Annotated in this window: 17 protein-coding genes (1 of these 17 running past the window's edge); 6 read left to right on the plus strand and 11 right to left on the minus strand. The window is 51.5% G+C overall.

The features are described 5' to 3' along the window. Both DEF47_RS02090 and DEF47_RS02095 read right to left on the minus strand, forming a co-directional pair. Window positions 1–3,185, minus strand: the 5' portion of a protein-coding gene (locus tag DEF47_RS02090; RefSeq protein WP_012189519.1) for a hypothetical protein. Its footprint begins 274 nt before the window's first position; 3,185 of the gene's 3,459 nt are visible here — the first part of the coding sequence; the start codon lies at window positions 3,183–3,185; its stop codon lies beyond the left edge, outside the window. A gap of 178 nt (window positions 3,186–3,363) precedes the next feature. Then, window positions 3,364–3,924 (minus strand): hypothetical protein, encoded by a 561-nt coding sequence (locus DEF47_RS02095; RefSeq protein ID WP_012189518.1) that lies wholly within the window; start codon window positions 3,922–3,924, stop codon window positions 3,364–3,366. A 143-nt stretch (window positions 3,925–4,067) separates the two neighbouring features. Here DEF47_RS02095 and DEF47_RS02100 point away from each other — a divergent pair, with 143 nt between their 5' ends. Together DEF47_RS02100 and DEF47_RS02105 are read left to right on the plus strand one after the other, a co-directional pair. Further along, window positions 4,068–6,272, plus strand: a complete 2,205-nt coding sequence (locus DEF47_RS02100) for a reprolysin-like metallopeptidase (RefSeq protein WP_012189517.1) — start codon at window positions 4,068–4,070, stop codon at window positions 6,270–6,272. Between the two features lie 55 nt (window positions 6,273–6,327). Further along, entirely contained in the window at window positions 6,328–7,788 is a 1,461-nt protein-coding gene (locus tag DEF47_RS02105; RefSeq protein WP_012189516.1) for a cryptochrome/photolyase family protein, read from the plus strand. Between the two features lie 25 nt (window positions 7,789–7,813). On the opposite strand, the gene DEF47_RS02110 is transcribed toward DEF47_RS02105, so the two are convergent. Then, on the minus strand, window positions 7,814–9,271 hold the full coding sequence (locus tag DEF47_RS02110) for a flavin-containing monooxygenase (RefSeq protein ID WP_012189515.1): 1,458 nt from the start codon (window positions 9,269–9,271) through the stop codon (window positions 7,814–7,816). Between the two features lie 1,474 nt (window positions 9,272–10,745). On the opposite strand from DEF47_RS02110, the gene DEF47_RS02115 reads away from it, so the two are divergent. Next, window positions 10,746–16,940: a polymorphic toxin-type HINT domain-containing protein gene (locus DEF47_RS02115; protein ID WP_287044943.1), complete on the plus strand. Its 6,195-nt coding sequence runs from the start codon at window positions 10,746–10,748 to the stop codon at window positions 16,938–16,940. Window positions 16,941–17,167: 227 nt separating this feature from the next. Then, complete coding sequence (locus DEF47_RS02120) at window positions 17,168–17,521, plus strand: hypothetical protein (RefSeq protein WP_041304363.1); 354 nt, start codon at window positions 17,168–17,170, stop codon at window positions 17,519–17,521. Window positions 17,522–17,649: 128 nt separating this feature from the next. Here DEF47_RS02120 and DEF47_RS02125 read toward each other — a convergent pair whose 3' ends face one another. The 3 genes from DEF47_RS02125 to DEF47_RS02135 all read right to left on the minus strand — a co-directional run bounded on the left by DEF47_RS02125 (window position 17,650) and on the right by DEF47_RS02135 (window position 20,172). Next, on the minus strand, window positions 17,650–18,885 hold the full coding sequence (locus DEF47_RS02125; protein ID WP_012189513.1) for a cytochrome P450 family protein: 1,236 nt from the start codon (window positions 18,883–18,885) through the stop codon (window positions 17,650–17,652). Beyond that, window positions 18,878–19,498: a TetR/AcrR family transcriptional regulator gene (locus DEF47_RS02130; protein ID WP_012189512.1), complete on the minus strand. Its 621-nt coding sequence runs from the start codon at window positions 19,496–19,498 to the stop codon at window positions 18,878–18,880. Before DEF47_RS02130 ends, DEF47_RS02125 begins: the two co-directional genes overlap by 8 nt. A 221-nt stretch (window positions 19,499–19,719) precedes the next feature. After that, on the minus strand, window positions 19,720–20,172 hold the full coding sequence (locus tag DEF47_RS02135) for a MarR family winged helix-turn-helix transcriptional regulator (RefSeq protein WP_012189511.1): 453 nt from the start codon (window positions 20,170–20,172) through the stop codon (window positions 19,720–19,722). A gap of 257 nt (window positions 20,173–20,429) precedes the next feature. Between DEF47_RS02135 and DEF47_RS02140 the strand changes: the two genes are divergently transcribed. Then, on the plus strand, window positions 20,430–22,484 hold the full coding sequence (locus DEF47_RS02140) for a monovalent cation:proton antiporter family protein (RefSeq protein ID WP_012189510.1): 2,055 nt from the start codon (window positions 20,430–20,432) through the stop codon (window positions 22,482–22,484). Window positions 22,485–22,544: 60 nt separating this feature from the next. On the opposite strand, the gene DEF47_RS02145 is transcribed toward DEF47_RS02140, so the two are convergent. After that, a complete protein-coding gene (locus tag DEF47_RS02145; protein ID WP_012189509.1) occupies window positions 22,545–24,161 on the minus strand; it encodes a PAS domain-containing protein in 1,617 nt (538 codons plus the stop codon). A gap of 336 nt (window positions 24,162–24,497) precedes the next feature. On the opposite strand from DEF47_RS02145, the gene DEF47_RS02150 reads away from it, so the two are divergent. Next, on the plus strand, window positions 24,498–25,499 hold the full coding sequence (locus tag DEF47_RS02150; RefSeq protein WP_012189508.1) for a phosphotransferase: 1,002 nt from the start codon (window positions 24,498–24,500) through the stop codon (window positions 25,497–25,499). 243 nt (window positions 25,500–25,742) lie between these two features. Here DEF47_RS02150 and DEF47_RS02155 read toward each other — a convergent pair whose 3' ends face one another. From DEF47_RS02155 to DEF47_RS02170, 4 genes are all read right to left on the minus strand, one after another. Then, complete coding sequence (locus tag DEF47_RS02155; protein WP_012189507.1) at window positions 25,743–32,867, minus strand: LamG-like jellyroll fold domain-containing protein; 7,125 nt, start codon at window positions 32,865–32,867, stop codon at window positions 25,743–25,745. A 191-nt stretch (window positions 32,868–33,058) separates the two neighbouring features. Further along, complete coding sequence (locus DEF47_RS02160) at window positions 33,059–33,424, minus strand: endonuclease domain-containing protein (RefSeq protein WP_012189506.1); 366 nt, start codon at window positions 33,422–33,424, stop codon at window positions 33,059–33,061. Window positions 33,425–33,589: 165 nt separating this feature from the next. Next, a complete protein-coding gene (locus DEF47_RS02165; RefSeq protein WP_012189505.1) occupies window positions 33,590–37,591 on the minus strand; it encodes an Eco57I restriction-modification methylase domain-containing protein in 4,002 nt (1,333 codons plus the stop codon). Between the two features lie 293 nt (window positions 37,592–37,884). After that, window positions 37,885–40,791, minus strand: a complete 2,907-nt coding sequence (locus tag DEF47_RS02170) for a DUF8741 domain-containing protein (RefSeq protein ID WP_287044944.1) — start codon at window positions 40,789–40,791, stop codon at window positions 37,885–37,887. Window positions 40,792–41,005 lie beyond the last annotated feature (214 nt).

Genomic DNA, 41,005 nt, shown 5'->3' on the forward strand with positions numbered 1-41,005 from the left:
GGCTGAATACCGCTGGTGGCATGCACGCTGCCCCGTGGATCAAACAACATTGTCAGATAGCGCGGAGCAGCGTTGACCGTTTGCCTAATCGCCATATCTGCTTGGTCGTGGGTCCGAATTAGCGGGTCATCAACTGGCAAATCGCTACTTTGCGGCGCATAGAAAATATTGTCGGCATAACTACCATCGCTAAGTTCTTGCCAATAGCCCACCACACCATCATTTAATTGTTGATATTCGCCGATCCGAATGGGGAATTCGACTTCAGCAAAGCCGTCGTCGTCGCGGCTAGCTTGCTGCAAATCGAGGCGTAGGGCGCTCCAACTTTGGTGAATTGCTGGCGCTCCTTGCAACTCCAAATCAAGCGAGGTGCGCACCAAGGCAATCGGGCGACCAAGTAGCAAGGCCAAATCGGTGTGAGCGGCAGCATTTTCGGGGTCGATGGTATCAAGTGCATTGTCGATCGTTACAATAAAATCGCGTAAAAAGTCGCTGGTGCGTTGCAAGACATACTGCACCATTTGGCGTAAATAGCGATTTTCGATTGCCGTAGGCTCGACATTTGGCCCACCTGGCACATATTGCCAACGCACTTGGGCATCGATAAAGCCTAGTGCTGCGCCTGAGGTTGCATAGATCATCAAACTACCATCGAGATTATTTGGCACGACCCAGCCACAAATTGGCGTGGTAATCGGCGCATCGTTCATCTCCATATCGCCTTGATTGGCCGAAAGCCAGCGCAAATTCACGCGGGCCGGTTGCATCAAGCGTGGCGGCAGCCAAATCAGATAATCGCTGCCAGCAGTAGTCATTTGCTGAGTCCGAATAATTTGCTCGGCGGCAACATCACGCAATTGGCCAAAGCTATCAACCAATCGCAGCCGATTGAGGCGCATGGCCCCGCTACGAATCGGGTTGAAATCGCTGAACATACGCGGCGCACTACGATTATGATTGGCGACTGCCGAGGCAACTTGGTCAGTCCAAGCTTGATAATCGCTAAACCCCAACGGATCGGCCATGGCCAATTGATAGGTTTGTTTGCGCATCAACAAGGCTTGATTGAAACCACCTAACGACTGAGCCAAACAATGAAACGTGGGGTCGTTGACCAAGGCGGCGGCCTGTTGTACCGTCGTATCATCGGGATATTGGGCTAAGTAGCTATTAAGTTGTTGTTGATATTGCGTTTCAGCCCGCGATGAAAGAATGCTCCAGCCACTGTACAAGTTGGCGGATTGAGCAATCGCAACTTGGCTGGGCAAGATCGCCAAATCAACGGCATTTTCGGACAAGCTGTAGTTGCTGAAAATAAAATCGGGGTTGTAGGCGCTGGTGTTGGGGTCGAGATTACTATGATGATCCAAGGGAAAGACTTCAACGCCCCATTCCAACAAAATTGGATTCCATGGCACTTGATCGTAGCTGAAAAAGCCGACTTGCTGCGGCGTGGCATTAGCTTTGATCGCCGCCACTGCATTGGCCAATTGCTCAACCACACTCGTAGTCATGGGGTGCAAGCTCAGGTTGGCAACATACTGACAGGCTAATTCGCCATCGCTGCCATGGCGATCAGTTGGCTCAAGCGCGGCCCCAGACAGCAACAGCACAGGCTCGTTAGGCTGCCAATAGCGTGGTCCACCGGTAATCAACAACAGATATTGTTGGTTAATCGCTTGCACCTCAGTGCTCGCATTAAAATCGGCGACTGCTTGCAACACCAGATTAATTTGCTGAGCCAGACCGCTGGCAATCGCATTACTCGCCGAATTACCAGCTGAAGCCGCGATCACATTGCCAACCTCATCCCACTGCAAACTCAGTGCGCCAGCACTATTCAGCAAATTTGCCAATGGCACAAGATCTTTTTGTTCAACAAAATAGCGCACCAAATCGACATCAGGGAAATCATCGCGGCTCTCGGCTGGCGGATAGGCCGCCAACATATATTTATACCAATCAAAAAACAACTGTTCACGTTGTTGTTCGATCAGTTCAAGCGCCCGATCGTAATCGTGTTGTAGGCTATTTAATTGATTGAGTTGATGGGCCAAGCTCTCGGGCAAATTCACCAAGACCGTTGCATTGGCCGAATCGGCGCTGCCGCTGGTTGATTGCGGGCGAACCGACCATAATGAACCGCTTGGAATCGCGTTGAAACTTTTTTCATGACGGGCGGCTAAAAAGCTCGCTCCCACATCAAGATACTGCTGATCAAGAAACGAGGCCATGAGCACAGCCTCTAAATGATCTTCAATCGCGGCTGGCTGGCTAGGGTTGAGCGTATTAGCTAAAAATGCCGAAAGCGCTTCCGTGCCAGTATTACCAACGGCAATTTGCAAGGGGCTACTTGGAGTTGAAGCCGCAGCGGGGTTGCTCAATTGAATTTGGCAATAACAGCACAGGGCATCGGGGAAATCGCTCCCATCAGGCACATTCACGGCCCAGCCCAATTGGGCCAACAACGCTGCACTTAAATCAGTATTGCTCGATCCTTGCAGGCTATTGACCAAACTATGCACAACATCTTGATTAATATCGTTGTACCAACCAAGCACAAGGTATTGCAAATCGCTGGGCACATCGTCGGTGTAGCTATCGTCGTAGAAACCAAACACACTATAACAATTGGGGTAAAACGCCGCAAAGGTTGGCTCGCCATAGCCCACCGCCGTGAGTTGTGCCAAATATTCAGCCTGCGGATCGTGCTCTTGCCAGATTGAAAAGGGCATACGCCGCCCCAAATAGCGAAACGGCTGTTGATTGCCCTCAGCAGCAACCGGGGTCGTCACACTACTGGCAAATTGCCCAGCAGGGTAAAGATAATCGCTCTCGACAATCCATTGTTCTTCAATCTGTAAGGGCGTATTGCCACCACCTCGCGCCCGCAACACCAACCAACGATTGGGCACACTCGGAAAATTGGTGGTTGTGCCAACTTGCGTCCCACGCGTCAGGCTATCGGGCAACGCCCAGTGCAAATGCACCCCCGCCTTGAGGGTCGATTGAGCAAATGGCTGACGCACGATCTCTTCGCTAACATTGGCCACATCAGCATTAATATCGTGCTGTCCATTACTATAGGGCAAACGACTAAAATCGGTCATTGCTTGAGCGACGGCCTGTTCAGTCGGCAGGACCAACGCATCAAGATACAGCGGAACCAGCAACACACTATTCATTATCCCATCCCCGAAATTATGGCAGGAACTTGCCCTACCAAACTTGTTGTGACGCGATCACGGGCAAATTACGGGTTACAGCAGCCGCTTGAAATAGCCTAGGGGGTAGCTACGCAGCCATTGCTATTACTAAAACGTTGGAATAATCGAATTGCTGAATTTTTGGGGCTGATTGGGGTTAATTTGGCTGGTTTAGCTCGCGTAGTAAGCTCAATAGCGCCGCAAGGCCATCATTTGGCGGCAATTTGGCAATTGGGCTAAGGTGCAACCATGCTGTGCGCACCCGATTGATCAGTTGCAGATCAAATAAATCGCCACCATACCAACCCTGCCAAACCATGATCGCATAGGCTGATCGTAAGACTGGAGCACGCACTCGGACACTCAACGGGCTATATCGAGCAGGATGCAAATGCACCCGCTGTTGGTCAATTTCACCCCAGCGTAGCACCCATTCCGAGTGATCATCGAGCTGCAACAGTTGATAGTGACCATTGCTCGCCAACCATTCAGCATAGTGAGTGGGGGCAGCAATCCCACGCTGTTGCAGTTGGGCAATAATTTGGCTATCGATAGCTACTGGGTCTAAATCACCAAGATACAAATCCATCTGCGAATTGCCGATTGTTTGCAAGGCATGGAGCAACCGTGGTTGATCATCAGGCTGGAGCGTGGTCAAAGCCTGGAGTACCCAGCGAGCGTGATGTTTCCAACAATTTAAACTTGTCTGAAGTAGCATCTTAAAATCAATCCCCTTGAATCTTTCTTAATGAATGGCTGCCGGCTTTTTTTATAAACTAAGGTTGGTTGCATGCCCGCTTGCTTTAAGACCTGTTAATTAATTGTATAATGGGCCATGCTGTTTTGTGGAAAGGAATACCTATGCGTCTTGGTCGTTCATGGATGATCATCGTTGCAGTTATGATCATTGCGCTGCTCAGTGTGATCACTGCAACCGCCATGGTCAGCCCCAGTGTCAGCTCATCGGATGGGCTTTGGCAGAATGTTGCTGAACAGGACATTCAACAAAAAGGCTCACGCGAAATCATTCCAGTAGTGTATCGCACGGTCGCCTTGGATCTTAATTTGCTACAACAACACTTACGTCAAGTGCCTCAAGAAGCCCAAACCAAGGTGCAAAAATCTGGCTTTATGTTAGATTTACCGCTACCAGATGGCCAATTTGGCAAATTTCGCGTCGTCGAATCGCCAATTATGGCTCCCGAATTAGCCGCCAAGTTTCCTGAAATTCGCACCTTCTTGGCCCAATCAGTTGATCAGCCTGCAACCAGCGCTCGGCTTGATATCACGCCACGCGGCTTTCATGGCATGATCTTGAGCGAATCAGGTCGGATTTTTATCGATCCATATAGCCGCAATGATACGGCTAACTATATTGTGTACGATGCTCGCAATTTTGTGGCCGACCCTAGCAAATTGGCCGAACGGACTGGCAACGATTACGAGCCAAATCCATTAGGAAATCCATCGTCGATCATTCCTGAACGCTACTCGATTGGTGAAACCTTGCGCACCTATCGCTTGGCCATGGCTGCCACTGGCGAATACACCGCATTCCACGGTGGCACGGTCAATGGCGCGATGGCGGCAATCGTCACCAGCATGAATCGGGTTAACGGAATCTACGAACGCGATCTTTCAGTGCGCATGCAATTAATCGCCAACAATGATCTGATTGTGTATACCAATGCGAGCAGCGACCCCTATACCAACAATAGTGGTGGTACGATGCTTGGCCAAAACCAAACCAATTTGACCAACGTGATTGGCGGGGCCAACTATGATATTGGCCACGTGTTCAGCACTGGCGGCGGTGGGGTCGCTACTTTACAATCAGTCTGTTCTTCAGGCAGCAAAGCGCGTGGGGTTACTGGCTCAGGCTCACCAGTTGGCGATGCCTTCGATGTCGATTATGTCGCGCACGAAATTGGTCACCAATTTGGTGGTCTTCACACCTTCAATGGCTCAACTGGCAGTTGTAGTGGTGGCAATCGTTCCAGCAGCGCTGCCTACGAACCAGGTAGTGGTACAACCATTATGGCTTATGCCGGGATTTGTGGCTCGGAAAACTTGCAACCAAACAGCGACTTCGACTTCCACGTCAAGAGCTTAGAAGAAATTTCAGCCTTCATCACCACTGGCGGCGGCGCAACCTGTGGCACAACTCAAGCCACTGGCAATACCCCACCAGTCGCCAATGCAGGCAGCGATTACACCATCCCAGCCAATACGCCATTCGAATTGACTGCTAGCGCTAACGATGCTGAAGACAATAGTTTGACCTACGATTGGGAACAATACGATTTGGGTGCGGCCTCACCACCAAACACCGATAACGGCAATCGCCCAATCTTCCGTAGCTTCAATTCAACCGCCAGCAATGTGCGTACCTTGCCAAAACTGAGCGATATTTTGAACAATACCACGACGATTGGCGAATCGTTGCCAACTACTAACCGCAACCTGACCTTCCGCTTGACCGTGCGTGATAACCACGCTGGGGCTGGTGGTTATGGCTTGGATACGGCGGTTCTGACTGTCAACAATACTGCTGGACCATTCTTGGTAACTGCACCAAACACGGCAATCGCCTGGACAGGCGGCGCGAACGAGTCGGTCACGTGGAATGTTGCCAACACCACCGCTGCGCCAATTAGCTGTGCTAATGTTGATATTTTGCTCTCGAAAGATGGCGGCACAAGCTTTGAAGCCTTGGTCAGCAACACCCCCAACGATGGCGATGAAACTGTTGTTGCGCCAAACGTTAATGCTGCTGCTGCGCGGATCAAAGTGCGTTGTGCTAACAATATCTTCTTTGATATTTCTAACGCCAACTTTGCGATCAACGGGGTCAATATCACACCAACTCCAGTTACACCAACATTAACCCCAACCAATACTCCCACTCGCACGCCAACATTAACCCCAACTCAAACATCAACCCCAACCCAAACCGCGACGGCGACCCCAACAGCTAGCCCAACCGTCAGCGTTACGCCGACGGCGAGCGTTACACCAACCCCTGAGAACTATAGCGTTTATCTGCCTGTCGCAATCAAAAATTAAACCATCCAACTCCCCAATTGTACGTAGTATGCTGCGTACAATTGGGGAGTTTTTTATGCCTGTGATTTGTTGGTTCCGCCGCGATTTACGCCTAACCGATCATCGCGCCTTGTATGCCGCCGCCGAGGCCAGCGCTGGGGCAGTTATTCCAGTCTTTATTTTGGATGATACGATTCTGCACGATGGCTATGTTGGAGCAGCCCTGATCGCCGTAACGCTTGCCATGCTCGAAGCACTCGATCACGATTTGCAGCAACGAGGCAGTCGTTTGATTGTGCGCCATGGCCAGCCATTAGCCGAATTGCAACGCCTCGTGAGCGAAACTCAGGCCAGCGGCGTGTACTGGAATCGCGATTATTTGCCTTATGCGATCAAGCGTGATAGCGCAGTTAAGCACTGGTTACGTGAACAAGGCTTGCAAGCCCATTCGTTTCACGATAGCGTTTTAGTTGAGCCAGAGGGGCTAAAAACCAAAACTGAGCAAAAACCCTATGTGGTCTATGGATCATATGTCAAGCGCTGGAGTGAATTAGCCTATCACCAAGCCGAGCAACTTGTGCCCGCCCCCAGCAAATTCGTGGCCCCGCCAAGCGATTTGGCGAGTTTGCCAATTCCAAGCTTGGCTGATTTGGGCTTTGAGCTACAACAAACGATTCCACAGGTTGGCGAAACAATTGCCCAACAACGTTTGGCGCAGTTTTTTGATCGGCGGCAGAAACTTTCGGTACTCAAGTATACCAAAGCCCGCGAAGTGCCTGCCGAGGCCGGAACCTCGCAGCTTTCAGTTGATTTGCGCATGGGCACGATTTCGATTCGCCAATGTTTGAAACAGGCTGTCGATCTGCTGACCGAGCCATTAAACGCTGAGCAACGTCAAGGAGTCGATACTTGGCTCAAAGAATTGGCTTGGCGCGATTACTACACCCAATTGATCTACCACAACCCATATATGCTCAACGGCTCGCTCGATCCACGCTACGATCAGATCATTTGGCGCAACGATCCAAGTGAGTTTTTGGCGTGGCAACAGGGCCAAACTGGGTATCCAATTGTTGATGCAGGCCAGCGCCAGCTCAACCAAATGGCGTGGATGCATAATCGAGTGCGCATGATCAGCGCCTCATTTTTGATCAAAGATTTGCTGATCGATTGGCGTTGGGGTGAGCGCTATTTTATGCAGCAGTTATGTGATGGCGACCCGACCGCCAATAACGGCGGTTGGCAGTGGGCAGCAGGTTCAAGTGGGCCATCAGCCCAACCCTATTTTCGCATCTTCAACCCAATTGCCCAGAGCAAAAAGCACGACCCAGACGGCCAGTATATTCGGCGATTTGTGCCCGAATTAGCTAACGTGCCCGATCACTATATTCACGAGCCATGGACCATGCCGCCAGCCGTGCAAGCACATGTTGGCTGCGTGATTGGGCGCGATTATCCTGCGCCGCTAGTTGAGCATAGTTTTGCCCGTGAACGCGCCTTGGCAGCCTATCGCACAGCCCTGCAAACCAATGATTAGGTTACTCAACTTGGCGTTGGCTAGGTCAAGCGCGAAAAAACTCCATATTGCCATCATCGAGCGAGCCAAGCCGCAACATCAGCAAATCGAGCAGGTAGTTTTGGTAGAGCCGCCATGGGCGTTGGCGACCTTGACGGGGCAAATGCTTGATCACCCGTTGAACATAGCTTGAGGTGAAACTAAGCGCTGGCTCGGTCGCCATGGTGGGGTTAAAATTCTTGGGCATACAACTGACATAGCCATGGCGATCCATATAATTCAGCAAGCGGCAGACATACATCGAGGTTAGTTCGCATTTGAGCGTCCACGAAGCGTTGGTATAGCCAAACGCCAAGGCCAGATTAGGCACATCGCTGAGCATCATGCCTTTGTAATTCAGAGTTGTGCCCAATTCAACCGTGCGCCCATCAACCACAATTTCAATTCCGCTGAGCAAGCGCAAATTCAAGCCCGTTGCCGTGACAATCAGATCAGCCGCCAAATGCTGGCCCGATTGCAGTTGAATACCTGTAGCGGTGAATTGAGCAATTTGGTCAGTTATAACGCTGGCTTGGCCCGATTTGAGCGCCTTGAAAAAATCACCATCGGGCGCTAAACAGAGTCGCTGATCCCACGGGTTATAGCTTGGGCTAAAGTGGATGTTGGCATCATAGCTATCGCCAAGTTCTTGCTGCGCCATGTTCACCAAGGCGCGTTTGGCAACTTTGGGCAGCGTTCGCATCAATAAATAATAGATAATACCTTGAATAATTGCTCGCCAGCGGATCACGTGAAAGGCCAATTTGGCAGGCAACCAACGCCGCAACTGCTCGGCACGAGCATCACTGGCAGGTTGGGCCACGACATAGGTTGGCGAACGTTGCAACATCGTCACATGGTGCGCTTGCTCAGCCATGGCTGGCACTAAGGTAATTGCCGTCGCACCGCTACCAATCACTACCACCCGTTGATCGCGATAATCGAGATTTTGCGGCCAAGCTTGGGGATGCACCACCCGCCCTTGAAATTGGCTCAAGCTCGGCCATTCAGGGGTGTAGCCTTGGGCGTAATCGTAATAGCCGCCGCACATATACAAAAAATTACAGCGATATTGCACCCAATCGCCCTCGGCCAAGCGCTCAACTTCAACCGTCCAGAGCGCCTGCTTCGATGACCAACTGATCCGGCGAACCATATGTTCAAAGTTAATTTGTTGATCGATGCCATAGATTTGGGCCGTTTCATGAATATACTGCAAAATTGACGCACCATCGGCGATTGCCTGCGAGCTATGCCACGGGCGAAAAGCATAGCCCAGCGTGTACATATCCGAATCCGAGCGAATGCCGGGGTAGCGAAACAGATCCCATGTACCGCCAATCGCCTTGCGGCCTTCGAGAATCGTATAGCGTTTGTGTGGGCAGCGGGTTTGCAGATAATAGGCTGCACTAATGCCCGACAAACCAGCGCCCACAATCAGCACATCAAGATCGATCGCTTGCATCGCTCACCTCATAACCAAGTCAATGGCTCATTATAGCAAGTGTATAAGAGTGTTAATGGTTAAGTTGCACAATTATGAAAGATCGGTATAATCGTCCATGAGCAAGTGAGAGTGAGTGAGTTTGAGGGAAATTTTATCCCCTAGGATACCTCTATACATACATCCTCTCTCTTTGCACGGATTTTTCCCATGAAGGAAAGAGGGTCATATGCTGCCTATTCGTCGTCGCCGTTGGATACCGCTCGCACTCTTGCTGATAGTAATTGTGTCGTTATTGCCGCTTCAATCAACATCAGCGATTCCCATGCTTCCACAATCGGATGCCCTGACCAAGCGTGTTCCAGAGATTCTTGATGAACCACCCGTCAATAACCGCCCTTCCCCAGCTCAATCAGCAGTAACGCCCAAAGAAGAAGCTCAGAATATCGCACCCGTCGCTGAATCCCAGCATTCGTTTAGCGGGATTGACCTGACCTTCACGGGCGACACTATCAGCCAAGTCCCAGTTGCTGCAACCAATGCGGCAGTCTATGTAGCCCAAGCAACGGTAAACGACCTTTACATCGTTAATGGTCAACCCCACTATAATTCAGATAACCTCAGCTATTATGAAGATACTGGGATTTTCATGAACCTTCCCCGTGATAGTTTCACAGTGAATGTTGAAGTTGCAGTCGGGAATATAGGTTTTATTTATATCCAATCTGTCAATAATCCTCAAATATATCAAAAAGCTGCGTTCACCACACCCCAAGGCAATCCTCATGATATGCATTTTACGATCGGACCTTCGATCCCTCGTAATCAACCAATTCATATCTATGTTGGGTGTTTCAACCCTCAGCCAGGGGGATATAATAACTGTCGCTATACGAATTTCCAATTCTACCTTGATAGCGACGTTTTGACACGCATTCCTGATCCAGCGTATGATCATCCAAAAAAACTTCTCCCCAGCTATATTAATCAAGTAAATACAGGTAAATACTTACCCGCAGATGGAGCAGGCAATCCCTTCTTCATGTACGGCTATTTACCACCAGTTCAAGGAATTGACGAAAAATTTCTTTATCAAACTAAGGCTTTTAATTTTCCAGCCCTCCAACCAAACGATACGATTACGATTAACTTTCGCTATTCGGCATTCTCATGGCCAGGAACTACTCCAGCTAATAGTTTTGGCTCACATATCAACCTATTCTTTAGCGATGCAAACAGTTCTACCTATGATGTGTTCGGCTGGGACACATTGTCGCGAGATCTAACTAATCCTATAAACATCCCCATACCAGGCTTTTCTACCTATAGCTATATTCCGTGGCGTAGTGGATCGATTACCCTGAACCAAAATATATATTCTCAAATCTCCAATAAAACTATTCGGATTAACCTTGCGCCTCAATCAGCAGACAGCCAGTATTATCCGTATTTAGCAGGGATTGATTCGATTCAATTCTATCGCAACGGGAAATTAATGAATTTCTCCTCGATTGAGGATCGCATTCCCGCCGACCAAAATGGTGGGAGTTGTGCCCCATGTACGGCTGCGGGCGAAAGCACCATGATTGTTGGCGATCCGGTCAATACCTTATCGGGAGCCTATATCGAGCATGGGGTTGATCAGCAGATTCCCACCGGTGGCACGGCTCTCAGTCTGCAACGTACCTACGTCTCAACCTTGGCCAATAGTAGCCTCTATCCACAAAGTTCGCTTGGGCTTGGGTGGCGTTTTAATTATGCCGAAAGCTTGACTTTGCCGGTAGAAATTACGGGCGTAACAACAGTTGGCGCTGAATCCAACACCGTCATTTACGAAGCAGCCGATGGCAATCGCTATCGCTTCAAGCGCCATGGCAATGATTTTGTAGCAGCACGTGGTATTCGCTTAACGTTGACCAAAAATGCCACTAGCTATACCTTGCAAGCTGCCGATCAATCAGCTAAAACTTTTGATCTGCAAGGCCGTCTCCTCCAACTACGCGATGTCTATGGCCGCACCCAAACGATTACCCTCGGAACCAGCGGAATTCAAACCGGACTGCCGGTCGAAGTGCGTGACGATTTGAGCCAACGCAAGCTGCGGCTTGAATATACCACCACGAGCGGTGTTGTTCGGTTGTATCGCCTGCTCAATGATTTGAATCAGGCAACCGTCTATGAGTATACCCAAGGCCGTTTGGAATGGGTTACCTCGCCCCAAAGCATCCTCAGCCGCTATACCTATGATCCAACAAGTTTGCTCATGAGCAGCGTTACCCGCAACGCAACCAGCAAAAGTCCTTTACCAACCGCCGACCTTGTGATGAGTTATACCAATGGGCGGGTCACTCAGCAAACTGCTCCTGCCGATAATACGGTCTGGGCATATACCTATACTGGAACGGGCGCAAATCAAGCCCAAACCACGACCATGACCGTCAGTCGTGGCGGCATTGTGCTTGATGTCCAACGCTCACATTATCGTGCGGATGGGACATTCGCTTGGCAAGAACGCAACGATGCCTTGCTTGAATATGTGGCTAATGACCGAATGCTCGCCCCAACTGCAGGGGTAAAGGCTGATAAAAGCATTGCGCTACATCATAATAATCCTAAAGGGCAACCAGTTGAAGTGTATGCAGGCGCAATTGAAGGCGCTATACTTGGGACAACTCAACGCACGTTTGCGATTAGTTATACGCCCACTGGTTATCCGGCAATTGTCACCAACACCAATGGGCTAGAAACCTACACGACCTATAATAGTGCTAATCAGCCGCTCACGACCAAAGCCGGTACAGGAACCCTCGTTCCAACCCAAACCTGGACCTATGACGCGGCAACCAAGCAACCGCAAACGATCACCAGTCCTGACGGGATTGTCACCCGCTATACCTATACCGCTGCTGGTCAAGTGGCCTCGACAGAAGTGGGATACGGCACCAGCAGTGTTCAAAAGACCACCTATCAATACGATAGTCTTGGTCGACAAACCCATATGACCCTAGGTGATGGTCTGCCCAATGCAACAACAACGGTTACCGAGTATCGCCCCGATAATCAAATTGCGAAAATCACCCGCAATTATGTGGCGGGCAATACCACTGATCCGCGTAAAAATGTGGTGACCGAGTATGGCTACAATGCCAAAGGGCAATTGATTTGGACAAAGACTCCCGATGGTCGCTATCGTGGCGTGACCAGCTATGATGCTTTAGGTCGCGTTCGTTGGGTCGCCGATAATACGGTCAACCCCAGCACTGGAGCAATTGCGATTGCTGATACCTCCAGCACCAGCCTGCCACCAAGCTTTAGCCCACAACGCCCCGATGCCAATATTGTCACCATGTATGGCTACGATTGGCATGGACGCACCACCCTGATTACCCAAACAGGGATTGTCACCGGCACATTTAATGTCGCAACCTTACAATGGCAATCCAGTACTTCACGGGTCACTCGCATCGAGTATGATCAATTAAGCCGACCTGTCACAACAACCTACAATTACCGACCTGATATCTATGCGGGTCAATTCAACACGAATCATCCCGATGTCAATGTTCCAACCTATACCTATTACGATGGGGCAGGGAAAGTTACTTGGACACGCGATGGATTACGACGTTGGAATCATTTTGAATATGATCAGCTTGGCCGTCCAGTAACGACGACGCTCAATTATGAAAATGGCGACCCACTAACGGTTGATCCAGTCAATGCAACCTGGGCAAGCACAAACGACACCGATATTATCTCGATTACCCACTATGATCAGGGTGGACAGATCGACCATACCATTCGTAATTTCGTCGATGGGGTGCGCGATACCACGATTCCAGATAGTTCTATCCCATGGCAGATCACTGATGTTGTCACGGATGTGGTTACACGCTACCATTACGACCAGGCTGGTCGGATGGATCAAACGATCTCAAATTATGTTGCTGGAGCAACTGACCCTGAGTTTAACCGCGTTGCAAACACTATTTACGATCAAGCAACTGGACGAACGCTTGGAGTAACCGACGCATGGAATCAATATACGGTCTATGAATATGATCAACTTGGACGATCAGTCAGCAGCGTAACGAATTGTCGCACCAGCAGCGGTGTTCCAACGTACAATCGCAACACATGTGCCAGTACAACCTCGCAGCGCAATCTTCCCTCACCTTTATCGGTCTACGATCAGCTAGGGCGGCTAAGCCAAACCTTGAGCGTTGATGCGATAGGTGGGTTAGGCTTTAATGGACCACCCACCCAATATAGCTATGATGGGCTTGGACAGTTGGTCGAAACTATTGTCAATAGCCAACCAGGCCAAGCTGCATCCGCAACAGTCAATGTCAAATCGACCACCACCTATCTCGATGCTGCCGGCAGTCGCTGGAATGAAACCGACCCGACCGGCAAAATAACCCAATACGAAACCGATGGGTTTGGACAAGTCAACAAAGTTATCGATCCAGCTGGATTGATCACGCTGAGCGGACCACGCTGGACAAAAACACCCGATGGTCAAGTTCGTGTGGCGATGATTGATGGCCTTGGCCGCACAATCAAAACGGTGAGCAATTATCAGGATGGGGTCTACGTTCCAGCAACCGATACCACCACCCACGATATCATCACCCTCACCCGCTATGATGTTGGTGGTCGCCAAGTTGCCGTGACCAATAGCCTCAATATTCGAACGCGCTACGATTATGACTTACGCGATAACTTAATTCGGATTATTGAGAATGATCTTGGCACATGTACCGCCAGCGATACGAATGACTGTCAAGTAACCACCGAATATCGCTATGATCGGGTCGGCAACCTAATCAAAACGATCGATGCCCGCGGCTACAGTACCACCAAGAGTTACGATAGCCTTGGGCGGGTACGGCGCACAACCGATGGCTTAAACCGCCATACACTCTTGACCTATAACCAAGATGATACTGTAGCAACCATTGCCCCAGCAACAGGCAATCCAATCTCCTATAGTTACGATGAGGTGGGTCATCAAATCCAAGCAACAGGCTGGGATTCAACCGCCGTTCAACAATGGACCTACGACCTCGCAGGACGGTTATCATCAGTCTATGATGCATCGGCACAAGATGCCGCCGCCGGACGAACAGGCACCATCAGCTACAAATATGATGTCCTGAATCGGATATCGAGCGTCGCCCAATCACTTGAAGGTGATCCTCAAGGCAATTGGACGCTGACCTATGGCTATGATGCAGCCGGACGTACCACAGCAATCGGGGGAACAAGCTATTCCTATGATACCGCTGGACGTTTAAGCTCGGTTATTCGAGGTGGTTCACCCTTAGCACAATATGCGTATCAGGGGTCAACAGGTCGCGTAGCAAGTATCACCCGCTTAGAGGCCGGAAACAATCGACTGATTGAAAGCCTTGGCTATGATACCCGTGGCCGCGTAACCAGTCGCAGCATCACCGGAGCAACCACGGCTGCGGCCATGCCAACGCCAACAGCACCTCAGTTGGCGCAATTCACCTATGCCTATGATCGCGCTGATCAGCCAACGAGTTTTACCGAAACCCAACTCAATAGCGCGGGCACAGCCACAACCAATGAAACGCATAGCTATACCTACGACAAACTCAATCGCCTGATCAGCGAAAATGCCAGTGGCACAACCACCACTTTTCGCTTTGATGCAGCTGGTAATCGGATTAAAGTTAACAGCCAAAACTCCAGTTACAATGCCGCCAATGAGCGAGTAGGATTCGCCTATGATGTGTATGGCAATGTCACTGGTGACGGCCAAAATGTCTTTAGTTATGATGGCTTCAACCGCCTCAAGAGCGTCATCAAGGGAGCGAATGTCTATAGTTATCGCTACCATGAGGAAACGCTGACCAGCCGGTTCGTCAATGGCACGCGGACGCAAGCCTTTAATTACGATCGGGTTGGAACGTCATTAAGTAGCATCCTTCGGATTCATACGATCCAACCAACCGATACGCTGTATACCACCTATATCACCGGGCTTGGTGGCGATATCATTCAATCGGAAGCAACCTTTAATGGCGCACCACAAACCAATGGGAAGCTCTTCCTAATTAGTGATAACCAAAGCACAGTACGGATGTTGGTGAATGCTAGCAATGGCGCACGCACTAAACAAGATAGTGATGCTTGGGGCAATTTTGTGCCTGCGGCAGGCCAAACCCTAGCACCATCGTCAATTCGCTACACCGGCGAATACACCGACCGTGACACAGGCTTGGTGTTCTTACGGGCACGCTGGTACAACCCTGCTAGCGGAACCTTGTTGAGCAAAGATCCATTTGCTGGTTTCGCCAATCAACCTCAATCACAACATCCCTACATCTACGCAGGCAATAACCCAACCACTAATAGCGACCCAACCGGGCGCACCTGTGAAGGCTGTCAACCAGCAGGGGTAACCCGCGATCAATGGCATCAATATGTTGATCTGTATGATGTAACCTATTCAGGGTTTGTAGGGGCGTTGATCAATCATCCATTTGATCGGATGGGTGATGCAACGGTCTTCGATAACTATGCCCATGCGACTCGCTCATCCCTCGATTTCATCTACTATCTCAAGAACTTCTTATGGGGTTGTTCGATCCAACAATACGGAGCCTTAGAGAATCTATGGTCAAATGCCGAAACATGGTCAGAACACTTTTACCATGATCGGCTGCCATCGGTTCCATTGCATCGCTATGATAGTATCGAAGATGCGATGGATGCCTTGGGTGATGAGGCATATCTCAACTATTTCATTGAAACAAATCTTGCTGATGGCAATCATCTTGATCCAATTGACTCGATAAGCCCAGGGCTTGCCGATGTCCCGGTAGTCCCATCTACACCACGGCAGAATAATCCATCGACCGATGTTGATGATCCGGCTCCAGCGAAATCGCCAAAACCTAGTAATGACCCCGATGTCGATGTTGACAATCCAGCCCCAAGCATATCACCCAAAGTCGGAGAATCTTGTAGCTTTGATGCGACAACGTTGGTTGCGACCGATGAAGGGCTGGTTCCAATTGCCACGATTCAAGTTGGCGATCTGGTCTTAGCCTACGACGAAGCTACTGGCACAACTGACTACTACACCGTTACCGCCAGCTTTGTGCATAGTGATCCAGTCTTAGTTGACGTTGCCATTGACAATGAATGGATCAACACAACTCCCGAGCATCCCTTCTTCACCGCCGATGGCTGGACAGATGCTGAAAACCTTGAACTTAGCGACTGGGTTGCCAGCGCTGATGGCGAGTGGGGAAAAATCACCGCGTTGCGCCTACGTGGCGACCAACGCTTTATGTACAACCTTACGGTTGCCGAAGCTCATACCTTCTTTGTTGGTGATGGTCGCTGGTTAGTCCATAATGTTTGTATTGATGGTGTCGAATATCCTGTCGATAAACCAACTAACCAAACCAAAAATGACTCTATTTGGTATGATACTCAAGCGCAGGCACGCCAAATGGCACGTCAAAAAATGGGACATAATCCTGTTGAAATTGAACCAAATAAGCTACGGCGCAGGGATGGTACATGGCAATATCGTGCAAAACCAGGAGATTTAGCAGGTGATAACCAAGGCCCACACATTCATTTGGAAAAACTAGATCCCAAGACAGGCGATGTACTTATCAACCTACACTTACGTTGGAGAAAATAATTATGAAAATTATTTAAATTAGTACTCGAGACAATTAATAAAGAAAATATTAAAGGATTTATATTATGGAATAGTCACTCTTTCTGAGAGTGGCTATTCCATAAATGTAGTAATGGTTCATATGAAAGGAGGCTAGGGGTAAAGAACTATAATCTTAATATTACACATTATCAATTAAATTTTCTCTGTACTTCCTACAACCAAAGATAGAAATGGTTGGAACAAAGATGAACTTCGATCAAAGACTGATTCGCCAGATGCCATTAAGTGAGTTGTGGAATACTACGGGTGTAGTCAGCACGATAAATCATGGTTCGCGCGGACGTAAAGCGATTATTGAATTGCTTCGTCGTGGACTTGTATGGTTTATGATTGCGAACGTAGGCGATAAACCATCCTGGATTCCGTTGGACATGTGTTATATATGGTGGAAAACCGAGATTCGAGATCGTCTTATTGAACCAGAGGATGCTGCCGTGTGGATTCGGTATGACTCATTCCCAGGGGGATATTGCTATGTTGCCGAAGAATGGGAAAATTTCGATGGAATTCCGATCATTGTACTAACAGTATGGCATTGACTGCTCTCCAGACGTTTTTCACTGATAAACCGCTAAGTTTTGAGACATTGAATTGAATTTAATCGGCAAATTCTATAATAAGGGTATGGCGAGCCATTCCATTATGCTCGCCATACCCCAACCAGAACTTACCACTCCACAGGCAAGGCTTCGAGGCCGCGCACAACTGCGGTCGAACGCCAACGCAACTGCTCAGCGGGCACGGCTAAGCGCAAGTTTGGGCGCAGATCAGTCAATAATTGCAGGCCAATTTGGGCTTCCATGCGGGCTAAAGGCGCACCTAAGCAATAGTGAATGCCCAAACCAAAACCAACATGGCGATTCTTTTCTCGGGTTATGTCGAGTTGATCAGGGTTAGTAAATTGGCGTTCATCCCGATTGGCTGAGGCCAGCGCGACCAAAACCATTTCGCCTTTGGCAATCTTGGTGTCGGCAATAATCACATCTTCAGCAGCGTAGCGCTCGGTCGCGGTTTCAACTGGCGCAGTAAACCGCACCAATTCCTCAACTGCCGATTTGATCAACTCTGGCGAACGTCGCAACAAGGCCAACTGCTCAGGATGCTGCAATAACGCTAGGGTTCCCGATGAAATCAGATTGACCGTGGTTTCGTGGCCTGCGAGCATCAGCAAAAAGACCATGGCGACTAATTCATCTTCACTGAAACGATCACCATCGGCCTCAGCTTGCACCAACGCCGTCAGCAAATCGTCTTGGGGGTTGCTGCGCCGCTTGGCAAAAAGTTGTTTGAGATATTTCATCTGAGCCATAATTGCCGGAATTGCCAATAGCATATTCAGCATGGTTGGGCTGTTCAGTACATATTTGGCCCAACGATGAAATTTTTGGCGATCCTCAGTTGGAATGCCAAGCAATTCGACGATCACGGTCAAAGGCAGGGGCAAGGCAAAATCGGCAATCAAATCGCCGCGACCACGTTGTTGGCTGCTGATTAATAATGATTCAGCAATTGACTGAATGCGTGGCCGCATTTCTTCCATGCGCTGAGGGGTAAAAGCTTTGTGGACCAATGAACGTAAGCGCAGATGGTCAGGGTTATCTTGATCGAGCATATTGCTTTCGAGCGCTCGAAGCGATGCGGGCATCCATGGGCGTTTGCGTTGTTGCTCCAACGATTGGGCATTCTTATAGTTTTTGACAAAGACCCGATCGTTTTTCAAAATTTCAACGACATCATCGTAGCGGGTAACAATCCATGTCGGCAGCGAGCCAAGTTTAGCTTTAGCAACTGGATTATCACGGCGTAACTGAGCATAAATACTAAACGGATCAGCCTTGAATTGGCGATCAGTCAAATTCAAGACTGGTTGAGTGGGCTTGGTTTCACGCGATACACTACTCATGTGGCGGCTCCTGGAGAATGCCATACAACACCAAATTGATGGTGGTACGAGCTAATTCAGGCCATTGATTGATGGCAACCTCATCGCCCAACATGCGCAAGAGCACCAAACCAAGGATGCTGCTTGCCAGCGAGCGGGTCAATAATTCAGCTTGGGCTGGCCGCAAAATCCCCTGATCAATCCATAACTGGACAACTGGATTGGCAAGCTCAAAGGTTGGGCCAAAAATTTCGCGAAAATACCGCTCGCGCAGACTTACATCGCTCAGCACCGCTGGCAGAGCTGCCTGCAAATCAGTCATTTGCTCCATCAGCCGCCCCACCCGTTCTTCGAAATAGCTGGCAATAAAACCACTGGGCCGACTATCCAGAGCTTGGGTGAAATCAATTTCTCGTTGTTCGCGATCGTTCAAACGCTCCAAAATCCCTAGTAGTAACTCGTGCTTGCTGGCAAAATAGAGATAAATTGTGCCATCAGCAATGCCTGCGGCCTTGGCAACTTGGCGAATCGTGGTTTGATGAAAGCCTTGCTGAGCAAACACCTGGGCAGCAGCATCAAGAATTTGGCTTCGGCGGCGTTGGTTGAGCGATGCTTCAGGGTTTTGGGTTGCCATACAGGTTCCTATAAAATGAATGAACATTCATTCATTTTGCTATGAGTATAGAATTAAGTATATTGATTGTCAATCAGTTCTTGATCCATGTTATTTTTAGCCACGAATTACACGAATTGCACGAAAGTTTTCATTCCTCATCCCTCATCCTTTCGGTCGCTCTGCGCCTCTGCGTTAAGGTCTAAACTTCTGACCCCTAGTCCCTGAATCCTGATCCCTGACTACTCATCGGCGCATTTAGCCAAATCGAGCAAGCGCTGCAAGGCCGGCAAAGCCGCCGCGACGATGCTTAATTCGACTTCACTCAAACTTGCAACATGGGCTGTCAGCTGTTTGTGGGCTTGAGTTTGGGCTTGACGAACTGCATCCAAGCCTGCGTTGGTTAATTGTAAAAGCTGTTGTCGCCGATCTTGGGGGTGGGGAATGCGCTCGATCCAACCGCGCTCAACCAGTGCTGGCAGCAGTTCGCTGATCGCTTGCGGGCTAACATGCTGTTGACGCGCCAAACTACTCAGCGATTGTGGGCCATGCTGAAGCTCGTTCAACATGCGCAATTGGGCGGCGCTGGTAGCCCCATCGAGCTGCCGCCGCACCTCAAGATCAACCAAACGATGCAGTTGAGGCGCAAGTGTGAATAAATCTTCGACCAGTCGATCAATATAATGCCGCTGCATAATTATCCTTATTCTTCAAGTTACTTGATGATTTTTATAAATACAGGCTTTATTTTTCGGCATAAAACTATAATAACAAAAAAATATTTTCAAGCAGATTGAACTTGACAACGACCATAAAGCTCCTTATTCTACTGATAGAAACAGATTCATCAAATAGTGCCAGTCTGATCAGCGCTTCGGCTGTGGCGGAACCTTGGCCAAATTAGCGTCTATTCTAACATTCTTAACCACAACAACTCATTCAGGAGGTGCCGATGCCCCATGATATATCGTTGATCACCAATATTTCGGTCGCGTTGGTCGTGGCTTTCGCTGGCGGTTTGCTGGCTCGCCGCTTAGGTCTACCCACAATTGTCGGCTATCTTTTAGCGGGAATGCTGATCGGGCCATTTACGCCTGGCTTCGTCGGCGATATTGGCGATATTAGCCAGCTTGCAGAAATTGGCGTAATCTTCCTCATGTTTGGGGTTGGTTTACACTTCTCGCTCAAGGATCTTTGGTCGGTGCGCAAGGTGGCGATTCCAGGAGCAGCCCTGCAAATGCTCTTGGCGACTGGCTTGGGCTTTGGGCTAACTCGTTTGTGGGGTTGGACAACCGCCGCAGGTTTGGTCGTCGGCTTGGCGATTTCAATTGCGAGTACAGTGGTGTTGCTGCGTGGCTTGATGGATGCAGGCCAACTCAATACGCCCGCTGGCCAAACCGCAGTTGGCTGGTTGGTGCTTGAAGATTTAGCCACCGTGCTGATTTTGGTCTTGTTACCAGCCTTGTTCGGCAGCGAGGGCGGTAATCCGTGGGTGACAGGCGGCTTGGCCTTGCTCAAAACCACCGCCTTTGTATTGATTATTCTGTTCGTTGGCGGGCGTTTCTTGCCATGGCTACTGACCTCGATTGCCCATTCACGTTCGCGCGAACTGTTTATTTTGGCAGCCGTAGCCGTCGCGCTTGGCACAGCCTTTGCCGCAACCGCCGCCTTTGGCGTTTCATTAGCACTAGGCGCGTTCTTAGCTGGCGTAGTGCTGGGCGAATCGGAAATTAGCCATCAAGTTGGCGATGAAGTGCTGCCCTTCCGCGAAATCTTTGCGGTGATCTTCTTTGTTTCAGTGGGTATGTTGGTCAACCCGCAATACCTGTGGGATCACATCGGCCAAGTCGTGGCCTTAACCGCGTTGATCGTCATTGGCAAGGCTATTTTCACGCTCTTTTTGGGCTTGATTCTGCCTTCAACTGGCCGCACGATGATTGTGGTCGCCGCTGGCCTCAGCCAAATTGGTGAATTCTCGTTTATCGTTGGGCAGGCTGGGGTTGGTTTGGGGGTATTGACCCAAGATCAATATTCGCTGGTGTTGGCGGGAGCAATGTTCTCGATTATGCTCAATCCAGTGATGTTTTGGTCGATTCCGCATGTTGAAACATGGCTCAAGCGTTATCCAAAACTATGGGCACGTTTTGAGCGCCACGCCACGACTGAGCCGCAACCAACCACATTGCCTCAGGCCGAACATGTCGTCGTCGTCGGCTATGGGCGGGTTGGCGAGCACATTGGCACAGTCTTAAATCGGCTGCAAATTCCCTTTTTGGTGGTCGAAGCCGACAATCATCGCGCTGACGATTTTATGACCAAGCATATTCCAACGTTGATCGGCGATGCAGCCAACTCCGATGTGCTCACCCACGCCAAACTTGAGCAAGCCAAAGCCTTGGTGGTGACCTTGCCCAACGAGGCGGCTAGTGAGTTAGTCGTGGCGGCTGCCCGCGATCTCGCACCAAATTTGCCGATTATTGCACGGGCGGCAACCAATTCAGGGGTACAACGGCTCGCCGATTTGGGCGCACAAGATGTGATTCATCCAGAATTAGAGGGTGGTTTGGAAATTATTCGGCATACCTTGTTGCGCTTGGGCTATCCTGCAACTCAAGTTCAAGGCTATACCGATGCCGTCCGACGTGATCAATATCACACAGATATCACGCCGACTGAGCATCTCATCCTTGAACAACTGATTCAAAGCGTGCGCGGCTTTGAGATTGCTTGGCGTGGCATTGCCGCCAGCAGCACCATGATTGGCCAAAGCTTGGCCGCCCTCAACTTCCGTGCTCAAACTGGTGCTTCCGTGATCGCAGTCATTCGCGATCAGCAATTGATTAGCAACCCTGAATCGCAATTGACCCTCGCGCCAGGTGATTTACTCGGCTTGATTGGCGATGAAAGCCAAATTAATGCCGCCGATAGCCTGATCAGTCGCAGCCAAGCGAGCGAGCAGAGCACCAACCAACCATCCGCTGCAACCTTCGCCCCCAGCGGAGCCTAAATTAAAGGCCTGCGATTATGGTTGATCGCAGGCCTTTGCAAGAAAACCTTCAAAACACAGCTATTTTAGTGATTGGATTGCATAGGTAATGCCTTGTTGCAGACTACTTTGGGTAATGATGGATCGGAAATCAATGCCCAAGGTCACGAGGGTTTGGGCCAACTCGGGGCGAATGCCGGTGATAATAACCTGAGCACCAAGCAATTGTACACTTGTAGCGGCCCGAATGAGTAATCCAGCCACCTGGGTATCCATAATCGGAACACCCGTCACATCAACGATCGCCATCTGGGCTTTGTGAGTATGCACGCCTTCCAACAAGGTTTCCATCAAGCGCTGCGCCCGCGCCGTATCAACGCTACCAATCAAGGGCATCAACACAACCGTATCCGCAATTGGGATCAATGGAGTTGAAAGATCAATCAAGGCTTGCTGTTGAGTCCGAATAATTTCTTCGTGCAAGCGCTGACGTTCGGCATCAGCCTGTTGCTGATCGCGAATATCGTGGGCGATCAATGAAAAAAAGCTGGGCTGCTGATCATAATCATAATGACACAACACTTGATAATGCAGCGGCAGCTGGCTGCCTTGGGCCGTTTGCAAATGATAATCGCCCATCCATGAGCCATGGGTTTGGGCATGCTGCAAGGTTTGGCTAATCCAAGCTTGGTCGGGGGCGGTGCGGTAAAGCTGTTGCCACGTTAATGGCTCAGCTGCTGTGGTTGGTTCGGATTGGATAACGTGGCGAGCGGCTGGATTGAGATATTGGATCTGACCAGCAGCATCAGCAATCATTACCAGATCAGGGGTCGCGCTTAAAATACTATCAAAGCGGATTAACAGTGCTTCGGCTTGCTTTTGCTGGGTAATATCCAGCAACACACCATCCCACAAAATGGCTCCATTATCCAATTTGCTAGGTCGCGAGGCGCTTTGCAACCAACGCTCGTGGCCATTGATCACAATCCGGCCTTCCCAATGCCAAGCAGTAAGGCTTTGGGCCGAAGCCAACATTCCTTCCTGAAAACGGCTACGGTCGGCAGGATGCATCGCCTCCGTCACAATGTTGGCCTGATGCATAATCGCTTCTGGCTCGTGGGCATACAGATCGCGACTGCCTGTGCTGACAAATGGAAAGCTGATGGTTGTATCGGGATTCAGCAATAATTGATAGACCATGCCAGGCACGTTGTCGATAATCCGCTGCAAACGAATCTCGTTATTAGTGCGCACCGCCGCAGATTCGCTGGTTGTGCTCAGATCGCGTGAGATGCCAACCGTGCCAATGATTTCCCCCTCGTGACTGCGAATTGCATGCTTGGTGGTCGCAAATAGATGGACATCACCGCTATGATGGGTGACTGGCTCGCACTCGATCACTAATGTTTGACCAGTTTGAAACACCTGCGCATCATCACGAATATACTGCTGGGTATAATCAGGCTGATTGAAATCGGCATCGATCACATCTTGGAGCTGCTGCTTGTCCATGCCATAGTAATCGCGAAAAGCGCGATTGGCATAGCGAATATGCGAGCCTGGGCCTTTGTATAAAATCAAATCGGGGAGTGTATCTAAAATTTGTTCATAGATTAAGAGTTGTGCCCGCAAGCTGTCAATCGTCTGCTGAACGTCGCGAGGTGGTTGCGCCCCATCCTGATCCAGATTGCTTCCCATTATGGGCCTCCCCCAAAGGATACCGAGATACTATTGGCTGAACTGCTTGAACGTGCGGCGATTCCTGCTATGGTAGCATACATCGTGCTAAATTTGGATAGGCTTTAAGTTCCCTCACCCCCAACCCCTCGCCCGCCGCAGTGGGCGAGGGGTTGGGGGTGAGGGGGTGAGGGCATGAATAGCAACGTTGCATTCCAGCCAACCATTGTTAAGGCGAGGCCATGCTCCCAGATCGTCAAAACATCGACTAGGCAGTTCGATTGTCGGCCCTCCGTTGGATACCGCTCAATCCTGGTTGGGGTAACATACACCCGGCAAACGTAGCAGGAGTAAGTTATGTCGCAACCAATTAATCAATTACCCTGGGAGCATGCCGATTGGTTCGACCGTTTGAGCACATGGATTGAGCAGCAGTTAGCGAGCCATCAACGCAGCATGCTTGAGCCAATTCAACTCGTACATCAACGCCCATGGTCGGCCTTTGCCCAAATCCAGACTAATCAAGGTATGGTCTATTGCAAAGCGCCAGCTCCAGCCTTCCACTATGAAGCGGCCTTGACCCAAGCCTTGGCCGATTGGCAACCTGATTGCAATGTGCCAGTTTTAGCGATCGAACCAACCCAGGCTTGGATTCTCTCAGCCGATGCTGGCACAACCTTACGTCAACTTGGCCAAAATCTGACCCAGCTTGAGCATTGGTATGCGTTGTTGCCACAGTACAGCGAGCTACAAATAAACCTCGCTCAACGGGTTCCAGCTTTGTTAGCACTCGGCGTTCCCGATCGGCGATTAAGCCAGTTCCCAACGTTGTTTCGCGAACTCTTGAACGATCGCCAGCATTTATTGATTGATCAAGAACTTGGCTTGAGTAGCAGCGAATATCAACAATTGCAAGCATTAGCGCCAATGGTACAAGCACAGGCTGCCCAATTAGCCGAATTTGGCTTGCCAGAAACGCTGACCCACGAAGAAATTCATGAAAATAATGTGCTTTACGGCGAGCGCGGCTATACCTTTACCGATTGGAGCGATTGCAGCGTGAGCCATCCCTTTTTTTCGCTGCTAGTCACGTTGCGAGCCGCTGCCCATTGGCTCAAGCTCGATGAGCATGGCCCCGAGTTACAACGGCTGCGTGCTGCCTATTTGGAGCCATGGACACGCTTTGCGCCGCGCTCGCAGCTTGATCAAGCGGTGGAGATTGCCTATCGGCTTGGGATGATCAATCGGGCGCTTTCGTGGCGGCAAGCCTTGGACGGCCTCGATCCAGCTCAAACGCAAGAGTATCAAGATAATGTCGCAGGCTGGCTCCAAGATTATTTAACAGCCAATACGGCTTAAAGCCAACCCACACCTCACCCCAACCCCTCTCCCACGGCGGCGGGAGAGGGGCGTTCTAATGATCATGAGGGATGGTTTCCCCCTCGCCTCGCGTGCGGGAGAGGGGCGTTCCAAGGGTAGGTTTAAGTTCCCTCACCCCAACCCCTCTCCCACTGCGGCGGGAGAGGGGCGTTCCAAAGGATGGTTTCCCCCTCGCCTCGCCTCGCGTGCGGGAGAGGGGGCTAGGGGGTGAGGGCATGCCAATTACCAGTGGCGCTGAATTGCTGGCAGATAGATGATATGCGGCGTTGCGTTGCTCAGTTCTTGAATACAACTGTTGAGCGCATTGACATCGCTTTGGTCAATCGTGCCATCACGATTAATATCAGCGCGATAATCATACAATTCATCACCAACACTAGCCCCAACCAAGGCCTGCACTGCCGCCACATCTGCTGCGGTCAGGCCGCCAGTGCCATTGGCATCGCAGAAATCGGCTTTGTTGCTAGCATTAACCGTGACTGGAATGCTGAAATTGCCAAGGCTTGAGTTTATGCTAATGTTGGCGGTTTGGCTGCCGTTGCGCAATAAGCTTGGGTTCAGCACCGCCGTGATCGCCAGTGGCGTTGTGCCACTGACTTGGCTGAGATCAAGCCAAGCAGCATCGCTGGAGAGGGTTACATCGGTTCCCGCTCGACTCAGCAAGGTTAAGGCGCGTTGGGGCAACTGAATATCTTGGGCCAAATCGACCTCAAATTCAAGGCTTGGCGGCCAAATATGCAATTGATCAACGGGCGCTCCATCGCTCGTCAAGGGATCGCCACCATCCTCAACTTCGCTAGCATCAGAGCGACCATCGCCATCAGTATCCGGATTGTTCGGATCAGTCTGGCGCACTAGTTCGACTCGATAGCTCAAGCCATCACCATCAGCATCGCCCAAGGCATCGTGATCGTTCAGCAAATTCAGGCCTAAATCAAGCTCCTGTTGATCGCGCAAGCCATCGCCATCGTAATCGGCCAGCACTTCGATCGTGGTAGTGCTAACGGTTTGCAGGCCAGCCGGATTGATCGCGGTCAGGCTAATTGTATGCTGGCCAACGCTGAGTTGGCGATACAATTCCGCGCCACTGCCAAGATCGCCGTCGCGGTCGCTAAACCAATGCAAACTAGCACTCGTGCTCAATACGCCAGTTTGCGGATCGTTGGCCATGCCCAAGAAGCTGATCGCTTGGTTTTCGAGCAACTGGGCGTTCGCACTTGGCGCAATAATCGCCGCACTCGGCGCTTGATCGGCGATGCTCAACAATTCGCTGGTAGCACTGTTAGCATGCAAGCCATCGCTGACCCAAACCCGCAAACGCCCACTACTCGTACCAGCCAACTGGGCCAGATCGATCTCGCGGCTACCGCTGGTTGTAGCACTGGCGATCGCTTGCCAGGTTGCGCCATCATCAGCGCTCCATTCAATCGAAACTGCCAACGGATCGCCATCGGCATCAGTAACTTGCCAAGCAAAGCCAATTTGTTGATCAGCTAGATAGCGCTGCGCCAAATTGCTGCTAATGCTCACGCTGGGAATAGTCGGGCCGGCGCTCCAAGTGGCTAATTGGCTTTGTTGATGCACTAAATCAACCCGCACCACGCCCTCGGCCTTGGGAATTGTGGCCGAGAACAAGCCTTTGAGTTGATTTGGATGATCGTGAATAATTGGCGTGCCAGGCTCGTGGTTATGCGGCGGCACATGGAAGGTTGCCAGTACACCGCGTCGCGCAAGTTCGTTGCCCTCAGCATCGTATTGCACCAACTGATAATTGGTTTGATAATCGAGGCTTTTGGCACTGGTAGCGGGCTTTAATTCAACATGGTCAATTGTGCCAGCGATTGCTCCAGCAATTGGTGAAATACTGCCTGCGATGTGTAAACGTTCTGGCTCGTCGTTGGGCGTTGCCAACCGTTCACGCTCAGGGGCAAATTCATACAGCGGGCGGAGCACGCCGAAACGTTCGCGGCGCATAAAACTAATATCGGTTGGCTCGAAAAAGCTATTAGCATTGCCACGATTACAGGCATAACTCAAAATAGCCTTGGGCCGATTCACCGATGATTCGCTGGTTCCATCCAAAACATTGGGCAATTGTGCTCCAGTAATTGGATTGACCATCGGCTCACTGACACCTGGTTGGCGCACCAAGGTCAAATCCGCTGAAAAGATCGCCGGATCAACGCCGCCACAATTTGATGGCAAAAGACTGGTGATGTAGCGTAGCTCGCTCGTCTTGGAGTGATTATCACCTCCAGGCATGCCATAATCGATATAGGTAGGCTGATCTTCCTCAACCATCCCCATCATATGGCCTAGCTCGTGGGCTAGCGTTTTGCCAATATTGCCATCGCCAACCCCCCAGCCCAAAAAGCGCGGATCTTCATCATTACAATCGTCTTGCCCTGCTTGGCTAAGATAATAACCAGCGTTTTCACACTCAGGGTCTGGCGACCAATCGCCATTTTGGCCTAGCCGTCCCATCCCAGCGGCTTTACTCTCAGGATCAACCACGCTTGGATGTATCACGCCCATCGCGACCATAATCCGATCCTTGTTTAAGGCGTTATAGCGTAAACGGCTATTTTCAAGCTGCATACCAAATTCGTCAAAGGCATCGCCATCTTCAACCTTAAACATCCCAGATTCACTAATCGCAGTTGACGGAATCGTAATACTCGACCGGATTGGAGCAATGCCACCAGGAAACACCCGCCAGCGAAAATCCGCCATGTTTGGTTCGATTGCGTCGAGCCATTGCTTAATCGCGCTAGCACTCATTGCGTCGGGCACAACCGGCACCAACAGCAAGCGAATGGGATCAGTTGGGGTAACATCGACCTCAAAACTGGTACTCGTCGCAATGGCACTACCATTCTTGAGCAACACATCAACTGTGGTCGGGCCATCAGCGGGATAAATAATATTTGGCACATTCAGCGCATTCGCCACATCGCGATACGTAGCGGCTGGCGGTAGCCCAACCGTAGTTGGCAAGGCGCTATACGAAACTGGCACAGCATAATCGCGCCGATTCGGCTGGCCAGTCTGTCCCATGCGCACCAGTACTTGATCAAGCATCAAGCGATCGGTTGGACGCAAAGCTTGGCTGGTATGCACAAACACCGAAGCCATGGTGGCGTTATTCGACCATAATTTTTGGCGCTGAGGGTTATTACTGTCCAGCGGGGCAAAGCCGAGATAGCCTTGATTTAATTGCACCTGATTAATTCCCAGGTTAATTCGGCGCACATCGCCAACCTGAGCTTGCATACCAGCACAGCTATTTTGCACCAATAAGTTGCCCGATGTATCGCCGCTGGTTACCTGATGCTGCGCGGCGATCGAGCTTTGCACTCCACGGCGTGGCGTGCCAGTTCCCATACTAATCATCGCATTGGGATCAAAATTAGAGCCGTTGATTGTGATAATGCCACCAACATTTGTACCAGTCGGGAAAATATGTTTAATTGTTGGAATGGCACAAAACGCTGGATTGCTGCTTGTGCCAAGGCTCGCTCGTCGCAAGCCACGCCGCACATTCACCGTGCCACTCAGATTATGTTTAGTAATCGCCACGCGAATCAGCGTCGGCGAGACTGAAATTAATGATGGAGTGGCTCCACCAATCTGAACATCTAAATTCAGGTCGTTGCCAAAACCCGAGCCAATAATCTCAACGACCTGACCATAGGCCGCGCTGGTTGGGGTAATCTGGCTGATGACTGGAATTTCTTCGGCCAACGGTGGCAAGAATGCTCCACGCACGCTAATGCCACCATCAGGATGGGCAAACCAAACCCGATCGCTCTGATCGGCGGCGATTGCTCGCACGTTGTTCGAACGAATGCCACTGTTGGCCCAATAAAACCATTGCCAAACGTTGGCTTGGGTTTCGACGCTGGCTCCCGCCCACAAACGCCCGCGTTCGTCGTTGGCTAATCGTGCAGGGCGAGTGCTCCCCGCAACCGCAACAAAACTATTGGCTGTCAGCGATTTACGCACCAAGCCAGTGGTTGTGCTGGCAATAATGCTGCCATCAGGGCGTTCCAACAGATCAGTAATTGTATCGCTGGCTGGCAAGCCACCATTGGCTACGCTAAACTCCTGCCATGTGGCCGTAACTGCATCGAAACGGGCTATCCCATTACTCGTTCCTGCCCACAAGGCGTTATCAATGCCAACCAATAAGCTGGTTGCGTGAGTTCCAACCAATGGCAACGCCAAGCGAGTTACCAAGCGCCCACGATCATACAAGCCTACGCCATCGCCCAAGCCCAGCCACATGCGGCCAGTAGCATCAGCGGCAAGGCTATAGACAGGTTCGCTCAGGCTGAGATTTGCTACATCCTGCCAAGCTGCGGTTGGCTGCCAAAGCTGAACGCCGTTGCTATGCGCGACCCAAATTCGGCCTTGGTGGTCGGCTTCAACATCATAGGCAGTCACGGCATAATGTCGCCACGTCAGGCCATCTGGCTCAAGCACATGCAGCATCGTGGCGGTTGCGGCAAACAAGCGCCCACGCACCGTCCATAAACGCTCAATTTCAGCACCCATATCAAATTGATTCCAGCGCGGGGCATGGCTATAGAGCATATTGTTGCGGGCCGTATAAACTTTTTCGCCAACCGCACTCAGCGCAGCCAGCCCACTCAAGCCTGTTTTTGCGCCAATTGGGGCGTTTAGATGGGTAAAATCGCTGGCACGAAGGCTGGCAACCGGGGCTTGACCATCGCGGCGCACTTCAAAAGCACTTAGGCCATTGTCGCTGCTAAACCAAATGCGGCCATCAGCATCAACATCGACCTGATGGGCGTTGTTGGCATAGGGCAGATCGAAAATATTGAAAACTGGGTTGGCACTATCGGGCAAATTGGCGGCTGGATAGCGACAAACGCCCGTATCGCCAGCAACCCATAAATCGCCATTTTGGCCAATTGCCATGGTGCGAGCCTGAAATGGCAAGGCATTACACAAGACCCCAAAATCAACCACCGCCCAACTCGTGTTGGCTGCGGCAAGCTTACGCACGCGATACAGCCGTGGGTAATAATCTTCGGGTGGCAGCTGTGCGCCAAAATTCTGGCGATGCGGGCCACAATTATTGACCAACTGGTTAATCGCCCAATATTCTAGAAAGAGTGGAGTTGAGCGCGGGCTGGTGCGAATTGAGGTAGTTTGCGAGCAGCCAGGCCCAACATTTTGGTAGGTGTAGTTACCCAACGAGCCATTGGGCACTTGATACGAGGCGATTGCTGTGCTGCCAATCGTGTCGCGCCCAATCGCTGGCAAGCCATTCGCCAAAGTATGCAGTGCCTTCACCGTACCATTGGCCATCCAACTGCCATCGTAGATCAGCGTAGAACCGCCGTTTTGGCCGCGATAGACGTTTTTGCCTGCGCCAAAATAGGCCACGCTGTTGAATGTATCCCAGTTAACGCTGCCAACGGCGGCAGTGGCTGGGTAAAATTGCTGGGTTGGGGCATTGGTTGGGATGCTGGCTGATTCGCTGAAATGCCACATACCATCGCTATTGCCAACCAACAAATTGGCTCCATCACCATCAATCGATTGAACCGTGCCGCCCGCAAAGCCTTGGAAATCCCAACGCCCTAGCTGCACCAACGGCCCATCGCCCAAATAAATGCGCCAAATGCTATTGGTGCCGAAGCCGCCAAACTCGCCGCCGCCCAGAATCAGGGCATGGCGCTGGCGTGGCGAATAGATCGCGCTGGCAAATGGTTGGATTTTCGAGCCTGCTGGCAAATAGGCTGCTGCCGTGTTAACACTATTGGTCGGTAATTCTAAGGGCGTGCGCCAAACTTGCGCAGTTTGGGGATCAAACGCCACAACCCGATTGGTTGCCCGTCCATTCATCACATAAATCAATTTGCTGATTGGATCTTCAAAACTTACTAAGGCTGTATCAGGCTTGGGCAATTGGGCAGCCAGCACTGTCGCGCTAACGCTTGAATCAGCATTAAGCACCAATTCAGTAATCGTAGCGAAATTAGCGCTTGCGTTAGTTCCGCCAATTAAATAGATATTTTGGGTTGCGCTAGAATAAACGGCATTTGCAGCATAAATTCTGTCTGGCAGAATACTAGCTGATATAGAAATTGATTCAGTAGCTACATCAAACACCACAATCTGATCGAGCGGGCCAAGCGCCGGGGTATAACCACCTAAAATAACAATTTTGTTGAGAATTGGATGATAGACCACCGCCGCGAGATCAAGCGCCTGCGGCAAGCGGGCGGCGAGGGTGCGTACCTCGCCAGTTTGTGGATTGAGCGCATAAATTGTATCGACGGTGGCATGTTGGTTGTCGAGGCTGCCCCCAAAAACATAGACCGTATTGTTGGATTCGGCATAGGCCGCGCTGGTCAAGGCCAACGGCACTGGCAAGTTGCCGCGAATTTGGCTACTGCCATCGCCAGCGTTAATCGCATGAATTGTGGCGCTCACTGAGCCTTCGCGATAGCCGCCAATCAACAACGCCTCATCGCTACTAGGCAGATAAACGCTGGTCGCGCCGTAGCTGCGAAGCTCCAAGCTATTAAAATATTGATCAACTGGCGTGGTTGCGGGCAAGGCAGGCGAGACAAAGCCCGAAAAACTGATTGAGCCTTGGGCCACTGCCGCCACATCGCTGATGCTATCGCGCAACGAGCCATTGGTTAAATGCCATTGCGCCAGCAAACCAGCTGGAGCTTGATCAAGCGTCGAGTGCATATCGCGCCGAATGTTGTATTCACCTCGACTATAATTCCACACCCGAATTTCGGCCAACTGCCCCAGCCAAAAATCGCCTGCATCGTTGCCAATCCGCAGTTCGCGGGCGGTTGAAACCGTGCCATCACCATCGAGCGGATAAAAACCCTCGCGCTCGCCATTGATAAAAAATTCGGCGATATATTGCTCGCCGTCGTTATCGTAGTAGGTGCTGACCGCCACATGCGACCATTGGTTGGCTGGCACGGCAGCGGCACTTTGGGCAAACGTGGCCGTGCCGCGATGCGCCCGCAAGAAGCCGCCACACAGGCCAAACCACAGGCCATTGTTATAATTCATGCCCAAAATATTGCGGCAGCCTGAGGTTGTGGTTGGGTAAACCCAGGCTTCAAGCGACCAATTGCCAGCAAAATTGGGGGTTGCCGCCAATGGAACAGCTGCATAGCTGTTGCTGAATCCGGCGGCTTGACCAGCATCGCTACTGCTGGCTTGGCTAGTTTGGAGTTGAGCTTCAGCCGCTTGGACTGGTGCAATGTGGGTGGCACGCGGTGGCACGAGCCAACCAAGCCACAATATAACGATCATCACGAGATAGAATTTGCGCCAACGCATAGAGCTGCCTCCTTGAACGAATCTCAGATGCAGTTACTCTAGCTGAGCGCAGCCCAAAAAACTTGACATTTCCTACCAAGTGGCGTTCCCTCACCCCAACCCCTCTCCCACTGCGGCGGGCGAGGGGCGTTCGTTTCGTGGTTCCCCCTCGCTCGCTCGGCGGGAGAGGGGGTTAGGGGGTGAGGGCATGCTCAAATACACCACATTCCCTGAATTGCCGCTAATGCATTGGGTAAATCGTGTTCAACGCTATCTGCAGTCAACCGCAACACCCGATAGCCCAAACATTCTAACAAGGCTTGCCGTTCAGCATCGGCCTCGTATTGGTCGGAATGAATCGCTCCATCAACCTCGACAATCAGCATTTCCTCAATACAGATAAAATCGACAATAAAACTGCCAATTGGATGTTGCCGCCGAAACTTTCGCCCATCAAGTTTTCGCCCACGGATTGCCTCCCACAAAAGCGCTTCGCTCGGCGTTGCCACTTTACGAAATGTCTGGGCAATCGCTTGAATTTTTTGAGCTAGGTGATAAGGAATTTGCAACCGATCCATACAACGTATTCCTTTGATTGAGTGTTCCCTCACCCCCAACCCCTCTCCCATTGCGATGGGCGAGGGGCTTTTCGATTAGTGGTTCCCCCTCGCTCGCCGCAGCGGGAGAGGGGGTCAGGGGGTGAGGGCTTCCCTTCCCCCTCGCTCGCTCGGCGGGAGAGGGGACTAGGGGGTGAGGGCATCCTCCCCATCCCACGCTTCGAGCACTAAACGCCGCGTGCGATACTCACCATACTGTTTCAGCTCTTTTTCTTTCAACACGCGGAAGGTTTCGCCCGGGAAGTCGGGGCCATAGACTTCAGCCGGATCGAGGATGTAGCGCAGTTCGTCGCGGCTTAGCCCATACAATCGCGCAATCCGCGCATCAAGCTCGGCTCGCAACACCGCCCGCCGTTCGTCGCTCCAGCGGAAGGGTGGCAAAGCAAAACCATCACGTGGGCTGAACCACTCCGGCGGCGCATCTCGGTTGCACTCGGCGTTTTGGGCTAAAAGTGCCTGCCGCCCCGTTTCATCAAGTTCGGCCCAAACATCTGCGGCGAACGGTTGCAGATCCCACGCGGTATAGACCAGCTCTAAAACCCGTGGCACGATGAAGGCTAGCTGGGCTGCATCAAAGCGTTCGGGTGGCAGCACGGGCAGTTGTTTGACATAGCCAAAGGTTAAATGTGTGCCACCAATCTTCTGTCGTACTATGTAGTCAAAGCAAAGGCTATTAACTATGCTTAAGAAGCAGGAAAACAAACTAGAATTAATATCTGTTAGGAAAATCAAAGGTGCGGTATGGCCTACCGCCACTCGTGGAATCAGGCTAAAAATCGCCGTTCGTTCAACAACACTGCTAGTAATATCACGAAATACCAATAACCACTTATTTTGATGCTTACTTGGAATACGATCCTCTATACTCTCTCTATCAATCCAGTATGTAGGAATTGGAAGATCTTCTGGGTTGCCATAATCTGCACCATACCAGCCTTCATATTTTCTGGATAATCTGTTGCCTGCATTTTCTTTGCCTATGAGTGATGCAAATCGATGATCAAATTGCCATATCATTTTTGCTTCATATAAAGGCATTCTATCGCGTGAGGATTCGTTTTTAAATAAACCACTATCATTTGCCATATGAAACATTGTACCAAACGATATATTCCAAGGATTTCGTTTCGTTTTTTGGTTATCTAAGATTGGGGCAATCCGATAAATTTTTTTCGTTAACTGTGCATCAGTTTTAGTACGAAATATAGGGCAATTCAAAGTATTGGGATTAATTAAGGCGAATTCATCGCTAGTCATATTAAAATGTCTAGCATCCTGTTCTATATCACTAAAATACCTACATAAGAAAATGAAGTCAGGGGTTTCGCTAGAAATATCATTTCCTACCATTGTAAGTGCACAGAATTTGAAAGCGTTATGTACTTCAGGAAAAATAAATGCTTCATTTTCAAAACCAATCAACCTTTCTAATGATTGTTTCTTGATTAAATCGCCAAAAAAGGCTTTAGTTGTATCATCGGTGGCGATGCCAGTTGGCACAATAATGCCTGCGCGGCCTTTACGATTGATCAAATCGCGATCAAGCTCGGAAAACAAGGCATAGGTATTAACATCGCCAACCGCCGTCAGTGGGTAGCGCTGCGAAACCCGAATAAAGCGGCTAGCAGCCTCGGCAATATATTTGGCATGCTCAAATTTGGCATAACGCTGTTGCTTGCTTGGTTCGCTGCTGCTGGCCCACGCCTTGAGCAACTTCTCACGCGCCGCTTTATTGGCCGCCTCGCGAATCTCGGCTACATCGACCCAATGCTCTTGCTCTTGCAGCTTAATCCGCTCCCACGGCGGGTTGCCCAAAATCACATCAAAACCACGCGGGCTACCTTCGCCACAAATATGCGGAAACTCCAACTCCCAATGAAAAAAGCGCATTTCAGGCTGGTCGGCAAGGCCATCGACCCAAGCCAGCAGGCCAGCGCTGACGCTTTGGCGGGCCGTATCAAAGGCGTGCAAGGTAGCGCTAGTTGGAATCAGCGGCAGCGTATCCTTGGTAATCGGCTGGAAAAAAGCCGCCGTCCAAAGATTGTAGCGCGTCCAGTTTGGGCGTTCTTGCTCGCGCATGCGGGCGTAGCGAGCCGCTTTGGCCCGCACTGCCGCCACACTATCATCGGGCAAGGCCTCAAGTTGGCGTGTGGCCCGACCGAGCGTCGCATGATCAAGCTGGCTGGGCGCAAGATTCATGGTAATTTGGCCGCTGGCAATATCCTCACGTTCGCGCTTGTTGCGTTTGCGCAAATTGCTCGCGATCGTTTTATCGTCGCCAGTCACCGGTTTAAACGCATCATCGGGAATCCCTTGATTAACCAGTTCTTCAGTTGCGCCAACCAAACTATTGCCCCAACGAATATGATAATCAATAAACGAAAGCGGCATGCCCGCGCAATGGCCCTCGATCCACAGCGCCAATTTACACAAATCGACCGCCAACGGATTGAAATCGACTCCATAAATACAGTGAGTAATCACATCGCGCACCGCATGGCGAAACTGATCGGGCGTTGGCTGATCCTCGCCGGAGCGCACCCGTGCCAGTTCGCGCCCAATGCGGCGAGCAGCGGCCAGCAAAAAGTGGCCCGAACCACAAGCGGGGTCGCAGACCGTAATTGAGAGCAGTGCCTGTTCCGGGTTTTTATCGCGCAAGCGTTCAGCAATAATTGGCTCAAGCGCACTCTTGATCAGCTCCTGCACCAATTCGGGGCGAGTGTAATACGAGCCTGTGGTTTTGCGCTCGGTGCCAGCGACCAAATCGAAGCTTGTGCCAGCGACCACCGGACGATAATCGAGCAACGACTCATAGACACTACCCAGCTCCTCGACATCGAGCGCCGCATAATTGACCCGCCGCAAAGCCCGCGACTGCGGATCGGCATAGATCGAGAGCGCCCGCAGCGCCGCTAAAACATCGGCATTACGCAAATGAGCAGTTTCGAGCGCCCCAATCGCGCCTTCGCCAAACAAATCGCCATCGAGCGCTGCGATGCCCAAGCGATTGGCTTTAAGATCAGTACCCTCAAAAATCCGAAACGTTTGTTGCAGCGCCATCCAAATATCATCGTAAGGGCCGCGACCAGCGCCGCGCACCTCGGCCAAACGCCGCAAACGGCCAACGCTATAATGCTCATAATACAATTTCAGCCGTTCGCTGGGCGTGCCACGCTGCGCCAACTCCGATAATTTATCGCTAGCAGTTTCGGCCTCGATCAACCCGCGATCCTCGGCGACCATCAAAAACAGCAAGCGATAGACCAACTTGAGCAACTGGCGATAATATTCCAGCGGAGTTAATTGATTGGTGGCAAAGCGCTGGCGCAAATCGCTGTTGCGTGGATGGCGCAACAAGCCTTGGCCCAGCAACTTGAGCGCCCGTTCAACCCCTTCGCGCAAGCCCTCGCGCACCCGACCGCCAGCCTCACGCGCCTGCTGATGATACTGTTCGAGCAACGATTGGGCGGTATCGGCGCTGGTAATTGGCAAGCGCGTGCGATGCAAAATCCGATAAAGCAGCGCAAACTCATTGAACAACTGGCCAGTCACCAGCGACTCCAAATCGAACTCGACAAAACTTGGGCGGGTAGTTTGCGACGAATCACGCAGCAAACGCAAACGCCTGCCGTTGGTCACAATCCCCCAAGTATGTTCAGTGCTATTGAGATATTCCTGCATCAAAGCGTGGGGCGAAATCCGTGGGCGACCACTTTCGGGGCGGCGGTCGATATCAGTCTTAATCCCCTCGATATGAATAGGCGGCGAATCATCGTGCTCATCGGCGGAATGACTGATAGCATAGGTGCGATTATCAACGCGGCGAGCGCTTTTGGTGCTGGTTGGCTCATAGCCGATCAACTGCAAAAACGGCTCGACCCAATAACGGCGGGTCAAGGTTGTGTGCGAATCTTGGGGGCGGCGCTCGATTGCCGCCTGAAAAATCTGCCATTGCGCCCGCACCTGGCCCCAAGCAGCGGCAATATCATCGCTCATACGGCGATTGGCAGGCAAGCCAAAATCGGCTGGGCGCTGACCAGCGAGGCTGCCCTGCTCACCCTCAGCAATCGCTTGAAGCATATCGGCAGGCAACAACCCGCCCTCGGTGATAATCGCCGTATATTTCATCAAATTCCCCCAAACTTAGAATATGGCTATGAGCGTTCCCTCACCCCCAACCCCCGCTCCCACTGCGGCGGGCGAGGGGCATGCCCTCACCCCCAACCCCGCTCCCACTGCGGCGGGCGAGGGGGCGTTCCACCCTTCATGCTCGCATGCTTCTCCCTCGCTCGCTCGGCGGGAGAGGGGCGTTCCCTCACCCCAACCCCTCTCCCACTGCGGCGGGCGAGGGGCTTTTGGTTTCTCGTTTCCCCCTCGCCTGCTGGGCGGGAGAGGGGGTCAGGGGGTGAGGGCATGATCCCTTACACTGGCAACAACACATACAAACCCAACACATCGGGCGGCAAATGTGGCTCGACGCTAACTTTGCCTGCCATGCGCGTAGCCGTGCGCACCCGTGAGTGCGATTCAGCCAAGCGTTCGGCACGAGTATGGGCCAAACTGGTGAGATCGGCGGCGAGCTGCGGCAACAGATCAAGCGCCGAATGCAATTGGTGTTCGCGATCAGCGTGGGCAATATTAGCATCAGGCAAGGCATTGGTTAACAGATCAAGGGCCGCTGCTGGCTCAAGGCTGCGAAAACCGCCTGGCTCGCGCACAAACCCCGCCACCACCAACTCCTCGGCCAACAGCGGCTCATTGCGTTTGGTCGCAATCAGCATCCGCACCCGCAACAAGGCCAAAAAGGTGCGCCGTTCGACCGCTTTTGTACGCAACACCCCTGATCGCGCCGCCGGAACGGGCAAACCATCCTCGGGAGTCAAGGCAGTTTCCAAGGCATAATCAGCCAAGGCCATCGTCAGCGGATGATTACGCCCAACCAACAGCACGCCCTCAGCAGCAATCCCCGTGAACGTGATGATTAACTCAGTCGCCTTATTACGCAACAACGGCTCGACCCGTTCGCGCACAGGCAGCGGCAATTGAATAATCGGCACGCGCCAATGGTCGGGAGCGTGCGCACCCAGCGCCACCAATGGCGCACCAATTCGTTCACAACTAGCACGCACAAATGAGCGCACCGTATCAGCATCGCCCAGCACCGCATCACTTTCCTCAAGCTCACGCGCCACCTCTTGGGGCTGAATCCGATGTTGAGCAAAACGAGTGCGGCTTTGCTCGGCTTGATGTTCGGCCTGCGCCCACTGCAACTCGACCTCGGCCAAGGTTTGTTCAGCCGCCGCAAAGGTCGCCGGATCGATTGCTTCAAACATGGTCAGCTGAGTTGCTGGCGGCTTAAACAAGGTTGCAATCAGTGCATCGACGACGGTTTCATTACTGACTGGCAAGGGCACGCTAATGCCAAGCGTGCGATGGATGGTGACTGCTTTGCGCAACAACACCCGCATCACCGCCTCGTCGATGGGGTTATCCTCGCCGCGCACCAAAGCCATACGCACAACTGGCGCTGGCTGACCATAGCGATCAACCCGCCCCTCCCGTTGCTCCAAACGATTGGGATTCCACGGCAAATCGTAATGAATCACCGCATTGAAAGCCTCTTGCAAATTGATGCCCTCGCTCAAACAATCGGTTGCCACCAACAGGCGGCGGGGGCTGGCGCTCAATTCAGCAATTAAACTTTCGCGTTCTTCCTCGCTATGGTCGCCAGTTACCGCCAAAATGCGCGTATCGTTGCCAGGCTTCAGGGCACGAGTCAACTCCTCGGCCACATACTTAGCGGTTGCAATATAGCGACAATAAATAATTGGCTGAAAATCATCCTTCAGCAAACGCGCCACGATCGGCACAATACTTTGCAACTTGGGGTCGTTTGCGCCGCGCAATTGTCGCGCCTTTTCAGCAAATTTTTGCAAGCGGGCGGCCTCGCTGGCAGTGCTGCCTTCCTCGATCACATGGGTTGGCTCAACATCTTCATCAGCGGCGGGTGTGCTGCGGTCGTGAATCGCACTACTAAATAGCTCATCATCAAACGTTAAACTCAGATCATCAGCTTGGGTGGTTGGATCTTTGCGAGCGCGAGTCATCAAGGCTTTTTCAGCAGCGGCGGGGCTGCTCATCACACAGCGCAACAAGGCGAGCGCCGCCCAATAGCGCACCCGCGTGCGGGCCGCAACCCGTGGTGCATTAGCCTCGCGCAAGCTTTCGTGCACCAACTCGCGGGCAAACTCAAACACCTCATTAAACAAACTGCGATAGGCCGATGATTGAGCGAGGCGGTAGGTAATATCACGATTGCCAGTGGCATCACGCAACATATGTTCACGCTTTGGAAACGGCGTTTCTTCATCCAACCAACGCACAACATCGCCACGGCGGCGCTGCACAAAATGTTGAGCCAGCAAATCGCGCTGCTTGGAGCTAAGGTTGGTCATCGAATAGGTTTCAAATTCGGGGCGCAGCAAACCCAACAACGACACAAAGGCATCCTCAATTCCACTGTGAGGCGTGGCCGACAACAACAACAAATGCCGTTCCTGATCGTCGGCTACCGCCCGAATCAGATCATAGCGTTGTTGTTGACCGGAGCCAGGGCCGCTTGGCCGCGCCGCCGTATGCACCTCATCAACAATCACCAATTCGGGGCAAGCTCGCAAAAAGTTCGCCCGATGCCGATCATGTTTAATGTAATCAATGCTAGCAACCGTAAAAGGATAATACTCGAAGACACTAATATCGGCGTTGGGCAGTGTGCGATCAAGCGCGGCGGCAGTGCTCGAACGCACGACGGTTGCCTCGATACCAAATTTCTGCTCCAACTCACGGCTCCACTGGTCGCAGAGATGCGGCGGGCACAGCACCGTAAAGCGCTTAATTTCGCCACGATCGAGCAATTCGCGCACAATCAACGCCGCCTCAACCGTTTTACCAACCCCAACATCATCGGCAATCAGCAAACGAACTGGGTCGAGGCGCAGCGCCATCAACAACGGCACAAGCTGGTAGGGGCGTGGGCGTGCACCCAAGCGGCCCAACGACCGAAATGGCCCAGCCCCATTGCGCAAACTCAGGCGGGCGGCGTTCCGCAACAACTGCCCAGCCACAAAATCGCCAGCCATGGCCGGATCAGGTGGCGGAAACTGGGCGGTTGTAACCGTATCGCCCTCGATTGGCAGATAAATCCCACAGCTTTCGCCATCAATCCCACCAAGTGGTCGCAGCTGCAAAATATCAGGATGGGTTGATGGTTGCACGACCCACTCACGATTCCGACAGCGAACAATCGAGCCAACCCGAAACTGCGCCATTCAATTCACCTCAAGGTTTTAAGACCCCTCACCCCCAACCCCTCTCCCACTGCGGCGGGCGAGGGGCATTCCAAGCTTCATGATCGAATGCTTCCCCCTTACCTCGCGTGTGGGCGAGGGGCGTTTGGTTCGGTGCTTCCCCCTCGCTCGCCTGCGGGAGAGGGGGCGAGGGGGTGAGGGCATGACCATCGACTCCACATCCCACCCAATCATT

The sequence above is a fragment of the Herpetosiphon sp. genome (assembly GCF_003512625.1).
Classification (GTDB): Bacteria; Chloroflexota; Chloroflexia; order Chloroflexales; family Herpetosiphonaceae; genus Herpetosiphon; species Herpetosiphon aurantiacus.

Bases quoted from the DNA above. Each gene is read 5' to 3' on its own strand.
- DEF47_RS02095 (WP_012189518.1), bottom strand. From the start codon at position 3,924: ATGCTACTTCAGACAAGTTTAAATTGTTGGAAACATCACGCTCGCTGG.
- DEF47_RS02100 (WP_012189517.1), top strand. From the start codon at position 4,068: ATGCGTCTTGGTCGTTCATGGATGATCATCGTTGCAGTTATGATCATT.
- DEF47_RS02105 (WP_012189516.1), top strand. From the start codon at position 6,328: ATGCCTGTGATTTGTTGGTTCCGCCGCGATTTACGCCTAACCGATCAT.
- DEF47_RS02110 (WP_012189515.1), bottom strand. From the start codon at position 9,271: ATGCAAGCGATCGATCTTGATGTGCTGATTGTGGGCGCTGGTTTGTCG.
- DEF47_RS02115 (WP_287044943.1), top strand. From the start codon at position 10,746: ATGAATTTCTCCTCGATTGAGGATCGCATTCCCGCCGACCAAAATGGT.
- DEF47_RS02120 (WP_041304363.1), top strand. From the start codon at position 17,168: ATGAACTTCGATCAAAGACTGATTCGCCAGATGCCATTAAGTGAGTTG.
- DEF47_RS02125 (WP_012189513.1), bottom strand. From the start codon at position 18,885: ATGAGTAGTGTATCGCGTGAAACCAAGCCCACTCAACCAGTCTTGAAT.
- DEF47_RS02130 (WP_012189512.1), bottom strand. From the start codon at position 19,498: ATGGCAACCCAAAACCCTGAAGCATCGCTCAACCAACGCCGCCGAAGC.
- DEF47_RS02135 (WP_012189511.1), bottom strand. From the start codon at position 20,172: ATGCAGCGGCATTATATTGATCGACTGGTCGAAGATTTATTCACACTT.
- DEF47_RS02140 (WP_012189510.1), top strand. From the start codon at position 20,430: ATGCCCCATGATATATCGTTGATCACCAATATTTCGGTCGCGTTGGTC.
- DEF47_RS02145 (WP_012189509.1), bottom strand. From the start codon at position 24,161: ATGGGAAGCAATCTGGATCAGGATGGGGCGCAACCACCTCGCGACGTT.
- DEF47_RS02150 (WP_012189508.1), top strand. From the start codon at position 24,498: ATGTCGCAACCAATTAATCAATTACCCTGGGAGCATGCCGATTGGTTC.
- DEF47_RS02155 (WP_012189507.1), bottom strand. From the start codon at position 32,867: ATGCGTTGGCGCAAATTCTATCTCGTGATGATCGTTATATTGTGGCTT.
- DEF47_RS02160 (WP_012189506.1), bottom strand. From the start codon at position 33,424: ATGGATCGGTTGCAAATTCCTTATCACCTAGCTCAAAAAATTCAAGCG.
- DEF47_RS02165 (WP_012189505.1), bottom strand. From the start codon at position 37,591: ATGAAATATACGGCGATTATCACCGAGGGCGGGTTGTTGCCTGCCGAT.
- DEF47_RS02170 (WP_287044944.1), bottom strand. From the start codon at position 40,791: ATGGCGCAGTTTCGGGTTGGCTCGATTGTTCGCTGTCGGAATCGTGAG.